General features: G+C 36.2%; 49 protein-coding genes and 1 pseudogene (1 of these 50 running past the window's edge). 35 read left to right on the forward strand and 15 right to left on the reverse strand.

All coding sequences use genetic code 11. The annotated features are described in order from the left end of the window. Window positions 1–111: 111 nt before the first annotated feature. The 3 genes and pseudogenes from FYJ80_RS04990 to FYJ80_RS12235 form a co-directional block, all read right to left on the reverse strand. Complete coding sequence (locus FYJ80_RS04990) at window positions 112–771, reverse strand: prephenate dehydratase domain-containing protein (protein ID WP_154425103.1); 660 nt, start codon at window positions 769–771, stop codon at window positions 112–114. Between the two features lie 1,053 nt (window positions 772–1,824). Then, window positions 1,825–1,917, reverse strand: a pseudogene (locus FYJ80_RS12230) (winged helix-turn-helix transcriptional regulator); the annotation flags it as partial. Window positions 1,918–2,268: 351 nt separating this feature from the next. Then, window positions 2,269–2,616 carry an AAA family ATPase gene (locus FYJ80_RS12235; RefSeq protein WP_407921432.1) on the reverse strand — a complete coding sequence of 116 codons (348 nt, stop codon included), beginning with the start codon at window positions 2,614–2,616 and terminating at the stop codon, window positions 2,269–2,271. A 626-nt stretch (window positions 2,617–3,242) separates the two neighbouring features. On the opposite strand from FYJ80_RS12235, the gene FYJ80_RS05005 reads away from it, so the two are divergent. After that, the gene (locus FYJ80_RS05005) at window positions 3,243–3,785 is read left to right on the forward strand and encodes a hypothetical protein (protein ID WP_154425104.1); all 543 of its coding nucleotides are present in this window, start codon (window positions 3,243–3,245) and stop codon (window positions 3,783–3,785) included. A gap of 282 nt (window positions 3,786–4,067) precedes the next feature. Here the strand turns inward: FYJ80_RS05005 and FYJ80_RS05010 are convergent, their stop codons facing one another. Continuing rightward, window positions 4,068–4,937: a transglutaminase-like domain-containing protein gene (locus FYJ80_RS05010; RefSeq protein ID WP_154425105.1), complete on the reverse strand. Its 870-nt coding sequence runs from the start codon at window positions 4,935–4,937 to the stop codon at window positions 4,068–4,070. A gap of 170 nt (window positions 4,938–5,107) precedes the next feature. Here FYJ80_RS05010 and FYJ80_RS05015 point away from each other — a divergent pair, with 170 nt between their 5' ends. Both FYJ80_RS05015 and FYJ80_RS05020 read left to right on the forward strand, forming a co-directional pair. Beyond that, window positions 5,108–6,451, forward strand: a complete 1,344-nt coding sequence (locus tag FYJ80_RS05015) for a hypothetical protein (RefSeq protein WP_154425106.1) — start codon at window positions 5,108–5,110, stop codon at window positions 6,449–6,451. Then, window positions 6,452–7,843, forward strand: a complete 1,392-nt coding sequence (locus FYJ80_RS05020; protein WP_154425107.1) for an amidohydrolase — start codon at window positions 6,452–6,454, stop codon at window positions 7,841–7,843. It begins immediately after the preceding gene. Window positions 7,844–7,895: 52 nt separating this feature from the next. Here FYJ80_RS05020 and FYJ80_RS05025 read toward each other — a convergent pair whose 3' ends face one another. Further along, window positions 7,896–8,741: a hypothetical protein gene (locus FYJ80_RS05025; RefSeq protein WP_154425108.1), complete on the reverse strand. Its 846-nt coding sequence runs from the start codon at window positions 8,739–8,741 to the stop codon at window positions 7,896–7,898. A 552-nt stretch (window positions 8,742–9,293) separates the two neighbouring features. On the opposite strand from FYJ80_RS05025, the gene FYJ80_RS05030 reads away from it, so the two are divergent. From FYJ80_RS05030 to FYJ80_RS05040, 3 genes are all read left to right on the forward strand, one after another. After that, window positions 9,294–11,015, forward strand: a complete 1,722-nt coding sequence (locus tag FYJ80_RS05030) for a hypothetical protein (protein ID WP_206360972.1) — start codon at window positions 9,294–9,296, stop codon at window positions 11,013–11,015. A gap of 62 nt (window positions 11,016–11,077) precedes the next feature. Then, complete coding sequence (locus FYJ80_RS05035; RefSeq protein ID WP_206360973.1) at window positions 11,078–11,221, forward strand: hypothetical protein; 144 nt, start codon at window positions 11,078–11,080, stop codon at window positions 11,219–11,221. A 119-nt stretch (window positions 11,222–11,340) separates the two neighbouring features. After that, a complete protein-coding gene (locus tag FYJ80_RS05040; protein ID WP_154425110.1) occupies window positions 11,341–12,561 on the forward strand; it encodes a dicarboxylate/amino acid:cation symporter in 1,221 nt (406 codons plus the stop codon). A gap of 84 nt (window positions 12,562–12,645) precedes the next feature. On the opposite strand, the gene FYJ80_RS05045 is transcribed toward FYJ80_RS05040, so the two are convergent. Together FYJ80_RS05045 and FYJ80_RS05050 are read right to left on the reverse strand one after the other, a co-directional pair. Beyond that, entirely contained in the window at window positions 12,646–12,870 is a 225-nt protein-coding gene (locus FYJ80_RS05045) for a GNAT family N-acetyltransferase (protein WP_154425111.1), read from the reverse strand. A gap of 2 nt (window positions 12,871–12,872) precedes the next feature. Then, entirely contained in the window at window positions 12,873–15,107 is a 2,235-nt protein-coding gene (locus FYJ80_RS05050; RefSeq protein ID WP_154425112.1) for an ATP-binding cassette domain-containing protein, read from the reverse strand. Between the two features lie 271 nt (window positions 15,108–15,378). Between FYJ80_RS05050 and FYJ80_RS05055 the strand changes: the two genes are divergently transcribed. Continuing rightward, window positions 15,379–16,551, forward strand: a complete 1,173-nt coding sequence (locus FYJ80_RS05055; RefSeq protein ID WP_154425113.1) for a DUF819 family protein — start codon at window positions 15,379–15,381, stop codon at window positions 16,549–16,551. Further along, window positions 16,551–17,642 carry a dipeptide epimerase gene (locus tag FYJ80_RS05060; RefSeq protein WP_154425114.1) on the forward strand — a complete coding sequence of 364 codons (1,092 nt, stop codon included), beginning with the start codon at window positions 16,551–16,553 and terminating at the stop codon, window positions 17,640–17,642. Before FYJ80_RS05055 ends, FYJ80_RS05060 begins: the two co-directional genes overlap by 1 nt. Window positions 17,643–17,697: 55 nt before the next feature. Here FYJ80_RS05060 and FYJ80_RS05065 read toward each other — a convergent pair whose 3' ends face one another. The 3 genes from FYJ80_RS05065 to FYJ80_RS05075 form a co-directional block, all read right to left on the reverse strand. Further along, entirely contained in the window at window positions 17,698–18,717 is a 1,020-nt protein-coding gene (locus FYJ80_RS05065) for a phosphorylase family protein (RefSeq protein ID WP_154425115.1), read from the reverse strand. 156 nt (window positions 18,718–18,873) lie between these two features. Continuing rightward, on the reverse strand, window positions 18,874–19,566 hold the full coding sequence (locus FYJ80_RS05070; RefSeq protein WP_154425116.1) for an MBL fold metallo-hydrolase: 693 nt from the start codon (window positions 19,564–19,566) through the stop codon (window positions 18,874–18,876). A gap of 82 nt (window positions 19,567–19,648) precedes the next feature. After that, window positions 19,649–20,737: a sugar kinase gene (locus FYJ80_RS05075; RefSeq protein WP_154425117.1), complete on the reverse strand. Its 1,089-nt coding sequence runs from the start codon at window positions 20,735–20,737 to the stop codon at window positions 19,649–19,651. A gap of 153 nt (window positions 20,738–20,890) precedes the next feature. Here FYJ80_RS05075 and FYJ80_RS05080 point away from each other — a divergent pair, with 153 nt between their 5' ends. Continuing rightward, on the forward strand, window positions 20,891–21,205 hold the full coding sequence (locus FYJ80_RS05080; RefSeq protein ID WP_154425118.1) for a YibE/F family protein: 315 nt from the start codon (window positions 20,891–20,893) through the stop codon (window positions 21,203–21,205). A gap of 31 nt (window positions 21,206–21,236) precedes the next feature. On the opposite strand, the gene FYJ80_RS05085 is transcribed toward FYJ80_RS05080, so the two are convergent. Further along, on the reverse strand, window positions 21,237–22,385 hold the full coding sequence (locus FYJ80_RS05085) for a glycoside hydrolase family 88 protein (RefSeq protein WP_154425119.1): 1,149 nt from the start codon (window positions 22,383–22,385) through the stop codon (window positions 21,237–21,239). A gap of 139 nt (window positions 22,386–22,524) precedes the next feature. Between FYJ80_RS05085 and FYJ80_RS05090 the strand changes: the two genes are divergently transcribed. Genes FYJ80_RS05090 through xylB form a run of 10 tightly spaced genes read left to right on the forward strand, consistent with a single transcriptional unit; the run spans window position 22,525 to window position 36,524 of the window. Further along, window positions 22,525–24,201, forward strand: a complete 1,677-nt coding sequence (locus tag FYJ80_RS05090) for a family 43 glycosylhydrolase (RefSeq protein WP_154425120.1) — start codon at window positions 22,525–22,527, stop codon at window positions 24,199–24,201. Between the two features lie 51 nt (window positions 24,202–24,252). Further along, a complete protein-coding gene (locus FYJ80_RS05095; RefSeq protein WP_154425121.1) occupies window positions 24,253–25,566 on the forward strand; it encodes an ABC transporter substrate-binding protein in 1,314 nt (437 codons plus the stop codon). A gap of 57 nt (window positions 25,567–25,623) precedes the next feature. Continuing rightward, entirely contained in the window at window positions 25,624–26,523 is a 900-nt protein-coding gene (locus FYJ80_RS05100) for a carbohydrate ABC transporter permease (protein WP_154425122.1), read from the forward strand. Continuing rightward, the gene (locus tag FYJ80_RS05105) at window positions 26,523–27,368 is read left to right on the forward strand and encodes a carbohydrate ABC transporter permease (protein WP_154425123.1); all 846 of its coding nucleotides are present in this window, start codon (window positions 26,523–26,525) and stop codon (window positions 27,366–27,368) included. The genes FYJ80_RS05100 and FYJ80_RS05105 overlap by 1 nt, the downstream gene beginning before the upstream one ends. A gap of 2 nt (window positions 27,369–27,370) precedes the next feature. Further along, window positions 27,371–28,258, forward strand: a complete 888-nt coding sequence (locus FYJ80_RS05110; protein WP_154425124.1) for a nucleoside hydrolase — start codon at window positions 27,371–27,373, stop codon at window positions 28,256–28,258. Between the two features lie 24 nt (window positions 28,259–28,282). Then, on the forward strand, window positions 28,283–30,070 hold the full coding sequence (locus FYJ80_RS05115) for a sensor histidine kinase (RefSeq protein ID WP_154425125.1): 1,788 nt from the start codon (window positions 28,283–28,285) through the stop codon (window positions 30,068–30,070). Beyond that, on the forward strand, window positions 30,048–31,529 hold the full coding sequence (locus FYJ80_RS05120) for a response regulator transcription factor (protein ID WP_154425126.1): 1,482 nt from the start codon (window positions 30,048–30,050) through the stop codon (window positions 31,527–31,529). Before FYJ80_RS05115 ends, FYJ80_RS05120 begins: the two co-directional genes overlap by 23 nt. Then, entirely contained in the window at window positions 31,526–33,583 is a 2,058-nt protein-coding gene (locus FYJ80_RS05125; protein WP_154425127.1) for an alpha-amylase family protein, read from the forward strand. The genes FYJ80_RS05120 and FYJ80_RS05125 overlap by 4 nt, the downstream gene beginning before the upstream one ends. Next, a complete protein-coding gene (locus FYJ80_RS05130; RefSeq protein WP_154425128.1) occupies window positions 33,580–35,067 on the forward strand; it encodes an L-fucose/L-arabinose isomerase family protein in 1,488 nt (495 codons plus the stop codon). The genes FYJ80_RS05125 and FYJ80_RS05130 overlap by 4 nt, the downstream gene beginning before the upstream one ends. 5 nt (window positions 35,068–35,072) lie before the next feature. Next, on the forward strand, window positions 35,073–36,524 hold the full coding sequence (gene xylB, locus FYJ80_RS05135) for a xylulokinase (RefSeq protein WP_154425129.1): 1,452 nt from the start codon (window positions 35,073–35,075) through the stop codon (window positions 36,522–36,524). Window positions 36,525–36,562: 38 nt separating this feature from the next. Here the strand turns inward: xylB and FYJ80_RS05140 are convergent, their stop codons facing one another. Next, window positions 36,563–37,594 carry a LacI family DNA-binding transcriptional regulator gene (locus FYJ80_RS05140; protein WP_154425130.1) on the reverse strand — a complete coding sequence of 344 codons (1,032 nt, stop codon included), beginning with the start codon at window positions 37,592–37,594 and terminating at the stop codon, window positions 36,563–36,565. 213 nt (window positions 37,595–37,807) lie between these two features. On the opposite strand from FYJ80_RS05140, the gene FYJ80_RS05145 reads away from it, so the two are divergent. The 5 genes from FYJ80_RS05145 to FYJ80_RS05165 all read left to right on the forward strand — a co-directional run bounded on the left by FYJ80_RS05145 (window position 37,808) and on the right by FYJ80_RS05165 (window position 43,555). Next, window positions 37,808–38,728 carry a sugar phosphate isomerase/epimerase family protein gene (locus FYJ80_RS05145; protein ID WP_154425131.1) on the forward strand — a complete coding sequence of 307 codons (921 nt, stop codon included), beginning with the start codon at window positions 37,808–37,810 and terminating at the stop codon, window positions 38,726–38,728. A gap of 10 nt (window positions 38,729–38,738) precedes the next feature. Next, a complete protein-coding gene (locus tag FYJ80_RS05150; RefSeq protein WP_154425132.1) occupies window positions 38,739–39,773 on the forward strand; it encodes a Gfo/Idh/MocA family protein in 1,035 nt (344 codons plus the stop codon). Between the two features lie 43 nt (window positions 39,774–39,816). Then, window positions 39,817–40,914, forward strand: coding sequence for a sugar ABC transporter substrate-binding protein (locus FYJ80_RS05155; protein WP_154425133.1), 1,098 nt, complete (start codon window positions 39,817–39,819; stop codon window positions 40,912–40,914). A 75-nt stretch (window positions 40,915–40,989) separates the two neighbouring features. After that, entirely contained in the window at window positions 40,990–42,471 is a 1,482-nt protein-coding gene (locus tag FYJ80_RS05160; RefSeq protein ID WP_154425134.1) for a sugar ABC transporter ATP-binding protein, read from the forward strand. Window positions 42,472–42,484: 13 nt separating this feature from the next. Beyond that, complete coding sequence (locus tag FYJ80_RS05165) at window positions 42,485–43,555, forward strand: ABC transporter permease (RefSeq protein WP_154425135.1); 1,071 nt, start codon at window positions 42,485–42,487, stop codon at window positions 43,553–43,555. Between the two features lie 52 nt (window positions 43,556–43,607). On the opposite strand, the gene FYJ80_RS05170 is transcribed toward FYJ80_RS05165, so the two are convergent. Next, on the reverse strand, window positions 43,608–43,826 hold the full coding sequence (locus FYJ80_RS05170) for a resolvase (protein ID WP_154425136.1): 219 nt from the start codon (window positions 43,824–43,826) through the stop codon (window positions 43,608–43,610). Between the two features lie 221 nt (window positions 43,827–44,047). Further along, window positions 44,048–44,728 carry a lysoplasmalogenase gene (locus FYJ80_RS05175; protein ID WP_154425137.1) on the reverse strand — a complete coding sequence of 227 codons (681 nt, stop codon included), beginning with the start codon at window positions 44,726–44,728 and terminating at the stop codon, window positions 44,048–44,050. Between the two features lie 288 nt (window positions 44,729–45,016). Between FYJ80_RS05175 and FYJ80_RS05180 the strand changes: the two genes are divergently transcribed. The 9 genes from FYJ80_RS05180 (at window position 45,017) to larC (ending at window position 53,384) form a co-directional block, all read left to right on the forward strand. Next, entirely contained in the window at window positions 45,017–45,922 is a 906-nt protein-coding gene (locus tag FYJ80_RS05180; RefSeq protein ID WP_154425138.1) for an ATP-binding cassette domain-containing protein, read from the forward strand. After that, window positions 45,915–46,583 (forward strand): ATP-binding cassette domain-containing protein, encoded by a 669-nt coding sequence (locus FYJ80_RS05185; protein WP_154425139.1) that lies wholly within the window; start codon window positions 45,915–45,917, stop codon window positions 46,581–46,583. Before FYJ80_RS05180 ends, FYJ80_RS05185 begins: the two co-directional genes overlap by 8 nt. Further along, a complete protein-coding gene (locus FYJ80_RS05190; protein WP_154425140.1) occupies window positions 46,580–48,169 on the forward strand; it encodes an ABC transporter substrate-binding protein in 1,590 nt (529 codons plus the stop codon). Before FYJ80_RS05185 ends, FYJ80_RS05190 begins: the two co-directional genes overlap by 4 nt. An 80-nt stretch (window positions 48,170–48,249) precedes the next feature. Next, window positions 48,250–49,116 carry an ABC transporter permease gene (locus tag FYJ80_RS05195; RefSeq protein ID WP_154425141.1) on the forward strand — a complete coding sequence of 289 codons (867 nt, stop codon included), beginning with the start codon at window positions 48,250–48,252 and terminating at the stop codon, window positions 49,114–49,116. Continuing rightward, window positions 49,109–49,918 carry an ABC transporter permease gene (locus FYJ80_RS05200; protein ID WP_154425142.1) on the forward strand — a complete coding sequence of 270 codons (810 nt, stop codon included), beginning with the start codon at window positions 49,109–49,111 and terminating at the stop codon, window positions 49,916–49,918. The genes FYJ80_RS05195 and FYJ80_RS05200 overlap by 8 nt, the downstream gene beginning before the upstream one ends. Beyond that, window positions 49,915–50,703, forward strand: coding sequence for a tetratricopeptide repeat protein (locus tag FYJ80_RS05205; RefSeq protein ID WP_154425143.1), 789 nt, complete (start codon window positions 49,915–49,917; stop codon window positions 50,701–50,703). The genes FYJ80_RS05200 and FYJ80_RS05205 overlap by 4 nt, the downstream gene beginning before the upstream one ends. Before the next feature lies 1 nt (window position 50,704). Then, a complete protein-coding gene (gene larE, locus FYJ80_RS05210) occupies window positions 50,705–51,454 on the forward strand; it encodes an ATP-dependent sacrificial sulfur transferase LarE (protein WP_154425144.1) in 750 nt (249 codons plus the stop codon). Beyond that, window positions 51,451–52,203: a nickel pincer cofactor biosynthesis protein LarB gene (larB, locus tag FYJ80_RS05215; RefSeq protein WP_154425145.1), complete on the forward strand. Its 753-nt coding sequence runs from the start codon at window positions 51,451–51,453 to the stop codon at window positions 52,201–52,203. The genes larE and larB overlap by 4 nt, the downstream gene beginning before the upstream one ends. Next, on the forward strand, window positions 52,200–53,384 hold the full coding sequence (larC, locus tag FYJ80_RS05220; protein ID WP_154425146.1) for a nickel pincer cofactor biosynthesis protein LarC: 1,185 nt from the start codon (window positions 52,200–52,202) through the stop codon (window positions 53,382–53,384). The genes larB and larC overlap by 4 nt, the downstream gene beginning before the upstream one ends. Before the next feature lie 108 nt (window positions 53,385–53,492). Here the strand turns inward: larC and FYJ80_RS05225 are convergent, their stop codons facing one another. After that, window positions 53,493–54,779, reverse strand: coding sequence for a Gfo/Idh/MocA family protein (locus tag FYJ80_RS05225; RefSeq protein WP_154425147.1), 1,287 nt, complete (start codon window positions 54,777–54,779; stop codon window positions 53,493–53,495). Window positions 54,780–54,959: 180 nt separating this feature from the next. Here FYJ80_RS05225 and FYJ80_RS05230 point away from each other — a divergent pair, with 180 nt between their 5' ends. Together FYJ80_RS05230 and FYJ80_RS05235 are read left to right on the forward strand one after the other, a co-directional pair. After that, complete coding sequence (locus FYJ80_RS05230; protein ID WP_154425148.1) at window positions 54,960–57,068, forward strand: sodium-translocating pyrophosphatase; 2,109 nt, start codon at window positions 54,960–54,962, stop codon at window positions 57,066–57,068. A 20-nt stretch (window positions 57,069–57,088) separates the two neighbouring features. After that, window positions 57,089–57,671, forward strand: the 5' portion of a protein-coding gene (locus tag FYJ80_RS05235) for a glycerophosphodiester phosphodiesterase family protein (RefSeq protein WP_154425149.1). Its footprint extends 338 nt past the window's final position; the window shows 583 of its 921 coding nt (coding positions 1–583); its start codon is at window positions 57,089–57,091; the stop codon falls past the right edge of the window.

A 57,671-nucleotide genomic window follows, 5' to 3' on the forward strand; every position in this document is an offset into this window, starting at 1 on the left:
TGCATTTAAGCTTAAACTCATCTGTGTAAGTCTTCTTGTTTCTACCCATATCTTTTTTACTCCTTTGATATGGTAGCTGTTATTCGAATTATTTTCACCTCCCTGTCTGATTTATGCTCTTAGTATACTTCCTTCACCCATGGAAAGTGCATAGAACCTTGTCTTATTTGCATCACTTTCTTGAATGCGTGGTGCATAAACTTCTAAACCATATACGTCTGCAGCGGCAGCAGAAGCAACAGCAGCAACACTTCCATCACTTATTGATGCGAGTCTTGCTCCCTCTGCAGTACTGGAAACAACACGTGTTTGTGCTAAAGGAAGATTTTCTTCAAGCCACAACTTTCCTTGTAGAAGTCCCTGTTCATGAGAACATATTAAGGTTATATCTGATAGCTTGGTTCCCTTTTTCACAAGAAGTGCTTGGTCTATTACAAGCTCAGTTTCACAAATAACTGAAATATCATCGTGGGAAAGAAGTTCGTCAATATATGCAGTAACAGGACCTCCTACAGTGTTTTCTTGAGGAATTACAGCAAAGTTACACTTTCCATCAATCATCAATGTAACTGCATCACTTACTGTTTTTTTAGCATGATAAGATGCATCATCACCGAAAAATAGCATTGCAGCCTGACCTGTATAAGTACCTTCAGGTCCAAGATATGAAACACTTTCTCCTGTTAATCTCGTCCATTCACACTTCTCCCGTGAAGTAGTACAAGATACAAGAGTTAGTCCAAGAAGAATAATTGTAATAAGTTTTTTCATAAAATGAATCTACTTCTTTATCACATCAAAATTCAATCTGTATCTTAACCTTATTTTCTTCTATTTATAGAATCATATTAACATTTGATAGGACTCTTTCTAATTTCTGTTTTCTCTTATTACTTCTAATGTGACTGAGTAGTTACTATTTTTTTTCTAATTTGTCAAAAGCTCTCGGGGTCGATCCTCGTCTCTCACGAACAAGACTCTAGGTATAATGCTTAGAGCCTTTTTTTATAAGCAGAGCAAAGTAAATAACAATTTATTTTATTTTAGTACTTTGTGTCTTTTTTAAAATCAATTATTTTGAGATTAACACATAGTATTAGAAAACAATATGAACAGAATTATCCTTAACTGAGTATTTCATGTGAAAAGTATCAGTGCTCCGCGGAAGAAAAAGTGTTACTTAAATGTGCACCAGATCATTCGTCTTTCTGATGATTTAACAGCAACAGAACAAAGAAATATAAAAGATGAAATAATCTTAGCATTATCGAAATGAATCAATGTAGATGGGCTTTATGGAATCGGTTAAAGACAATCAAATGATTGACTCATTAAGCTTTAAGAGGTTATTGTTTAAATAGAAAGTGGCCTGTCAATAGACGGTGTTCACTCCAAGATTTTAAATGACAAAATCGTCACTAGTAAAATTGGTGTAGAACTAGTGGCGATTATTTTTATCTTTTTTACCAATAGTAATTCCAAGCGTAATTGCTGAAATTACTAAACCGATTATCAATATTACGATACTAATTGTCTCATAATCTGACATATCAGCCACCTCCTTAAACATCAAGTCTATGGAGGAAAGACCTCCACGCCGTAAGAGCGACATGGAGTTTGGGCCGTCTACCGTTTCGAATCAGGCCAAGTATTAAGTAAAAACTATTATTCTTCCATGGTCAATAGTAATTCTATTGCACTTGTTCTTTACAAACTTGGTTCCTTAATTTTGCACTATATAAATGAGTATTCTCGATTACCAGCGGCCAAATTTTGGGATCCAATACGTTCAAGACAACTGTTTTCTTTCATCCATTCTATTTCTCAGTAGATTGTTCTTTCAGAAATTGAAAGGGAAGAACTCAATGCTTCAATGGTGGTTTCTGGATTATCCTTGATAGCATTTATGATTTTCTTTTTCCTGTTATCTACTAAATCTTCAAGACCTGTTTAAGCTGTCTCGTTTGAATTTAAACTGCCATGGTCTGTGCTTTTTTCATTGCTTAAACTGCCAAGATTACCCTTTAAACTGCCACTTTCTTTGCTGTTTTCATCGTCTAAACTGCCAGAATTGTCCTTTAAACTGCCAAATCTATTATTTTGAATATTTCACGTGAAAAGTAACAGTTCTGAGCACCAGTAATGATTAGAAGATATATTTGGCGCCTGAGCTGGTAATTGTTACTAGCTGGCCACAGAAAAGATTCTCATCATCTCCTTTGAAAAGGCCTCAACTATCATTAAAAATATGATTGTTCTGTCTTTTATTCAGAAAAGGATTTTGTTGAGGACTGATAGATATTTCTTTCTGAACTCTCCGTAGTTCCTAAAGAAAAAGTGCTCACTATTGGAGAGTCTTCCATTTTTAAGAATTCTGTCTAGGGTAGGATTGAACTCTTTGATTTCTGGCCAGACAAAGGGGTGAAGATTCATCTTTCCAGCTCTACCGCCAAGGAGATTAACTTCCTGTTCCTTAAGTCGTCTTGCGCTTGAGCTTGTTAAAAGAAATCTGATGTTTGTCTCCTCAATTAGAAGATGAACCTCATCTAGGAGCTCTGGAATTTTTTGAATCTCATCGATGATTACTAGTCCATCACTTATTCCTCTTGTCTCGATTTCATCACGGAGAACCCCAGGATCTGCCTGGCACCTTCTTCTTACCCTAGAATTGAGAAGAGACTAGGAAAGCTTCACATCGTCCTGTAACTGATTGGCTATCAGAGAGCTTTTCCTGTCTGAAGTAGGCCAAAAAGAAAAAGAGACTTGCTTTTGAGTTTGCTCTGGATGACTATTATGCGCTTTAAATACTTTTCCATATGCCACTTCTACTGTCGTTATATTGGTATTTCCGATATTTGTAATAGCGATTTTCCCGAAAAATCGTTGATACAGTTTGCAAAACATCGTAGTTGATATCATACAACATTTTGCAATTTATGGATTTAGTTAGATATGTGTGAAGTAGATTGAGCTATAAAGACAATCTGTCATGAAAATTTAATGAAACAATCATCTAACTTAATACAACAGTTTACTATTATCCTCCTTATGCTAGGAAACTCATTGCAGAGGTTGTTCTATGAGTTTTTCCAGTAAGAATGGAGTATTACCAGAGTGTTCTAAAAATAGAAGTGTAGTAGGGTAATTAATCTTAATTTAATTTGAAGATTTTTACTTATTTTAAAAATTTCTTTGTGTTGATTTTATTTTACATACTATATGTTGGATGTAGGAGTAAAAATATGCAACCAGTATTTACAATGCAATATGGAGAATTTGCAGTCGCAGAGTATCTTTCATCGAATATTAAAGATTCATCGGTTTTTATCCCTTGTTCTGCCCAAGAAAAAGGAATTGATTTATTATTATATAGGTACAAAGATAATCATAATATGACCAATACAATTCAAGTAAAAATGTCTAGGTCTTACAAAAATAATAAGTGGCTTTATAGCCTTTGGTTTAATAGATTTGATGTGCCTAAAAATGCAGATTGGATAATCCTTGTAGGGATTTATGCAAAAACACCAGAGAATATCAACGCAAAAACCAAAGAGACAAAATGGGATACAGTAATGCTTGCTTTTACTAATGAAGAAATGACACAGTTTATGTCAGAGGTTAAGCAGAAGAAGGATCCATCAAAAGATGATAAAATGTTTGGATTTGGGTTTGATAATCCAAATAATATTTATCAAACTAGAGGATATTTAGAGGAGCGTTCTATGTCTAAATATCTAATTGAGAATCGCATATCAGAAATAGAAAACTCATTTAGATATTAAGCATAATTTGTCGTTGATAAAATATAACCAGAGATTTAAATTTTTTAATAATAGTCTAGACTTGTTTCCCAAAATTAGTAGGAAACAAGTTTATTATTTTAGGGATTCTTTTTATCTCAATCGATAAAATTTGGTAGTGAGTGTTGTTTTATTTCTATAATAATTTATTAGCATACATATAATTCAAATGTGTTTTCTTCTTTATATACTAAAAGACCTGTCAAATTAGAAAGCTGAATAATTCCTAAACAGTTAAGCTATCTAAGAGAGAGCTTTTATTATTCATTTATGTTCCAATGCTTTTCTTGATATTACCAATTCATTTGTTGAAAAGGTTGAAGGAATAAATATTAATGGGTTACCTTGTTCTCCAACGCCATATTTATCTCTGTACTCTAGATATACTAGGTTCTTCATAATATAGAGGAAATCATTATAGTAAGAGGATTGTAGCTTTTCTAGATCCTCCATACTTTCAAATGGATGAATAGGAGTGCAGAACTCCATATTAGCTCCATTCTCTCTTATTTCTATACATGATAAAGGAGTTTTATTTTCATCAATCCAATATTCATTATTAGTTATATCTAGCATAACCCATTTATCTAATTTATCATCCCAGATTTCATTTACTACATGGCAATCTATATCATAGGGAGAGTATGGCATGATCCAAACTTTTCTTGTAGGAATACCAAGAGAAAGCAACATCTCTAGTAGTATTTGAGCTTTGTTTTTACAGTTTATTCCATGCTCCTTATTGTCTAAGCTATATTCAAGAAGAGGAAGAGCCTCGATAGTGATAGAGTTGTCATAGTCACTTTTATGCTTTAAGCGCGGAGCAAACTCATTCATTACATTAAGAGCTTTATCTAAATTACTTCCGCTGCCAGCTATTTTCTCTAGCTTATATTTCTCCTTTAGAACTAATAAAGCTTCTGAATCATAGTCATAGCTAATACTTATATCGCTTCCATCCTTTGTAATAAGATTATTCTTTAAAATTCCAGCCTCTAAAATATAAATCTCTTTAGGATTTTGTAGGTATGAAACTATAGTTTTATCAGTGAAAGAAAAATAAAAAATTGTTGAAAGAACAATGATATTAATAAGGATAGCAAATACTAAAAATACTTTAATTCTTTTACTCATTAGATAGTTCTTCCCTTTTATTGTTTAAAGGTTTTTATTCTATGGCTTATCAATACACATTTTTACACAATTAATTAATATTTGCAAAATTGACAGAAAAATTATTGATAGCATAAAATTACAGAAAAAAGATAAACCTATATTAAGCTAAAAAAGGAGACATGATTAACATGGATAATCCTAAAAAGCCCATAAGTAAGCTTAGCTTAAGCATATTGTATAGTTTATCTGAGAGCTATACGATATTGCCTTTTATGATTTACTCTGCGTTAATTACCGAAGAAGCAACTGTAGTTAATTTCTTCTTACCTGTAGTAATTATTTATTCTGTACAACGTGCCTGCTTAGTAGCTTTAAGAGGCTTTGGCGAGATTACTAATCCCTATAGAATTTTAAAATCAGGAGTTTTAATTGCTCTTATAGGTGCATTAATGATGATATTATCAGCAATTTATCAACCACTATTACTGTGGAGTGCACTATTAATTGGAGTAGGGCTTTCTCCATTTAGAGCAATGTTTATTCCACTATCAGCATCCTTGATAGAGAGTAATAGTGAGTTAAAGAAAAGTAAGGGAGTTGGAACTATTATTTATTTAGTTGTAATGCTCATTGTACTTGCTTTTGATAACAGTGCATTACCTATCGTTCAAATCTTATTTTTAATTTATATCTCTATAGCTTTATGGATTTTACTCCACTTCGATGGTGATAGCCTATTTAATTGTAGTAAAGCCTTTGATTACAAAAAGAACAACCCTGTTTACTTTGTATTTGGAATCTTAGCACTCCTTACGCTTCTTATTTTGAGACAATATAAGCAATCAAGTGTATCTGTACTTGTATGGCTTACACCTTTAATGCTAATTACATTTATAGCTTTAGAGGTTTACAGAAGACGTAATTACAAGAGCTTTAGCTATAAAACCTATTGGGTTGGATCCTTAAAATGTTACCTAATGCTTTTTAGCTTGATATACCATAGCTCAATTGGTAATACCTCTATGGCATTATTAATTTATCTTGCAATTTCAATTAGTAGCTTTTTAACAATCCTTGCTAAAAAGGTACTAAAGAAAATACCTAGTAGTAAGCTAAATAATTTATCAATGATACTATCTGCTATTTTATCGTTCTCATTAGTTTTCCCATCACGTGCAATAAATCTAATTGGATTAACGTTAGCTGAGGTATTCGGTAATATCGTATCCGCAGAATCTGGTGGCAGATATATGAGTGATGAGCGTCATGTAAAGCTAGATAGACCTCTTACTAGATTAAGAATACAAACAGCAGGAAGTATTATTTCTCAATTAGTAATGTTCTATACAATATATTTCTTAGGAGAAATAGGGGTTCATCATAATCTACTTGAGGCATATGCAGCAGGTAATCCTAATCCTTCCATTACTCTTTTATTAAATATTACAGGCTTAATTTGTAGTTTTATTTTACTCATTTCGGCTATATTAATTATAGTTTTAGCAGATAAAAAGGAAGGAGGAGTCAAATAAATGGATAAGCAAGCAGCTATCAAATACTTAGAAAGTAGAGCTCAAGACTTCTATAAGCTTAGCGATAAGATTTGGGGTAATGCTGAGATAAGATTTAAAGAAAAGCAAAGCGTTAATGATTATGAAGCTTTCCTAAAGCAGGAGGGCTTTGAGGTTACTGTTGGTCTTGCTGGACTTAAAACAGCATTTAGTGCTACTTGGGGAAGTGGAAAGCCTGTAATTGGTTTTTTAGGTGAATATGATGCTCTTCCTGGACTTAGCCAAAAGGCTGGAGTTGCTGTAAAGGAGTCCTTAGAGAGCGAGGGAAATGGTCATGGCTGTGGACATAACCTACTAGGAGTAGGAGCTCTTATGGGTGCTATCGGTTTTAAGCACTACCTAGAAGAGAATGGAAAATCTGGAACTGTAGTATATTTTGGATGTCCTGCAGAGGAGGGTGGTAGCGGTAAGACCTTTATGGCTCGTGAAGGGTGCTTTAATAATTTAGATGCTGCCTTTAGCTGGCATCCAAGTGATTACAATATGATGCCTCCAGGACCTGTATTGGCTAATGACTCAATTCGCTATAGCTTCATAGGTAAGGCCTCACATGCAGCCGCTGCTCCTGAAGCAGGACGTAGTGCATTAGATGCGCTAGAGCTCATGAATGTAGGAGTACAGTTCTTAAGAGAGCACATTCCATCAAGTGCAAGAATTCACTATGCAATTACAGATACAGGTGGAATATCTCCTAATATTGTACAAGCTCATGCATCTGCTCTATATCAAATTAGAGCTCCATTTGCTCCAGAGCTTGAGGATCTATATAAGAGATTAAATAATATTGCAAAGGGTGCTGCCTTGATGACAGATACTCAGGTTGAAATTAAGTTCTTAAAGGGTACTAGTAATACCTTACTAATTCCTGCTTTAGATGAGATCATGTATAAAAATATGTGTGAAATATCTAATCCAATTGCAGAAGCAAAGGACCTTGATTTCGCTTATGAAATTGTAAAGACACAAAAGAGTCCTGATAAGCTTCCTGAAAATGCCTTTGTATTAAAGCCAATGCCTTGGAATAAAGCTGGTAATATTCCTCTTCCTGGTTCCTCTGATGTTGGTGATGTAAGCTGGGTATGTCCTACTTCTCAGTGTGGAACAAGTACTTGGCCAGTTGGAACAGCTCCTCATAGCTGGCAGGCAGTAGCTTGTGGTAAGAGTGATTTTGCTCATAGAGGAATGCTCTTTGCCGGACAAATAATTGCCTCTACAGCTATTGATGTATTAAATAACCCTGAAGTAATAGCTAAAGCTTGGGAGCAGCTAAAGGAAAAAACTGGAGGCTCACCTTATCATTGTCCAATTCCAAGTGAAATTACTCCAGATATTTTAGAAGCTGAAATAACTTAAACAAAAAAAGTGCATCTTTGATTTTTTCAAGGATGCACTTAAAATTTAACGATTAAAAGTCCTCATCATAATTAACAGAGATACCACTTTTTTCAGCCCATTTATTTAATACTTCTTCTAGTGTATCGTATGTATCCTCATCTATTTTATCACTATCAAGAGCATCCTCTAAATCATCTAAGAAGTTATCATACCAGGTATCTAATAGCTTCATTGAAGCACCCTTTGTTGATAAATACATCTTACTAAGTAAATCTATGTACTTTTTTCTAAGAGATTTAGGCATATCCTCTGGATCTACACCATTATAAATATCTTCCTCTTTAAATGGGATATACCAATATTTTTCAGCCTTATGAGAATCAAAAATTTCAATAAGCTTTTCATAATTCTCTAGTAAATTAAATTCCTCTGTAAATTCCTTAGGAAGAATCTTCATCTTCTTATTATCTGATGATAGAACATCTTCTCCCTCTTCAGGCTCAACTGCAACCTGAACAAATTTACTTGATAATAGAGTTTCAATAGTTACAACTGGATTATTTGAAAAATAGAACGATTGATCATAGTTATCTTCATCATTAAAAAGAATGTTATTAGGATTAAACAAATTAATAACTAGTTTTTTTACAGCATCCTCTATACCTTCAAAATCATTTGTATAATCATTTGCATCGTATAAGAAGAAATCTGGAAAAGCTTCTTTTAGGGCTTTATAAGCATCTTCTGGCTTTGATGCATCCTTTACTGCCTTAACAGCCTTAAGATTTAATAGAAAGCAATCCTCTGCAGTTTTTACATTATCATTAATTACATAAGCACTATAATTTTCCCATCCTGGAGTAGAGAGTAAATCATAATTTGGAAAACAACGAATACAGTGTTTCTTTGAGCCCATAGGGACCTCCTTTTTTTGTGGTAAACATTAGCTTTTTCTGAGCGATTCAATATGAATCCTTAATACTATTTTTCTTTACCTCTTTAATTAATTGTATTGTCATAATTGATCTATGAGCAAGGAAAAGTTACTCTCATAGCTTAATTAGTTGATTGATACATGGAAAAATTTTGACCCAAAAGTTTTCAAAAATTTTGATTAAAAAAAATAACCATCTTAACTCATTACATAACAACAAGATGGCTTATTCATAAGATATTGATGTGGATTAAACACTAATTATTCTTGTGCTCAACCTCTAAAGACGGGATAATAAAGAGTTATATATATGCTGCGAAAAACCCTCACGCTTGCGTGTGGGATGAAAGCAGTTTTTTTTACCTTGAAAATTAACTAGGATAATTAAATATTCTATGTGTATAATAAATCTAGAAAGGAAATAAAAGGGGAATAAGTAATACAAGCATACACAGAAAATAGTAACCATCATAATAATCAATGAAATACTAATAATTTAGCATATCATTAAAATTGTGGAGGAAGATAATAGTAATGGCTCGTCCCAAAAGCAATAACGTACAAATCAATATTTCTGTTCCCTCTGAATGGAAAACCGAACTTGAAAACCTTGCTAGAATCTATTCAGTTGAGGAAGGAAAAACCATGATTGATGAAGAGTATAATAAGATACTAAAACAATATCATAAGGTTTCAGAGAGACATATTTTAGCCGTTGAAAGTAATATGCCTTATTCTGATATACTTCAAGTTGTAACTCTTTCAGATAAAATACGAAAAGCAGGAAACGAGCTTGTAGCTCTTATGAGAAAGAATTATGAGCAGCTTATACGCACAAAGAGATACCGCAAGCTACTTGTTTTGTATGGTAACACCGAAGATAAAAATAAACGTAAGGATTTAGCTAATCAGCTTAGAGAAATGCAGAAAGACTATAATGTCACATGGGATTATTGTAGAAAATCCATGATTCCAATAGGTAAAAAATATGGAATATATGCTGTTTTTGCCTTAACTAAAGCTGAGGATATTTGGGGCGGTGTAGAGAAATGCTTGTATGGGAGAGGAGCAGCAATTCACTTCTCTAAATACGGAGAACTGCCTTGCATCAGATCAAAACAGATAAATCGTGGTATACCAATATCTGTAAAGGATGAGCAGCTACAATTCAAACTTGGTAAGATTAATTTTGGAATAAAGGTAGTTGATAGATTTCAACGAGATGAGGTTAATGCAATTGTATCCTATCTTGCAGAATCTGAAAACATAGATAGAAAAGCGGTTAATGCTTTCAAGGAAGATGGCCGTTGCATAGACACATACAGGCCATGCTATGCAACGCTTGTACCTAAATTAATAAGGCGCAAATACAGGGTATTTTTACACCTGACCATTGAAGGTAAGGCAAAACCAAAATACAACAAGTATGGTAGTCTCCGACATAAGTATGGTAAAGGTATTATAGGTGCTGATATTGGTACACAGACTGTTGCGTATACATCTAATACAGAGGTAGGCTTGAAAAATCTTTCAGAGCGTGGCAATAGTATTCAAACATCAGAGAGGAAAGAACGACTACTTCATCGTGCGATGGATAGGTCAAGAAGAGCTACTAATCCTCAAAACTATAACGATGATGGTATTGTTAAAAAAGGTCGTAAGGATTGGAAATATTCAAATCATTATAAAAAGCTGAAAGCCAAATATTATGAATTATGTCGAATCAATGCAGTAAATAGACAACTTGCAATAAACGAGGATGCAAATCATTTACGTAGTTTAGCTAATACATTTGTAACTGAAGAGAAAAATGCAAGCAAGCTCATGAAGCGTGCTAAAGAAACCACAAAAAATGAAAAAGGTAAATTCAATAAGAAAAAGCGATTTGGCAAAACAATAAAGAACAGGTGTCCTTCTAAATTTCAGACCACTGTACAAAAGAAATTCGAAGTGACAGGCGGTACATATATCGAGGTTTCTAATAATTATAGAGCATCACAATATGACCATACTGCGGATGATTATATCAAGAAGAAGCTATCTGATAGATTGTATAAACTTCGTAGTGGTACCGAGGTGCAGAGAGATTGGTATTCATCATTCTTACTCTATTGTTACGATTATAGAACAAACAGCATAGACAAAAATAAATGCAATATGGAATTTGGAAGATTCTACAATATGGAGAAAAAACTAATAGAAAGGATTAAGGTTAATAAGATTAAAGTATTAAACAGTGGAATTAAAATAGGTTAAAATCTTAATAATAGGGAGAATGACTGTACTTCCTTGCTGAAAAGCAGAAATTTATCGCTAATGTGGTCGTAGGACTGCTTGATAATGAAAGTCCTGATTCAAATAGGCTTACACTTGTAACTCCAAAGTCTGAAAATGATGTACGATTACAAGCTACTCTTGGTAATCAGAACCCCATGGGCTTGCCCGTGGGAGCAGTCAGATGATAAGAGTTATCATATATATCTTGAGCTTTATCCAAGATTAAAAGATTTATTTCAAAACAAAAACTATTTACAACCTTCTAAGCCATGATATTATTTTCTCATACAAGGAAGGTAAAATTATGGAAAAGAAGAAATTGTCTCTTGCTCTCCAAATCTTTATTGCATTAGTAATTGCAATAATTGTTGGGTTGATTCTTGGAACAAAGGGTGCTCCTTTTGCAAATAGCTACATTAAGCCATTTGGAACAATATTTTTGAACTTAATTAAGTTTATAGTTTGTCCAATAGTGTTAGTTTCAATTATTAATGGTATTATTTCAATGAAGGATATTAGAACAGTAGGATCTGTAGGCTTAAAAACTATTGTCTTCTATCTTTGTACAACAGCTATTGCAATTACAATTGGTTTAGTAGTAGCGTCCCTCGCTAAGGGGCTATTCCCAATAGTTGCAACAACTGATTTAACATATACAGCATCAGCATCTACATCCTTTATGGATACCTTGGTTAATATCTTCCCTTCAAACTTCTTAACACCAATTACAAATGCTAATATGCTTCAAATCATTGTAATGGCAATCTTACTTGGATTTTCAATCATCCTTGTTGGTGAAGAAAAAAATAGTGGAGTAATAGAAGCCTTTGAAAAATGTAATGCAATTTGTATGAAGTGTATGGAATTAATCCTTAAGCTTTCTCCTATTGGTGTATTCTGTCTATTATGTCCAGTAGTAGCTGCAAATGGTGCTATGATCCTAAGCTCACTTGCTATGGTACTATTAATTGCATACATTTGTTACATCTTACATGCAGTAATTGTATATTCCTCAACAGTATCATTAGTTGGTGGTATTAGTCCTCTAAAGTTCTTTAAGGGTATGATGCCAGCAATTATGTTTGCATTCTCAAGTGCTTCATCTGTAGGAACTCTTCCAATTAACATGAAATGTGTAGAAGACCTTGGTGGGGACAATCAAATTTCATCATTTGTTCTTCCTCTTGGCGCAACAATTAACATGGATGGAACAGCAATTTACCAAGGTGTATGTGCAATCTTTATCGCAGCATGCTATGGTATTAATCTAACCTTTCCACAGATGTTAACAATCGTATTAACAGCAACATTAGCTTCAATTGGTACTGCTGGTGTTCCAGGAGCAGGTATGGTAATGCTTGCAATGGTTCTTTCATCTGTAGGTCTTCCTGTTGATGGTATAGCAATAGTTGCAGGTATCGATAGAATCTTCGATATGGGTAGAACAACTGTTAATATCACAGGTGATGCAGCTTGTGCATTAATCGTATCAAATCTTGAAAAGAAAAGATTAGGACGTAAATAATTAATTCTTTGATTTTGGCTCCATGTAGTAATTATGTGGAGCCTAGTTTTTTTCTCAAATTACAGATGTTTATCATTTAAATAATTATTTTGCTAGCTCGTTAAGAGTGTCACCTGTAACTCGGAATATCATCCATTCAGAGAGAGGCTTAGCTTTAAGGCTTTCATAGAAATTAATACTAGGAGTATTCCAATCTAAGCAACACCACTCTAATCGTTCACAGTCTCTTTGGACAGTAAATTGTGCAAGCTCTTTGATAAAGCTTAATATTAATGCGCAATCCTTTCTTTCTGCTATTCGAAACTCCATTATTATCTCCTAAGATATTCAGCAGTAATAGTATTAGCTTTTTCTATCATATCTTTTGGTGTACCTGTAAAGACAACCTCTCCACCCTTTGATCCTCCATCAGGCCCAATATCTATGATGTAATCTGCTCTTTTCATAACATCTATATTATGTTCAATTACAATTACACTATTACCTCTAGCAACGATAGTTTCAAAGATATTAACAAGTTTTTCAATATCAGCACTATGAAGACCGGTTGTAGGTTCATCCAAAATATAGATATTTCCCTTCTTTTTAATATTAAGAGCAAGCTTTACTCTCTGTCTTTCTCCTCCAGAGAAGGTAGAAAGTGGTTGTCCTAGTGTTATATATGGGAGGCCAACCTCTATTAATGCATCTAAGACGTTAGTTATCTTCCTATTGCCTTGGAAAAAGCTTCTAGCTTCTTCGACACTCATAGCTAATACTTGAACTATGTTTTTACCATTAATCTCATAGCTTAATGCTTCGCCACTATATCTATTTCCACCACAATGCTCACAGGTAGTTGTGACACTCTCCATAAATACAAGCTCAGTTGTAATAAAGCCTCGTCCTTTACAATGTGGACACGCACCCCTTCCATTGAAAGTGAACAGAGAGCTATCTGTGTTATTTTGCTTTGCAAAAAGCTTTCTAATTTCATCAAAGAAGCCTAAGAAGGTACAAACTGTCGATCTTCCAGTTGCTGTTATCGCACTTTGGTCAATTAGTACCACCTGTTCTGAGTATTTTTTTGCAAATACATCTCTAATTAACGATGATTTACCACTTCCAGCTACACCAGTTACAACAGTTAAAACACCTAAAGGAATATCAACATTAATATTCTTTAGGTTGTGTATATTAGCCCCTCTTATTGGTAAAAAGCTTTTTGGCTTTCTTACATGCTCTTTAACTACTGTGCTTTTTGAAAGAGCTTTGCCTGTAATAGTATTACTAAGTAACAAATTCTCATAGCTTCCCTGAAATAGGATTTCTCCACCATACTTACCCGCTAGAGGACCAATATCAATTACTTCATCAGCAATAGAGATAATATCCTTATCATGCTCAACTACTAATACAGTATTACCCTTATCTCTTAAGCTTTTTAGAAGGTTTGTCATCCTATATACATCTCTTGGATGCATACCTGTACTAGGCTCGTCAAAAATATAAATCATTCCGCAAAGAGAGCTACCCATATATCTAACTAGCTTTAATCTTTGAGCCTCTCCTCCTGAAAGAGTAGAGCTTTCTCTATTCATAAATAGATAATTAAGTCCGATATCTATCATTCTATCTAGTGCTGCTATTAGCTGCTCTAAGATTCCTTGAGCTCTTGGGTCTGTTATTTTTAAAAGCTCCTTCTTTAAATCAGAAAACTCCATCATACACATATCGTAAATATTTAAGCCATTTATCTTACAGGAAAGAGTGTTTTCATTAAGTCTTTTTCCCTTACAGGAAGGACACTCACATTCATAGAGAAATTGACTAATCCTTTTAAGAGTATTATCTGTTTGTTCTTCTGCGCCTTTCATTAAAACTAAGCGCTTAAATTGATTATATACACCCTCGATTTTTTTATCGATTCTCTCTTCACCTCTTATTCGGCTTCCATAGAGTAATATATTCTTTTCCTCTTCAGATAAATCCTTCCAAGGTATATCTGTTCTAAATAGCTCTGGCTTTCTATATACCTTCCAATAGTAGTTTCCCTTTCCAAAGGCTGGTAGCTTGAAAAACCCTTCATCGTAGGTTTTATCTTCCTCAATTATATTTTTCATATCTAAGTCAAGAAGCTTTCCAATTCCTGCACAATTTGGACACATTCCATTTGGATTATTAAAGGAGAAGTAGGAGGCAGGACCAATACTTGGAGAGCTAATTCTAGAAAAGAGTAGGCGAAGCAGTGAGTACATATCACTAATAGTTCCAACAGTTGAACGAGCATTTCCACCAAGTCTTGATTGATCAATTATGACAGAGGGATTTAGATTATCAATTATTGAAACATTTGGCTTTTCATATTTAGGGAGTCTACCTCTAGCCCATGAGCTATATGTTTCATTCATTTGTCTTTGGCTTTCTGCTGCAATGGTATCAAAGACAATACTTGATTTTCCTGAACCAGAAACTCCAGTGAAAACAACGATTTTATTTTTAGGAATCTCTAGAGAAATATTTTTTAGATTATTTTGCTTTAAGCCTCTAATAATTATCGGTCTCATTTTCTTCTCCTTATCTTCATTAGGATACAATAAGGGAGGAAAGAAAACTCGACTTTATTTGCTCTGTTTTGACGCTATACTTCCTTTTTTATAATTAGCTCTTATACTTTTGTACTAGTGTCTTAAAAAAGCATAGTAAGTGTATAAATTTTCATAAAAGAGCGTGATAACTGTATTTTTATAAAATGTTTCTTTGCAACTATGTGTTTTGGATGTAGAATTACAAAATGTTAGTTTTGTTACATTCACTATAAGATCATAGGAGGGTTTTATGATTACTAATGGATTTACTTATGTAGCTGTTCTATTGTTTATGGCTGCTGTACTAGTTTCACTTGAAAAGAGTGCAAAGGGTGCTCTTGCTAAGTTTTTTAAGTTTATTCCAGCTGTTGTTCTTTGTTACTTAATTTCAATGCTACTTTGTACCTTTAAGGTTTGGGATTTAGCTGCAACTAAACCAGCATATTCAAATCTAAAGAATAATCTTACATATGCAATGGTATTTGCAATGCTTCTTCGTTGTGATATCAGAAAGATTATTAAGCTTGGACCAAGAATGTTAATCGGCTTCTTCTCTGCATCCATTACAATCATGATCGGCTTTGTAATTGCATTCTTAATCATGAAGGGCTTTATTGGTTCTGATGCTTGGATGGGTCTTGGTGCTCTTTGTGGTAGCTGGCTTGGTGGATCTGGTAACATGGTTGCTGTACAATCTGCACTCAATATCAGTGAAGCTGACATGGGATATGCACTAGTAATTGACTCTATCGACTACTCACTTTGGGTTGTATTCCTCCTATGGGCTATTAACCTTGCTCCAAAATTTAATAAGTGGACAAAGGCAGATACAACTGAGCTTGATGCTGTATCATCACGCTTAGCAGATGATGCAAAGGCTAATACAAAGCAAATTAGCTTCCAAAGCTTAATTTTATTAATTGGTATTTCATTCCTAGTTTCTGCAGTAGGCTCTAACATTGGTACCTGGTTAAATAAGACTTTACCATTCTTAGATAAAGCAACTTGGACAATTCTATTTATCACAGTATTAGGACTTTGTGGTGCTGTTTCTCCTCTTGGTAAGACAGCTGGTTCCTCTGAGGTTTCTAATCTTTTACTTTACAGCGTAATTTGTTTATTAGCTTCAAGAGCTTCCTTAACAGAGCTCACAGATGCTCCAGCTTGGATTATCACAGGCTTTATCATCCTAGCTATTCACGGAGTATTAATGCTCTTAATCTGTAAGCTTTTAAAGATCGATCTTTTCACAGGAGCAGTTGCATCTCTTGCTAACATCGGAGGAACAGCTTCAGCTCCGGTATTAGCTGGTTCATACTCTGGCTCCTTAGTACCTGTAGGTATTCTAATGGCTTTAATGGGATATGTAATTGGAACTCCTTTTGGTATCTTAACTGCTAACATTATGAGGATTTTTGCTTAATGAAGATTACAGAAGTAAGAATTGGAAGAATATCGGTACCTCTTAGAGTCCCATTCAAAACAGCTCTAAGACGTGTTGATAGCGTTGAAGATGTTATAGTAGAAATCCATACCGACACAGGTGCTGTCGGTTATGGAGAGGCTCCTCCAACAGGTGTTATAACAGGGGATACTACAGGTGCAATAATTGGGGCTCTTAAGGACCACATTATTAAGACTATCATTGGTAGAGATGTAGATGATTTCGAAGCTCTAACAGATAGTGTTCAAAAATGTATTATCCACAATTCAAGTGCTAAAGCAGCAGTTGATATGGCTCTATGGGATTTATATGGTCAGCTATATAACATCCCTGTATATAAGCTTCTTGGTGGCTCTAAGGATAAAATTGTCACAGATATTACTATCAGTGTAAATAGTCCTGAGGAGATGGCTAGAGATGCTATTACAGCTATTAATAGAGGATATGATACTCTAAAGGTTAAGGTAGGTGTTAATCCTAAGCTAGATGTTGAAAGGCTTTCTGCAATAAGAAATGCTATTGGAGCAAGAGCTAAGCTAAGAATTGATGCAAACCAAGCGTGGAAGCCACAGGAGGCTGTTAGGATTCTCAATCAAATGCAGGAGCAGGAACTTGATATAGAGCTAGTTGAGCAGCCTGTAATTGCACATGATATTGAGGGCTTAAAGTATGTAACTGAAAGATCATATGTACCAGTCCTTGCAGATGAAAGTGTATTTTCACCACTTGATGCAATGAAGATTATTCAAAGTGGAGCCGCTGACTTAATTAATATTAAGCTAATGAAATGCGGCGGTATTACACCTGCTCTAAAGATTGCTGATGCAGCTTCTATTATGGGTGTTGAATGTATGCTTGGCTGTATGCTAGAGGCTAAGGTAAGTGTAAATGCAGCAGTTCATGTTGCATGTGCAAGAAGTATTATTACTAAAATCGATCTTGATGGCCCTGTCCTTTGCTCAGAGGATCCAATTATCGGAGGCTCAATCTTTGATGAAAAGGATATTGCAGTATCGAAAGCTCCAGGACTTGGAATTAAGGGAATAGAAAAGATTACTTATCTTGATTGATTAAAAAGAGACTTCAGCAAAGCTGGAGTCTCTACTTGTGGTGAGAAATTATTTATTAGAGGTTGCCTAAGATAATTGCGTCTACAACCTTACTTCCAACAAGGAAGTTATTCTTTCTTGCTGTTGCAAAAATATCAGCAGATTCAACTGAATCATCAGATGCAAGGCTATCATCGATAGACCAAAGGTTTTCAGGTGTTGAACCATACATAAATACATCCATGTTTACGCTATCTCTAATTACGATGTATTTATCTAATAGGCCGAAGCGATCAAGAACAACTGCAAGAGCTACATCCTCCATCTCTGTTAATGCATATGGATCTGGAGCACCATATGTTTCTGCCATTAATAGAGCGTTTGCTTCATCATATACACCCTTCCAGTAGTTATCACCAGATACTGTTGTTCCCTTTTGTACCTTTGGATCTCTAGTTGCCCATTCTGCATCATCGAAGGTCTTAGCCATTACTCTTCTTGTTTTATCTGTTGTTGAAAGCTCTGTGTCCTTAACAAGCTCGAAAACCTTATTAGCTAAATCCTGGTTGAGGAGCTTATATGATGATGAATCATATCCTTCATCATGGAACCATGTGGTTGCTTCCTGGTCCTTCATCTCACGATTATCTGCATGGTGTCCAAGGTCGAAGTCGATACAAGCAGTGATAACAAATACATCACCCATTACTGTATACTCTCTAGCGGAACCAGCACAGCCTGTTGAGAAGAAGTAGCAGTCAGAGAAATCAAATCTTTCATCAGAGAGGATAGCAGTGAGAGAAACAGCTGTATTAACCTTTCCCATACCTGTTAAATAGAGTGCTACACCATCTTTGTAATAAAGCTTATTACCTTCAAAGGCACCCTTAATCTCGTAGGCTTCTCCATCCTTAACATAGGCATCATAGTAGTACTGTGCTTCACCAGGGAAGTCACTTGAGATGTCACCAATTTCAAACTTAGGTAAGATGAGAACCTTTACTGGAAGCTTCTCAGTTTCCATAGCACCCTGAGCAAATAAAGCACAAGAAAGAGCTAAGCAAAGCACCATAAGGATTGTGATGCGTTTTTTCATTGTTTTTCCTCCAAAATGTGGTAAAATATGGCTCTTAGTAACATTTTATAGTTGGAAAGGTCAATATTTGTTGTGAGATTATTTAAAAATGCAACAAATTAGTACAACTTTTTATTGAGAAACAACAAAAAATGATAAATCCTCACAGCTTCTTCTCTAATTTAATAGCAACTTAGCGCATCCAATATCATAGACCTTTATCTTTTGGCCAAATAATGATGCATCACTATAGCTTAGCTTATTATCAATTACTGCTTTAGTTCCTTCAATTAGCTTTTCAATAATATTAGGCTCCAGAACTGGATTTGCATGCGAAGGGTAAATGAAATCAAAGCGATCTTTTAATGAGTTTAATCTCTCAAGTGATTGTAAATAAGTCTTTATATTTCTCATTGGACCAAATAGGAATATATTTCCAGCTTGGATGGTATCACCTGAAAACAAAACTCTTCTTTCAATATCTAGTAAAGCAATAGAGCCAGGAGTATGTCCTGGAATAAATATTACTTCTAAGCTTCTACCACCAATATTGATAATTTCATGGTCATTTACTGGGATAACCTTCCCACTACATTTTTGATAAATATTGTAGTTATCAAGCTCTAATGTATTCATCATAAATGATGAAAATTCACAATTTGCACCTATGTGGTCTGGGTCTGCATGTGTATTAATTAATTTAATCGGCTTATCTGTTAGGCTTTGTGCAATAGCTTTAACATTTTTGACATTCATTCCTGTGTCAATTAATAGAGAATAATCATCTCCAGAAAGCAAAAAGAAACGGGCACCGTTATCCTCAATTCTCCAAGTTGAATCATCAATTTTAATTATTTCGTAGCTATTCATATATAATTATATAACAAAAAATAAGCTTTTTTTCTATGCAAAAAAAATTAGAGGCTGAGTAAGCTCAGACCTCTATTAGCAATCATCTACGAATATCGTAATTCATATTCATAAGATTCTTAATTGTCTCTGCATCATCTGTGATATTAGCATCACCTCTAATAGTATGCTTAATTGCGCTACTAGCAACTGCAAAATTAATCATATCGTTAGGAGCATAGTTTTTCATCATTGCATAGATAAGACCCGATGCAAAGGCATCTCCTCCTCCAACTCTATCTAGGATAGTGAATGTAAACATCTTACTTTCAATTGTCTGGCCATCATACCAAAGGTATGCCTTTAAGCTATTTTCACTACCACTGTTAGCATATCTTACATGACGAGCCATACACTTTATGTTAGGGTATTGTCTTTTAAACTCATCAAAAATAACCTTTTGCTCATCATATGACAGATGAAGAGGAATACCATCCTTAACATCTCCCTTTGATGGATCTGTTGGATCCTTATAGAGGTGGTATGGCTCAATACCTATTAATACATCTATATAAGGTAAGCAGAGAGTACAGAAATCTCGAGCTTCCTCCCAGGTCCAAAGAGTACTTCTGAAGTTACCATCAAAGCTAACAGTAAGTCCTAGCTTCTTTGCAACCTTTAGAGAGTCTAAAATTAATTTTCTACAGTTTTGTCCAAGAGCTGGTGTTATTCCACTAAGATGTAGCCAAGTAAAATCCTTTAGCAATGCTTCAAGATCGTAGGAGGAAAAGTCATATTCAGTAATTGCACTGTGCTTTCTATCATATATAACCTTACTTGGTCTAATACCATATCCAGTTTCAAGGTAGTAGCTTCCAAGTCTATGGGTAGGTGTTTCTTCAGGAGTTGATAAAATTACAGGAGTACAGTGTACATCGTTACTTCTCAGCATTCTAATAGCACTTTTACCAACACTGTTATTAGGAACTACAGAGAAAAAGGTTGAGTCAATGCCAAGGTTCGCAAGTGCAAGGGCTATATTTGCTTCAGCACCGCCATAGCTTGCTTCAAATGAGTGTGACATTCTTATCTTTTCATAGTTAGGTGGTGTAAGACGAAGCATAATCTCACCAATAGTTATAAATTTATGTCCCTTTGCTTCATTAGTAGTAATCGGATTTTTATGTATCATATCCCCTCCAAATCTTTGATTATTTTGCTTCATTTATTTTTTGCAATCAAGAAAAGTTTTTACACGCACTTTCTTTTCAGTTTATTTAGCTTTCACAAAACTATGTAAGACTATTCCTGTCTTAAATAGGAGAATAAAAGTGAAAAAGATTGTTTGATCAGTTTTATTAGTAGCCTTAGCAATGACACTATTTGCTCAGGGTTCAACAGAGAGCTATTTTACTCTGGTTTAAGTGTTGGAAGAGCAGGGCTTGGAACACAAGTTACAACACTATTATTAGCTTATATGTCATCATATTTAACTGTATTTATGGTATATATGGCACAGGGAACCCCTGTAATAAATATTTTTACTAGTAAGATGATAGCTTCAGAAATTGCTCAAACCTTAGTTGGATGTATGGGACTAATATTTGTAACTCCATTAACTGCAATTTTCTGTGTAATTTGTTTTTATAAAAATAAATAATAGATAGGGGCAATAAATGCCCCTTAATTAATTACCAAAACATAACATCCTTATCTGCAAGCTTCATTAGGGCTTCAAGATAGTAGTAATCTGCATATACAAAGTTTACTTCTCTATCGTTTAAGCCATTATATGAGCCAGTACATCTTTGTATTATTCCCTCTCTCTCTAGGCTAAAGTCTGCTCTCTTTAGAGTAAGTGTTTCAATAAGCTTCTCAGCAACCTCTCTGTAGCCTTTATTTGGTACATGCTTTTCAAGCTCGATAAGACCACAAGCAATAATTGCTGCTGCTGTAGAATCCTCAAAGGAAAGCTCTTTATCCTGATCAAAATCTACAGGGATTAAATATGAATCAGGAATTACTTTAATTGTATGGTCAGCAATTTTAACTGCAGCATCTAAGAAATCCTTTCTATTTGTGTGTACATAGCTATTTGTAAAGCCGTAAATACCCCAGCTTTGACCTCTAGTCCAGGAGGAGCCCTGCTTCATACCCTGTCCACCATAGTCACGGACAAATCCACCCTTATCTGCATCGAACTCTACAATATGTCTTACAGAGCCATCCTCTCTGATAAATGAATTCATTACAGTTGTTGCATGGCGTTCAGCGATGTGCTTAAAGCGTGGGTCTCCAGTTACCTTAGTTGCCCAATAGAGAATTGAGATATTTAGCATGCTATCAATAATAACCCACCCCTTATTGGTAGGCTCACCAGGTACGATATCATTCCAAGCTCTGATAAACTCTCCCTCTGGATTATATCTTCCCGCTAAAAGCTGGGCAGCAAGTAAGCCCTTGCGCTTTGCATCCTCGTCACCTGTAAGGATATAATCAGCAACTGCAGTAGGAAGCCACATAAAGCCTACATCGTGGTGAAGACCTGTGTAATATTCAGAAAGAAAGCACTTATCAATAAGGTATCTTGATCCTCTAGCCTCCTCAAGATACTCCTTTTTCCCTGTAAGCTTATATAGCTGGTTATAAATTCCTCCCCAAAAGCCATTTGTCCACCAGGCAGGACCGTTATCGATAGTCCAGCTTACCGATAAATCAGCTCTGTTATCATATACTCCATCCTTAGAAACTGCTGGAAGCTTTCCTGTATGTTTCTTTAGCGCTGCTTCAAATTTCCTCTCAACACTTGATAGCGTATTTAACACATCCTTTTTATCCATTATTTCCTCCGTATTATATTTTGAGACTCCCTAAGCCTTTGGCGCAATTGTTCGTTTTTTAGTTCCAATTCGCTTTTTTTAACAAATGATTGCACTCTAATTCTCCTAATGTTTAAATAAAGCACATCAAGGAGGTAATATGGAAAAAGCATTAAACCCGATATTACGTGGCTTCAATCCAGACCCATCAATAATTAGAGTAGGAGATGATTACTACATAGCAACTAGTACCTTTGAGTGGTGGCCAGGAGTTAAGCTATCTCACTCTCGTGACCTCGTTAATTGGAGTGATTACGGATATATTCTTACAGACCCAAATAAGCTCGATCTAAGGGGTGTTGGAACAACTCAAGGAATATGGGCTCCCTGTTTAACCTATGATAAAGGGATATTTTATCTCTGCTATACAGTTGTCAAAGCATACTATGTAAATATGTATGATACAGAGAACTATATTGTAACCTCTACTTCAATAGATGGTCCCTGGTCTGACCCTGTTTCTATCGATAGCTTTGGCTTTGATCCATCCTTATTCCATGACGACGATGGTAGAAAATATTTAATCTCAATGGTTACTGACCATAGAGTTCCAAAGAAATACCAAGGAAGACTTTTAATTGAGGAGCTAGATAGCAAAACCTTCCAAACTATAGGAGAGCCAAAAGAGATTTATGCATCCCACGAAATCTTTCTTGAGGGGCCTCATATTCTTAAAAAGGATGGGTGGTACTATCTCTTTGCAGCAGATACTGGAACTGGAGAGGGCCATGGAGAGAGTGTACTTAGAAGTAAAAATGTCTTTGGTCCATATGAGATGCATAAGCCTTCATATATAAAGCGTAGTGAGGGTGAGGCTTGGTCTATCTTAACCTCAAGACAAAATCCTGAATATCCACTTCAAAAATCTGGGCATGGCTGTGTTGTTCAAACTCCAGCTGGAGAGTGGTATATGGTCCACATTACAGCACGCCCATCAGATAGAAGAAACCCAAATGGAGAAAAAAGAGTATTAAACCATCCTCGCTTTCCTAATGAGCGTAGATATCCATTAGGGCGTGAGACAGCTATTGTTCATCTTATTTGGGGTGAGGATGGATGGCCAAGAGTTGATGGTGGAGTTCTTCCTCCTTTAGAGGTTCCAATTTGTGTTGAGAAGGAAAATAAGGGTGTATATAAAGCAGACTTTTCTAACCTTGATCCATCGTGGCAGAGTCTTAGAATTCCAATGACAGAGCACTATATGAAATACATGCCTGAGCTAAAGGCACTTCGTATGTATGGTCGCTCCGGCTTATCAAGCTTCTTCTCACAAACTCTTATTGCAAGAAGAATTGAGGAAATGAGCTTTAATGCAGAGCTAACACTTACCTTTGAGCCTGAATGCTTTAAAAATCTTGCAGGCCTTGCTGTGATGTATGATACAGATAACTATTTATATTTACACATAACTCATGATGAGGATGTAGGAAAGTGTATTACTCTTTTAAAGGGTGAGAATAGAAGCTATGAGTATCTTACACCATATATTCCTATAGAGGATAATAAGCCAATTAAGCTTTTTGTTAGTAGTAAAAACTTTTATTTAAGCTTTGCATACAGCGTTGGTGATGGTGAGGTTATTAAAATAAAGGAAGATGTAGATGGTAGCTTTATGAGTGATGAAGCATGCTTTGATGGGTGGTTTACAGGCTCTATGATAGCTATTTGCTGCCAGGATCTAACAGCAAGAGGTAGACACTGTGATGTATTCTCCTTTAGCTATGAGAATCTAAAAAATGACTACATGTATCAAAAAAAGCCGCTATTGAGAAGTTAAATATCCGGTGTGAGAATTTAGATATCTAATACAACAAAAGGAGAAATTGAAATGAAAAAAGTATTAGCATTAATGCTTATTGCTATTCTCAGTTTTTCTCTTTTCGCACAGGGCGGAAGTGAGAACGGAAGTGCTGTAAAGGCACAGGATAAGGGTACTGAAATCACATTAGTATTTGCAGATGGTGATGAAGGTGCAAAGAAAAGCTTCAATGAAATTGTTAACAGATTTAACTCTACACACCCAGGTATGACAGTTACAATCCAGCCAGGTAATGGTGGTAACTACTCAGAATTCGTAAAGACTAAGGATAGTGTTGGTGAATTCCCAGATATCGTTGAGATGAGAGGTGAGGCAGCAATGTATGTAAGAGCAGGCAAGCTTGCTCCTCTTCCAGCAGAGCTCACAGATTTATTCCTTTCTCCAATGGTTCTTGATGATGGCAACATCTATACAGTTGCTCTCGCAGGTGAAAACACAATGGGTGTCATCTACAATAAGGCATACTTCGATAAGCTTGGTATTGCTGAGCCTAAGACATATGATGAGTTTATTGCTGCATGTGAAAAGATTAAGGCTGCAGGTGAGATGTCTCCACTCGTAGTAGGTGGTGGTGACCTTTGGCACATGGGCTTCTTATTCAACAAGGTATGGGATGACCAGGTAATTAGTAAGGATAAAGACTTTATCGCTCACTGCTATGATGGCTCTAAGAACTTCTCAGATGAGAGTGTAAAGGCTGTATTCGCAGAGCTTAGTACAATTATGAGCTATGCTCAGAAGGGTTGGGCTAGTACACCAGATGCACAGCTTACTACCTTCCTCGTAAATAACATGGCAGCAATGATGTACTCTGGTACACATATGTTCAGCCAGGTAATCTCAGCAGATCCTTCATTCCAGATGGGTTGGTTCCCAGTTGCAAGCCCAGATGGTAAGCTTAGAATGGTTGGCGGAAGTGGTATTTCTGGCTTAGCAGTTTCAACAGAGTGTCAGAAGGACAGTGCTAAGTGGGAAGTTGCTATTGAATTCTTAAAGTTCTTCTATCAGCCAGAGAATTACCTCGTATATTGTAAGGCTCTCTCAGCAACTCCTGTAACAAAGAATGCTCCAGATTTAAGTGACAACGTATACCTTGCAGAGGTTATCGAGGCTCTTGGTAAGGCTGATAGCTTAAGCCCAATGTGGAACAGTAAGGCAGGCGTTAATGAGCTTCCACCAGATTTCAGAAACTTCACATATAAGACAGCTGTAGAGGTACTCCTCGGACAGAGAAGTGTTGATAGTGCAGTTGCAGAGATGAATAAGAGCTGGAAGACCGCATCAATGTCATTTAACCCAGTAACAGGTCAGGGAATTAAATAATATTGTCATGATTAAAAAGAGCCTTCCTTCCCGGAGGGCTCTTATTTTGGAGGGAAAATGAAAGAAAACTTACTCCGCGTGAAAAAGCCTAGAGACTGGTACTACTGGATTTTCATGGCACCTGCCTTATTACTATTTTCACTATTCATAGTTGCACCTACAGTTGGAAGTGTTTACTACAGCTTCACTAACTGGGATGGTATCAGCCCAAGGATGAACTTCATTGGACTACAAAACTACATTGAAATATTTACTAGTGCAAGATTTGGAAATGCATTAAAGAATACAATCATCCTTACAATGTTTGTATCTGTACTTGAGAACGTTTTTGCTCTTGCTTTAGCACTTCTTGTTGATAAGGTAATTAAAGCAAAGAACTTCTTTAGAAGTATCTTCTACATTCCAGTATTAGTTTCTGGTATTGTATCAGGCTTTATTTGGAAGGTTATGTATAATTACAACTTTGGTGTAATTAACTCAATGCTTAGAGGAATGGGACTTGAGAATCTTACACAGGATTGGCTTGGTGATACACGCTTTACACTCATTGCAATTGGTACTGTACTCGTTTGGAAGGGTGTTGGTTACTATATGATTATCTACCTTGCATCACTACAGAGTATTTCTGCAGATGTTCTTGAGGCAGCTATGATCGATGGTGCTGGCCCATGGCAGAAGTTTACTAAAATTACAATGCCTCTAATTAGTGGAGCATTCACAGTAAACTTTACACTTTCTCTAATCAACGGACTTAAGATTTTCGACCAGATTAACGTCATGACAGATGGTGGTCCGGGCTTTACATCTGAAACCCTCGTATACCTCCTTTATAAGGTCGGCTTTAACGAAGGACGACAGGGCTTCGGTACCGCAGTTGGTATTGTGCTTCTATTCTTAATTTTAATTTTGAATGGTGCACAGCAGAAGTTCCTAAAATCAAGGGAGGTACAGCTCTAATGAGTAAAGAAAAGGTTAAACATAACTATAAACCATATGAGTGGGCACTTCTCGCTCTTACAGCAGTTATCGCAATTATTATGATCTACCCAGTACTCTTTGCAATAATGAGTGCATTTAAGAGTAATGGTGAAATTCTTAAAAATCCTGCAGCTCCTCCTACAGCACTATATTTTAAGAACTTCGTAGACCTATTCCAAATGAGTGATTTTGGTGGTGCAATCATCAATACAGTTTTCTTAACTGTATTCTCTGAGCTCTTAATTATTTGTGTAGTACCAATGGCCGCCTTCGCAATTACTCGTGACCACAGTAAGAAGTCTGCATTCTTCTACACCTTCTTCATCTCAGGTATGATGATTCCATTCCACCTATATATGTTCCCTCTCTTTAGAGAGCTTAAGATGTTTGGAATGTTTGGAAACTTTGTCGGTCCTATTATGATTTATATCTCAGGCTCTATTGCCTTTGGAACTCTTCTATATTGCTCCTTCTTAAAGGGTGTTCCTCTAGAGCTTGAGGAAGCAGCAATGCTCGATGGCTACAATAGATTCCAAATCTTCTGGCGTGTTACATTCCCACTTCTTGGACCATGTAATGCATCTATGATTATCCTAAACGGACTTAATATTTGGAACGACTACCTCATGCCTTACCTTGTTCTTCCTAGTGGAAAAGCAAAGACTATTACAGTTGAAATTGCGGGCTTCGTAGGACAGTTTACAGCTAGATGGGATATTGTATTTGCTGGAACACTTATCTCAATGATTCCTGCAATTGCTATCTTCGTTGCCTTCCAGAAGTACTTTGTTAAGGGTATTACTGCTGGTGCAACTAAGGGCTGATAATGAAGGCTCAGCTTCCATATCCCGTACCACGAGAAAAAGAAGTAAGAATCATCATTCTTAGTGACCTAGCTAACGAAGCAGATGATCATGCTGCAGTAATTCAAATGCTCCTCACGCCAATCTTTGATGTGAGGGGTATTGTAGCTGTCCACTTTGGCGAAAAGGATTCGATGAAGAAAAGTCTTTTAGAGGGAGAAAGAATTTTATCATCTCTTAAGGTGCCAAAGGATATATTAATACCGGGTGCAGAGGACAAGGATAGTAAAGCATCTCCTGGTGCTAAGCTAATTGTTGAGGAAGCTCTTAAAGAGGATGATAGAAAGCTCTATGTTTTAGCACTTGGTGCACTTACAGATGTAAGAATTGCTCTAGAGCTTGAAAGCTCAATTTGGGATAAATTTACTTTAATTTGGATTGGAGGTGAAGGCTATCCTAATGGAGGGTGGGAGTATAATCTAAGTCGTGATATTTTAAGTGCAAATATAGTCTTTAACTCTTTAAAGGATATTTGGCAAATACCACGTCCTGTTTACTCCTCTATGGGGCTTACTCTATCTGAGCTTTTTCTAAGACTTAGAGGTAGGGGCAAGCTCGAGGATTTAATTTTAAATAGAATTATTGCTTGGAATATGCTTCCTGCAGGAGCCTATCGAAGTGGGGATGCTTGGACACTTGGTGATAGCCCTGCAGCTGGAGTATTAATTTATCCACATCAATATTGCTATGAGATAAAGAGCAGAGTCACGATTAATGATAATTGCTCATATTCTCCACTAGCTGGTGATTTAAAGACTCGAGTTTATAACAAGATTTATCAGAGGATGATATTTGAGGATTTATTCTCAAAGCTTGAACTTTTTTCCCGAGGTCTCATTACTTTCGTATAAACTTAATATAAAAGGAGGAGTGTGATGATTAAAAAAAGAAGAAAAATATTTGTGAGGTTTACAATCATCGCAATCTTCCTTGGCTTAATGCCGCTATTACTTGTTGTTCTTGGTCTATTCTCAGCGATGGAAAACCAATTTACTAGAGTAATGAGTGAAAACTATCTTCAGATGGTATCATCTCTTCAGGACCGCTTTGAGAATTCCTTCAATAGCTATGATTCTCTTACAAAGCTAACCTATTACTATACAACACCAAATGATAGTGTCTTTAACATAAAGAATTTCTATTCAACAAGCTTTAGAGAGCTTATTAATAATAAAAATTCCTCTGATGTTGAAGCGTTTTTAAATAATATTTTAAATGTTGATAGCTCTGTAAAGGGAATTCATTTTATAACTACCGATGATGAATATCATATGGATAGGATAAATACATTTATATCAGATGAAGATGCCTATTACGATATTGTAAAAACAGATACCTATGATCCTTTATCTAGATATTTAATGATATATCCTCCTCACGAAACTAACTACTTCCCAGGAAATATTGCAACAACCTTTACAGTTGCAAGAAACTATTTTAATACCTCAGCAAGTATCGATAGCCCTGAATATATAGGAACTCTTTTTATCGATGTAGATGTACAGGACTTAAGAAGAATTGTAAGCTCCTACACTCCTGAACATGGTGAGACTATTGTTTTCATGGTAAATGGTGAGTGCTGGCTTAGTAGTGATCCTTCCTTAGAGGGAAAGTCCTTTGACCCTGCATCGCTTATGAAAAAGGGTGATATGATGTTCTATGATACCTATGATAGATATGGCATGGGAACATATATCATAGTAACTCATTCGGCACTCTTTGCATCTGTAAGTATCCTTTATTCACTCTCATGGCTTTTACTTGCGATTTCTACAGCTTTATTTGTTGGTGGAATGATTGTGCTATCAAGGCGTCTCTCAAAGCCATTAGATGGAATGATGAAGGAGATGAAGAGACTTGAAAGAGGTGACTTCGATATCTCTCTTCCAGTTGAAAGAGAGGATGAAATAGGTGAGCTTTCTCAACGCTTTAATGAAATGAGCCGTGCTTTAAATGAGTATGTCGACAAGGTGTACCGCTCACAGCTAAAGCAGAGAGAAGCAGAATGTACCGCTCTAAAGAGTCAAATTTATCCTCACTTCCTTTATAATACTTTAGAGGTTATCAGAATGACTGCTATTAGCAATAAGGATGAGAAGGTTGCTTTGATGATTGAATCACTATCAGAGCAAATTCACTACCTTATTGGACCTGTAAGTGACTTTGTGCCTCTTTCTAAAGAGATTGATATAGTAGAAAAGTATGTATTCCTGCTTAATGCAAGAATTAGTGGTCATATTGATCTTTCAGTATCGTTTGATGGACTTGATCTTGAAATACCAAAGCTTATTTTACAGCCTATTGTAGAAAATGCATACATCCATGGCATTAAGCCAAATGGAGGAAGTGGACGTATCGCTATTGAGGTTGAAAGAAGAAATACAAAGGCCTTTATACGAATTATGAATAATGGAGTAGGTATGACTCCTTCAGAGCTAGAGGAGCTCAAAAGAAGATTTGAAAGTGATGCTCCAGGAATAAGAGATGAGTATAACTGGAAGAGTATTGGACTTAAGAATGTATATGATAGGCTGGAGCTAATTTATGGAAAGGGCTTTGGCCTTGATATAGAGAGCCTTGTCGATGTGGGTACAGTAGTAACTATTACAGTACCAAATAAAGAGTATATGGGAGATAAAAATGATAAGACTCATAATGGCTGATGATGAACCATTTATCCTATCTGGGCTTGAGCATTTAATGGATTGGAAGGCATTAGGAATTGAAATTATTGGTTCCTATCCCGATGGTAGAAGTGCTTTGGAGGGTATATTAACTCTTGAACCAGATATTGCACTTTTAGATATCTCAATGCCAGGCTTTAGCGGGCTTGAGCTACTTGAAAGAATAGAATCAGATGGTCTTAAGACAGAGGTTATCTTTATCAGTGGGTTCCAGGAATTTGATTATGTTCGTTCTGCGCTACTTCATGGTGCTCTCGATTACCTAGTAAAGCCAGTAGTACGCTCAGAGCTCTTAAAATCTCTATCTAGAGCTAAATGCTTTTCTGGAAAGCTAAATAGAGAGGAAAAGGAGAGTAGAACACCTGTATATACAGCCTTCTTTAGAGACCATAAGGAGCCATATGTATTAGTTCGTTCAGGCTCCTCTGAGTCCTCATCTACCTCCTTAGATAGACTTAAATCCTTTTCCTATCTTGAGCGTCTTAGATCTAAAATTGAACAAACAGGACGTGGGTTTGTCTTTAGACATGGAGATGATGATTTTATCCTCTTTTCAGGGATGTCTAGAACCTCTGCCTTAGTTTATATGAAGGAGTGTGGCGATGAGATATATCGAAAAAATTCGATACGCATATGCTCTGTAATCAGTGAAGAGTTTTCATCTGTTTTAGATATGGAGGCTATGATCATAAAGTGTAGAGAAGCATATTCCTGCTCCTACTATGCATCATTCTTCTCTGTGTATGAGTATTTAATCCCTGAAAAGGAGGTTGCAACCTCAACTGTAGAGGTAATGAAGTGGCGTGAGATGCTAACTGCAGCTATTTTATCCTTAAATGAGGATAGAATAGAGGATTGCTGGTCCTCCTTTGTAACTGAGATAGCAACACTTCGAGAGAGTAGAAGAGATGAGGTTTGCTTCTGCTTTTGTAACTGCTTACGTCTTATTTTAGATAAGCTTGCTGATTCAAAGCTAAAAATTGATGAACCAGATTTAAATTTACTCATGGAAAAGGGTAGAGAGACTAAGAGCTATCTTGAGCTTACAGAGCTATTTAGAAGGGAGCTTTTTAATATACATCATCAGCTTCTTGAGAGGGCTGGGCAGAAGAAGACTAAGGAGTATCTTGTTGCTTTAGAGTATATAGAGGAGCACTATCAGGAACAAATTGGTCTTAAGCAAATTGCTGATTTAGTTGGTATGAATACATATTATTTCTCTGCATATTTTAAGAAAAATACCGGTGAAAACTTTAAGGATTACCTCAGAAAGGTTCGCTTAGAGCATGCTGTTTCTCTAATGATAAGTACAGATAAAAGTGTAACTGAGGTTGCTCAAGCAGTTGGATATCCAGATGTTAGAACCTTCTCTGATGTATTTCAAAGAGTATATAACGAAAAGCCTAGCTCATATATAAAAAGGGTAAGAGGAAAATGATAAGAACACCTAATGGCTCCTTTAAAAGTATATGGTTTGGTAACTTCTATCGCCCTGCCTTTGATGATAAGGAATTTGTAAGAAATACTCTAATAGCTCTTAAGGATATGGGCTTTACGTCTATTCTTCTTGATAGCAAGGCTTGGGAGGATTTCCAGCTAAGATATGAAGGAGGAGATCCAAGTAACTATGTCGAGATGCAGGAATATATGCAAAAGACTGCACGTGAAATAGGACTTAGCTATGAGTTTTTATCACTATATTTAAATGGTGATAACCTCTATCCAAATATTCGATTTTCACCTCCTATCTATGGAGAAAGTGTTTGCTTAAAGGATGGCTCTGATGGTAAGCACTATCTCTATTGGTCTGAAAAAGCAAAGGCCTCTATGGTAAACCATGTTAAGGGGTTAATAAGACTATATGGAGATGGCGTTACGACTATTGAGGGCGAAAATATCTCTGGAAAACCTATGGTCTCAATGTGGGACCCTATTGTTGCACCATCTTTTGATAGCGATGGAAACGATAGATATATTTCCTATTTAAAGGGAATTTACTCTAATATTGATGAGCTAAACTTGGCTTATGGCACATCATATAGTGACTTTGACGAGCTAGATATAAAGGAGCTATGGCTAGAGGGTACACCTAAAAACGAGGAAGAAAAGCACATTCGCTATGATAATAGAAGATGGCAGCGTGATGAGCTTATTTTGTACTTTAAGGAGATGAAAAAGCTCCTTACTGAGGTTGACTCTAATTTACTATTGGTCCCTAATCTTACTCAGTGGGGTTACTTCCTAACGCTTGATGGTGTAAGAGTTGCAGGTGCTATGCTCTCTGACTTATGGGATACAGCAAATAGAGGAATTGATATATATCGACTCTCTGAATATGTAGATATCACACACTTTATATCTGTTCCTGTAACTCCTAGCGCCGATGCAGAGCCATATGTCACATCGTACCACCATAGCATGATGAGAGTCATGAATAGAAATAGAGATTTTTTAGGAGGTCTTTATTTTGGAAGATATCTATACAATGATATCTACCGCACTCTCACACCATGTGAGCTAATTGGCTCTATTGCTGCCTCTGGTGCAGGAGGGTACTACTCTTATGGTGTATGTGGCCTAGATGATGGCGGGTTAATGCATCGTATGAATAGCTATTTTAGAGAGGACTTAAAGAGAGCTAATAGGTGGCTAGATACAGTACTTCCATTAACTGGTAAGAGATTAAATAGTGAAGCTGCAGTGCTTTTTCCTTCTGCTATGGCATTAGCAGAGGATTACTCTCAGAATAGTGAGAATCGTCGTCTCGATTCCCTTGGCTGGTATAAGCTACTACTAGACTATGGAATATCTACAGATATAACAGATTTAAGTGATTTCTCTTTAAACTACGAAGCATACTCTATCCTTATACTTCCTGAGGATGATATGTACACCTTTGAGAGAGATAAAAGCGCTGAGGAAGTGCTTCGAAAGTTTGTTAATAAGGGTGGGGTAGTAATACACTCTCCAGGAAGCCAGGTTGCAAATTGTACCTTCAAAATAGATTGTGAGGACACAGAGCCATCTCCAGTTATATTTAGTGAGAAAGCTTTAATTACAACAACTATGTATAAAGCCTTTAGCGCTGGTGATGTAATTGCACGCTACTCTGTTAATCAGAAGGCTGCGGCAGTTAGGAGCTCATATGGTAGTGGCTTAATTATTTCTTTAGGCTTTGACTATGGACTATCATACATATCAAAGGAAATACCACATGTACCAATATGTGAGAAAAATAATGAGCTTTATCCAATTTCAATACTAAAAGAGTGCCCACTAAAGACATATTTTGAAGAGGCTCTAGAAAGAGAAATAAAATATGAATGCGATATTGAGAAAGCATTCTTTGAAAAAGGATTTATTTTGGTAAATCATAGATCTTACCCGTATACTATATCAGACGATGATAGAATATATGGTCCATATGACAATTTAAAAACTATACAGCCTCATTGCTGTGCGTTTATAGAAGCTAGAGGAGGAAAGAAATGAAGAATATACCTGATGTAAAGCTTGGTATGATTGCAGTTAGTAGAGATTGCTTTATTGTTTCACTTTCAAGAAACAGAAGAAAGGCCTTTGCCTCTCAAATTAGAGCAAAGGGAATAGAAATTTATGAATCAGATATTGTTGTAGAGAATGAAAAGGATGCTCTTAAGGCAGTTGATGATGTTTCTAATGTGGGGTGTAATGCTTTAATTGTATTTTTAGGTAATTTCGGTCCAGAGACTCCTGAAACACTTATTGCAAAGCACTTTGATGGACCTGTAATGTATGTAGCTGCTGCAGAGGAAACAGGCGAAAACCTAATTAATGGAAGAGGAGACGCTTATTGTGGAATGCTTAACTGCTCCTATAACCTTGGCTTAAGAAAGCTTAAGGCCTACATCCCTGAGTATCCTGTTGGAAGTGCAGAGGAGCTTGCTAATATGGCTCTCGATTTCGTTCCACTTGCAAGAGCTATTATCGGACTCAAGGGGTTAAAGATTATTACATTCGGACCTCGTCCACAGGACTTCTTTGCTTGTAATGCTCCAATTAAGGCTCTCTATGATATTGGTGTAGAGGTTGAAGAAAATAGTGAGCTTGACCTTCTAGTTTCATTTAAGGAGCATGAAGGTGATAAGAGAATTGAGGATGTTGTTAAGGATATGGCAGCAGAGCTTGGTATAAAGGGTAATACATATCCAGAGCTTCTACCAAAGCTTGCTCAATTTGAGCTAACTCTCCTTGACTGGGCAGAAAACCATAAGGGAGAGAGAAAATATGTTGCCTTTGCAGATAAGTGCTGGCCAGCATTTCCATCACAATTTGGCTTTGAGCCATGCTATGTAAATAGCCGATTAGCATCACGTGGTATTCCAGTTGCCTGTGAAGTTGATATCTATGGAGCACTCTCTGAATATATTGGTGCATGTATTACAGGCTCTCCAGTAACACTCTTAGACATAAATAACACTGTTCCAGCTGATATTTATGATGAGGGCATTAAGGGTAAGTTCCCATATAAGCTTACAGATACCTTCATGGGCTTCCACTGTGGAAATACTCCATTCTGCTGTCTTTGTGATGGCGCTTTAAATTATCAGATAATTCAAAACAGACTACTAGAAAATGGCGGAGAGCCTGATATCACAAGAGGAACTCTCGAGGGTGATATCAAGCCAGGTGATATAACCTTCTTTAGATTACAAACTACTCCAGATACAAAGCTTCAAGCATATATTGCTGAGGGTGAGGTTTTACCTGTTAGTACAAAGAGCTTTGGTGGAATTGGTATCTTTGCAATTAAGGAAATGGGAAGATTCTATCGCCATGTACTTATTCGTAAGCGCTATCCACACCATGGTGCAGTTGCCTTTAAGCACTGTGGAGCAACTCTTTGGGCTCTATTTGATTACCTTGGAATTAGTGATGTTGCTTACAATAGAAAAGAGGGCGATTTATATCCAGGTGAAAACCCATTTGTAAGGTGAAAGCTATGTATGTAATGGGAATAGATGCAGGGACACAGAGTATAAAGGTTTTAGTCTATGATAGTGTAGCTCATAAGAAGGTTGCACTAGCTAAAGCTCCTCTTACTCTTATATCAAAAAGCGATGGAACTAGAGAGCAGAAAGCTGAGTCATGGCTTACTGCCTTAGAGGATGCAATACTCTCAATTCCTGAGGATATAAGAGAGAATGTTGAAGCAATAGCTATTTCAGGACAGCAGCATGGCTTTGTCCCACTATCACAAAGTGGAGAGGTGTTATACAACGTAAAGCTATGGTGTGACACTTCAACTATAAATGAGTGTAAAGAGATAAGTGAAATAGCTGGAAAAGAGGTACTTGAAGAGTGTGGTAACCCAATTCTTCCTGGGTATACTGCTTCCAAAATACTATGGCTGAAAAAGTACTATCCTGAGCTTTATGATAAGGTGTGGAGAGTAATGCTTCCACATGATTATCTAAATTATGTCCTTACTGGAGCTGCAGTTATGGAAAGAGGCGATGCCTCTGGAACTGGCTTAATGGATATAAGAAGCGGGAAGTGGGATTTAAGAATATGCAATGCTATATCAAGTGACCTTATACAAAAGCTTCCAGAGATAAGAGAGGAAGGTGTAATTGGCTTTGTCACAAAAAACGCAGCTAAGCGCTTTGGTCTAAAGGAAGGAACTAAGGTTACTTCTGGTGGTGGTGACAATATGATGGCTGCGATCGGAACTAGAGCTGTTAGAGATGGAAGCATTACTATTAGCTTAGGAACTAGTGGTACAATGTTTTCTTCCTCATCTACTCCTGTCATCGACTCTAAAACTAATTTAGCTTCCTTTAGATCTAGTCATGGCACTTGGCTTCCTTTACTTTGTACTATGAATTGTACAGTCGCAACTGAAGCCTTTAGAAAGGCTCGAGGATTATCTGTTGATGAGCTTAGTACCCTTGCCTCCTCTGCGCCTATAGGCTCTGAGGGTGTAGTCTTTTTACCATTTTTAAATGGAGAGCGCTTCCCTGATTTACCAAAGGGTGAGGGTGTCTTTGGCGGCTTTAATAATGAAAACCTAAAGGATGCTAATATGGCTAGAAGTATCTTTGAAGGAGTAACCTTTGAATTCCTGCTTGGCCTTGATTCCTTTAAGGGTGCGTCAGAGATCACATTAACTGGTGGTGGCGCTAAAAGTAAGTTTTGGAGACAGCTTATTTCAGATGTTCTTAATCTTCCTGTTCGACTCTCTAGTGAGGAGGAGGCAGCAGCCTTTGGTGCTGCTCTTCAAGCACTATGGATAGTTGAAAACAAAAGAACAATTGGTGAAATAGTAGATGAGCACTTAAGTTTAAGCTCTGAGCCGCTTACAATGCCAAATACGCTAAATCATGAGATGTATATGAAGCACTATGAAAAGTGGAAGAGCTATGTGAATGCATTAACGCCTCTGTTTTCATAAACTTTTAGCACGGTGAAGCTTATCATCGTGCTAAATTTTTAAGAGAGCTTAACCTTACGATGGAAAGGAATTATTGAATCACGAGAGATTAGCTCTGTGTCGAGAAGAATTGGACTTGGCTTTGCTTCTGGGTCTCTAATACGCTCAAACATAGTCTCTCCAGCTGTAAAGCCTATTTGGAATGCGGGCTGGTTAATTGTTGTGATACTAGGAACAGCAATAGATGCAACCTCAATGTTATCAAAGCCAACGACACCAATATCTCTTGGTACATTTAGACCATATCTGTTTGCTGCTTTGATAACTGAAAGTGCAAATACATCTGCTGCACAAAATATAGCATCAGGTCTATCATCTGTGCCTAGTAGCTGAGATGCTGCCGATAGCCCAAGACTGTATGAAACCTCTGGAAGAGATATTTTCCAGTTAGGAGGTATTGTTACTTCTCTTTCTGCTAAAGCCGCTTCAAAGCCTCTAAGCCTTTCCTGCGCATAGTTATAGGAAATAGGGCCATTAATAAATGCAATTCTTCTATAGTTTAGGTTTAAAATATGATTAGTCGCATTCTTAGCAGCTAAATAGTCATTTATACTCACATAAACAGAGGATGCATCCTTGTTATACTCACAGCATTGAACTAGAGGAATCTCCTCCTCTATTGCATTTGCAATTGGAAGCTCAAGCTTTCTTCCTAAGCAAATTATTCCACCTACACACGTCTTTTTAGATACAAATAATAAATTAGAAAGATTTTTTGAATCGATATTTCCTGTATATATAATTACTGGAAAGCCATGTGCTGTCGCACTAGTTTTAATACCCTTTAGGATATTGTTATAAAATGGGTTTTCTATGGTTGGGAGAATAACCATTATAACGTTATTAGAGTTATTACTATTTTGCTTTACTAGTGCTTCAAGATCATAGCCTGCATTTTTAATTGCATTCTCAATTAATATTCTTGTTTTCCCCTGTACAAGCTCTGGGTGCTTTAATACACGTGAAACTGTAGCAGGAGATACTCCTGCTTCCTTAGCAATTTTTGTAACTGGAATACTTGCTCGTGCCATATAAGAGATAATAACATGTTTCTGAAAGCTTGTAAATATTTCTGAAATATTTCATTATTTATTTCATAAGAAAGTTCTTAATTTAATTCATTAAATATTAAGAAATTAACTACGAATAAATTTTTCCTTGTGTTTGTAACAAATCGGGTTTATCATAATAAATGAAGTAAAAAAGAAAATTATTTCATTTTATTTCATTAAAGGGAGGATTTGATGAAGCTTGGCTTTCTAAGTGCTATTCTTGATGGCTGGACATATGAAGAAATGATGGATGTTGCTCATGAAATGGGCTTTAAATGTGTTGAGGTAGCTTGCTGGCCGCAGGGAAAAGCAGAAAGAAGATATGCAGGAGTTAGTCATATCGATGCTGAAAGAGTATTAAATGATGATGAATATTGCGCTCACATTTTATCATATGCAGCAAAGAGTAATGTTGAAATCTCTTCCCTCGGCTACTATCCAAATCCTTTAGACAGCAATATTGAAAAAAGAAATGCTGCTATTAATCATATAATGTGCCTTATAAAGGCTTCTGCAAAATTAAATGTAAATATGGTTACAACCTTTATAGGTAGAGACCAGAACCTTGATTTAGAAGATAACTTAAAGCTTGTTAGTGAGATTTGGCCTCCTATTTTAAAGCTAGCTGAGGAGCTTAATGTTAAAGTTGCTATTGAAAACTGTCCAATGCTCTTTACTAGAGACCAATGGCCAGGTGGACAAAACATTTTTACTTCTCCTGCAAACTGGAGAAGAGTTTTCGATATTCTAAAAAGTGATAGCTTAGGAATTAACTTTGATCCATCACACTTTATTTGGCAGATGCTTGATTATAACAAGGCTGTTTATGACTTTAAGGATAAGCTATTCCACATCCACTTTAAGGATATAAAGCTCTACCCTGAGAAGCTTAAGGAAGTAGGTACTATGGCATATCCACTAGATTATATGGCTCCAAAGCTTCCTTCCTTTGGAGACGTTAAGTGGGATGAATTTGCTTGTGCCTTAACAGATATCAGATATGAAGGCTATGCAGTTATTGAAATTGAGGATAAGGCCTTTGAGGGCTCAAAAGAGAAAATCCTCGATTCTTTAAGAATTTCAAAGAAATATATGGAAAACTTTATTATTTGAGGGTTTTGATATGAAGGTTGCTTTTATTGGTTGCGGTAGTATTACTAAGCAGCGTCACGCATATGAATATAGCTTAAGAAAGGATGTTGAGATTGCAGGCTTCTTTGACTTTGTTAAAGAACGTAGTGAAGAACTTGTAAAGAAGTTTGGTGGAAAGGTTTATTCTACATTAGATGAGCTATTAGATGACAAAGAGGTTGAGCTTGTATCTGTTTGTGTTGCTAATGCTTATCATGCAGAAGTTTCTATAAAGGCATTAAAGAAGGGTAAGCACGTTCTTTGTGAAAAGCCAATGGCTATTACATTAGAGGATTGCCAGGCAATGGTTGCTGCTGCTCATGAGAGTGGAAAACGCTTAATGATTGGACATAACCAGAGACTTACACCTGCCCATAAGAGAGCAAGGGAGATAATTTCATCTGGTGAGATGGGAAAGGTTTTAACCTTTAATACTATGTTCTGTCATGGTGGCCCTGAGTCTTGGAGTGTAGAAAATAGTAAAAATACTTGGTTCTTTAAAAAATCCTCAGCAGCCTTTGGCTCAATGGCTGATTTAGGAATCCACAAGATAGACCTAATTAGATATTTACTTGGTGATGATATTTTATCTGTTTATTCACAGATGAGAGTCCTTGATAAGACCTTTGAGGATGGCTCTCCAATAGAGGTTGATGATAACTCAGTTGAGCTATTAACCTTCAAAAAGGGTGCTTTTGGAACTGTTACTACAAGCTGGACATGCTATGGAACAGAATTTAATACAACTAATATCTTCTGCCAAAAGGGAATATTAAAGCTTTATTCAGACCCTGAGTATTCATTAATTATTGTTCATTCAGATGGAAGAGAAGAAAAGCTTGCTTTAGATAGAATGCAAACAAATTCTGATAGTCAGCAGGCTAGCTCCGGAGTTATCGATGAATTTGTAGATTCTATTCTTGAAAATAGACCTAGCATCCTTGATGCTGAGGATATTATTAAATCAATGCAGGCCGTATTTGCTTGTCAGCTTTCAGACAAGAAGGGTACAGCTGTAAATATTTAGTTAATTATGCCTAGAAGGCAAAAAATAAAAAGGAGTGAATTTTATGAAGAAACTCGTTGTTTTCTTACTCGTTCTCTTAACAGCTTTCTCAGTATTTGCACAGGGTGCTTCTGAGAGCAGCGCAAAAAAGACTGTTTACGTACTTGGTCCTACACCTGACCACGGTTGGACTGCTCAGGCTGGTTCATATGCACAGGCTAAGTGTGAAGCTATCACAGCTGAAGGTAACATCAAGGCTGTATACATGGCTGCTTCTTCTGGTGAGGAACAGGTAGACCAGTGTAATACTATCATCGCAAATGGCGATGCTTCTGGTGTTGTAATGATGGCTCTTGAAGATTCTGCAGCAGCTGGTCAGGAAGCTTTATATGCAGAGAAGATTCCATTTATCTCATTCGATAGATTTATTGAATCAACAATGGATTATGCAATTCTTAACTACTCTGGTAATAACTGGCAGTGTGGTGCTGGTATCGCATATTGGCTCCAGAAGAATGGTATGAAGCCAGGTGATACAGTTGTTACTCTCTATGGTGATAACGGTACAGTATGTAAGTACAGAGAAGAAGGCTTCAGACAGTTCCTTAAGGGTGAAATCGAGTATTCAGATAAGGCTACAGGTAAGAGCTATAAGACAACTCAGGTTTGGACAGATGCTCAGCTCGATCCAGTATTCAATACATACTCAGTAGTATGTAACTGGTCAGCAGATGGTGCTTATGACTACCTCGAACAGAAGATTGATGAAATTGTTTCAAAGGCAGATACAAACCTCTACATCTACTCAATGGATGATGAAATGACATTTGGTATGCTTAACCTCCTCGAAGGTTCATCACTCTCAGCTGCTACAAAGGCTAAGTATGAGAAGCTCAATGTTTACATCTCAGCTATTGGCGGTATGCAGGAGCTCTATGATGTAATGAGTGGTAAGTCTGCTCAGGCTAAGATTGCTAACCAGTACTTCGATGATATGATGAGTGTATACTTCAGCCCATCAATGATGAAGAGTGTTATTGATAAGATGGTTGACTACCTCAATGGTAACTGGTCATACAAGAATGGTGATGTTGATACAGAGCCAGTTTGGATTGTTGATCGCCAGAACGTTAATCAGTACGAAGGCTTCTTAGGTCACTAAGATTTACTTTGTGGTTACTATACGGATGTGCACCCAAGCACATCCGTATTGTCTTAATTCAAAGGAGTGTTTTTAATGGCTAAAATTCTAGAGATGACGCATATCTCCAAGGCCTTTGGAGGTTCAAAAGCTCTCTCGGACGTCCATTTTGATATGTTAGAAGGAGAGGTCCACGCCCTTCTAGGAGAAAATGGTGCAGGTAAATCAACCTTGATGAATATCCTTACAGGTGTATTAACTGCAGATAGTGGAAAGATAGTTTTTTTAGGTAAGGAGTATAGTGCTCCAACCATTAAAGAGATGGAGAAGGCTGGAATTGCCTTTGTTCATCAGGAATTAAATGTCATTAATGACCTAACTGTCGCTGATAATATTTTCCTAACAAAGGAAATAAAGAATAAGTTTGGTCTTATTGATGATAAAGAACAGGTTAGAAAGACACGAGAGCTCTTTGAAAGTCTTGGTGTTGATATGAATCCTAATCAAATGGTTTCAGAGCTAAAGACTAGTGAGAAGCAGCTCCTTGAAATATGTAAGGCATTATATTGCGATGCAAAGCTTTTAATTCTAGATGAGCCAACTACTGCTCTATCAACAGATGAGGTTGAGCATCTATTTTCTATTCTTAGAAGACTAAAGAGTGAGGGAAAATCCTTTATCTTTATCTCTCATAAGATGCCTGAAATCTTTGCAATTGCCGATAGATATACTGTATTTAGAAATGGACAATATATATCCTCTGGCTTCATTAAGGATGTTGATGCTCAAAAGCTTACATCTGATATGGTTGGTGTAAACTATGTTGATGCTGACTACTATCAGGAGCGTCCTTTAGGTGAAGAAATAATTAAGCTTCATAACTTCTCAGGTCATGGCTTTTCTAAGATTAATCTCTCAGTTAAGCGTGGTGAGATAGTAGCCTTCACAGGGCTTGCAGGCTCTGGAGCTAGTGAGCTTATGCAAACTATGTTTGGTGTATTACCAATTGAGGGTGGATATATAGAGGTTAATAAGAAAAAGGTAACTGGTAGAATTGGTTCCTTTATGAAGCATAAGGTTTCTATGCTCCCAGCTAATAGAAAGGAAAACTCTGTAATCCCAGATCTTTCAATACTCGAAAACTTCTGTACTGCAGAGCATGTACTTTCAAAGCACAAACAATTTATCAATGAGAAGAATGAAGAGAGCAAATATCAGCTACAAAAGGAAAAACTAAAGATAAAGGCTCCAGAAAGCTCTCTTGGTATTGCATCTCTATCTGGTGGTAACCAGCAAAAGGTATTCCTAGCTCGTTGGCTCAATACTGGTGCTGAGGTATTACTCTTTGATAACCCAACTCAGGGTGTAGATGTTGGTGCAAAGAGTGAAATCTATAGATTGATACTTGAATTTGCTAAGCAGGGTCAGACAGTAATTATTAATACTCTCGAGATTCCAGAGGTTCAAAAGGTAGCTGACCGTTGTGTTGTATTCTATGAGGGACAGATTGCAACAATCCTTGATCATAAGGATGTAAATGAACAGGATGTAATGGCATATTCAACAGGTGCTAAATAAAAAGGAGTAAAAAATGGATGGTAAAAAGATAAAAAATACAGTGGGAAGAATGTGGTCTCACTACTCATTTATATTTGTAATGTTCATCATCATGATCGTATATGCCATTGCGATTTCTGCTAATGGAAATACCTTCAAATGGAGTCATATCGCTGCTATTTTAGGTTCTCAGAATACCTGTATCGTAGGCACTATGGCTTTAGGAATGGCCTTGGTTATCATAACTGGACAAATAGATCTTTCAATTGGATCCTCGCTCGTATTAACAACTAGTGCTACTATCGTTGCATTCAATATGACAGATTCTATTTTAGTAATGATATTAGTTGCTCTCCTTGTTGGTGGTGCCTGTGGTTTAATTAATGGTCTATTAGTTGGTCTTGCCAAGATGCCACCATTTATCGTAACTCTTGGTACGATGCTTATTTATCGCTCATTAACACTCTCAGTTGTAAGAACAATTGATAGCTCAATCTCTGGTTCTAATTCAAGCCAGTTTGCAATGCTTAGAACAAATAGTAAATATAACTTCCTAAGAATGCAATTTGGTACTGGAAAGCTTGCTATTGGTGGCTTCTCTGTTCCATACATTACATTTGTATTCTTGCTAATGGTTATCCTCTTTATTGTAATTAGTAAGAAAACAAAGTTTGGTAAGAGCGTTTACGCTGTCGGCTCTAATGAAAAGAGTGCACACCTTTCTGGTATAAATACAACCTTTGTTAAGATTGCTGTATTTGTAATTACTGGCCTCTTAGTAGGTGTTGCTTCAATCCTACAGGCATGTAAGATTGGTAATATTACACCAGCATCCTCTGGCCAAAGCTATGAGATGTATGCAATTGCAGCTGTAGTACTTGGTGGTGTTAGTATGTCAGGTGGTAGAGGTAGACTATTAGGTGTTCTATTTGGTGCTCTCTCATATACAACAATTAACTTTATTATCGTATCTATTCCATCACTCTCAGTTGATATCCAGGATACCTTCCAGGGCTTAGTTCTTATCGTAGTTATTCTAATCCAAACAGCTGGACCTGTTATCAAGGAAAGTATTAAGACAGCAAAGAGAAGACGTCTTGCATAGACAAATAGGAGGGACTGTAAAACTACAGTCCCTTTAAACACTTTAAAGCATATTACTTATTAAAGTAAGCCTTCATATCCTTTTCAAATTTCTCAACAGTAATATTAAGCTTTTTAGCAGCAATTTCCTTTGTAATTACTCCATCACGAGTTAATTCATATAGAGTTTCACTTTTACCCTCGCGTTTTCCCTCAAGCTTACCATCATTTTTTATATCTTCAATTGCCTTACACATGTTATATCCTCCATCATTTGGAATATCTACCTTCATTATCGTTTCTAATAATTCATCTGTTTTATAATCAAGGTTCTTAAAGGCCTCTCCACTATTAATATATCTTAAGAGACCAAAAAATCGTAATAAAAATGAGGTAAAATCACGAAGCTTAAAGCTTTTATATTTAATATTTTTTAGAAGTCTAAAAAAATCCTTCCTGGAAAAACCAAGAAGGATAGAGAATAATATTTTTATTAGTTAACAGTTCCTTGTTTTTAAAGAGCTAATGTTAGTGCAATTAATATTTGAGCTAAGTAGTAGATATAAAGGTTAAGAGCCTTTTGTAAATTACTTTGCTTTGCAAAGCTATAATAAACAGTAAAGATATCACTGATTAAGAATAGAAGTGCTCCAACTAGGAAGCTTGTATATTTGAAGCTATAACCCTTAACAAGGATTAAGGAAATAGCTGATGAGAGCATTGCAACAACAACTATAATGTAGATGTAGCTACATACTCTTATATATTTCTTTTCGATTGGAATATGCTTCTTCATCAGTAGAACAACAATTACTGAAATAATAATTGTAAATATTAGAGAGTATAAAAGAATACCTGTTCCACCTAGATCAACAAGTGCAGCGATGTAGAAAATGTGACCTACGATGAAGGAAATTACTCCGAGACCAAAAACAGATGATCCTTTTTGCTCAGGAACAAGATATCTTAAGTTAAGAAGAATGTCTCCGAACATGCCAAATATTAGTCCCTTTAAAATTAAATCCCCATACATCGTTATTTTTGACGTAATGAGGAAAACACCCAATAAAACAAACATAAGCGAAGCCGTACCCTTTAGGATGACCGCGGCTTTCATTTTTCCATCAATTTCCGCTTTGATGAATAATGATTGTAGTATTAGACCAACTATGATTAATAGCAATGTTATTATCATATTTACCTCCTAAATAAACTATACACCCTACTATATTGGTTCTAGAAGAAAAAGGTTTATTTTTTTGCAAATTTTTTTAATGAATAATTAATCATCATTAATAGTGCAAAAAAACTTAAAGAAGGAATAAGCTTTTTAAAGACAAAACGTATCTATTCTGATAGACTTATTACATTCTATTTTTACTAACAAGAAGTTAGTAGCAAGTGCTGTAGCATTAATCTATATTATTCTTTTACTTTCTGTAGAAAGAGCTGATCACAGAAGTGGTCCTTTTGGGGTACTATTTTGTGTAATTATTTGTTTCGCTACAACGCTTCTTATATTAAGGCTAAGCTTAAAAAGAGTGAAAAAATATTAACTAAGGACATTTCCTTCACACTTAATGAGGGGGAAAGCCTTGCTATAGTTGGTGAAACAGGATCTGGAAAGACAATAACAGCACTTTCAATTATGGGCTTAATTCCTGAAAACATAACTTATGATGTATCTATGAGTCTTTATCTTAAGGATAAAGGTGAATTAGTTAATGAAGAGCTTTTTCCTTTAGTTGGCTCAAGTATCGTTTATATTCCCCAAAATGGCTTAGAGTCTCTCTCTGCCTTACGCTCAGTTAGAAAGCATCTATATGATAGCTTAAAGAGAAATGGCTACAAAGGAGTAGAGCTTGAGGAAAGAACCTTAGAGCTTTTAAAGAGAGTTGGCTTTGAAAATCCAAAAGCTATTATCGACCTATATCCATTTGAGCTCTCAGGAGGAATGGCTCAAAGAATTACAATTGCTCTGGCTCTTGCGGGAAAGCCAAGCTTAGTAATTGCAGATGAACCAACTAATGGGCTTGATGATAAAAATAGAGAGGTTTTTCTCTCTCTATTAAATAGTATCTCAGCTTCAAAGATAATTATAACTCATGATATTTCTCTTGCGTCTCTCATGGATAAGGTAATAGTCCTCAAGGATGGAATTATGATGGAAGCAGGAGAAAGTCGCTCTGTGCTCGCAAGCCCAAGATGTGAATATACTAAAGCACTAATAAATTCACTTTGCATCAATGGATTAGTTGAGACTCCTAAAATTCGAAAGGAAAATGAATGCTGTCCCTTTTACGATAGATGTACAAAGGTAAGTGAGAGCTGTAATAGTGTAAAGCTTGCTAGTGAAGGTAGCCATAGCTGGAGGTGCAGCAATGGTTAAAATAGATAGCTTAAGCTTTTCTTATAGCGATAAAGTAATATTTAAGGATGCAAGCTTAACAATTAAAGATAAAAAAATTACAGCACTCTTAGCTCCAAGTGGAGAAGGTAAGAGTACCTTAGCAAAGCTATTAACTGGTTGCTATAAACCAAATAGTGGGGCTATTACTCTTGATGATAAGGTAATTTCAACATGTGAAGGCTACAATAGAGCACTTGGCTTAAGTATTGCATTAGTTTATCAAAATCCTAGTAGCTCTTTAGATCCTAGTCAAAGAGTAATTAGCTCAATAACTGAGCTAATTCGATACCACAAAATATGTGATCGTAGTGAAGAAAAGCTTTTAATAAAAAAATATATAGAGGAGTTAAATCTTGATGAGGATATATTAAATCATAGGCCAAGACAGCTTTCTGGAGGGGAAGCACAAAGAATTGCATTATTAAAGGCTCTATTATTGAAGCCAAGATTACTAATTTTAGATGAAGCAACTAGTATGCTAGATGTTTCAACTCAAGCAAATGTTATTTCTCTAGCTATCAAAGCAATAAAAGAAATAAATGGCTCAATTCTTTTAATCACACATGATAAGGAATTAGCAGCTGCTATCTCAGATGAGATATATACAATTCAAAGCTATAAATTTATGAGGGAAAGATGAAAAAGCTATTACTCTTTATTTTATTTATTAATTTAATTTCGGTTTCTGCTTCTCCTGTAAAAGAGAGTGCAGAAAATGTCATCCACGTTGGAACTACAGCTCTAATAGAGAAGGCTGAATATGGTGAGTATAACTACGATATGCTTTCATCTGCAGTTAGTGAGCTTCCATTAATTTATAAAGATAGTGTTGGTGTATACCATCCACTAGTTGCTTCCTTTTCTTCAACAGATCCAGCAATTTGGAGCTTTACTATCCAGGAAGGTATGACTTGGAGTGATGGAGTTAAGGTTACTGCAAGAGACATACTATATACACTCATATATGAAGATGAAAATGGAAGTGCAAATTTAGTAGATCAAAGAGATAGTAAGGGGAACGTTACTAAATCAAAGTATGTAGCTTATGAATTAAGTGATGATGAAATGACTATCACTCTAACGCTAAGAAATGCAAATGTTAGAGAGCTATCTAATATGACAAGCTTCAGAATAGTTCCTGAGCATCTATATAGTGATGGAGAAATTACTCTTTCTGATAAAAGAACTACATGTGGACCATATGTGCTTTCTAAATTCGATAAAGCAGCTCTTATTATAGAGTTTACTCCTAATATTTATTACCCAGAAAAGGGTGAACTTGATAAAGTTTGCTACCACCTTTTTAGTAATGAGGACACGATGTATATGGCACTATTAAATGGAGATATTGCTTTTACAGCTATATACAATAGTGGTGTTAGCTCTGCTTATTTAGATATCTTAGCCCAGAGTGAAAGCTTAAGCATAATTAGTGAAGAATATGAAAATGTTCCTCTTGCTCTTAGCTTTAATGTGCAAAAAATTAGCTCTAAGGAATTAAGAAACGCTATAAGCTATGCTTTAGATTATGAAGAGCTTTCAAAATATATTGGAGGCGTAAATGCTAAGGTTGCAAATAGAGGGTTTGTACCATCCTCAACAGTTGGGTATGTAGAAACTCCTAAGCTCACAAGAGATTTAGCTAAAGCAGATGAGCTAATGAAAATGGCAGGCTATGAAAAGCTTAATGGGTATTACACTAAGGATAATAAGATTCTTGAGCTTACACTTACATATCGTCTTGATAAGAGTATCCAATACTCTGGTGCTGAGCTAATTAAAAACCAGCTTGAGGAATTTGGAATTAAGGTTAAGTTAGATGGCCTTGATAGCGCATCCTATAATGCTAAGACTAGTAATAAATTTAGTGATAACAACATAAGCTTTGAGCTCGCACTCTTTGGTTATACTGCCAATGGCATGGGAATGGGAGCAGGTCTTGGAACAATTTATGTAGATAAAAACCACAGTGTACAGGGTGGTTGCCAGGTTGATGATGATGTCTTTAAAGCTGCACTTGTAAAGCTTGAGAGTGCTAGAAATATAGATGAGTACTATGAGGGTGCAAAGCTAATGCAGCAGTACTATCAGGAGTACATCCCATTTATTTCGCTTTATCACGATGGAATTTCCTATGCTGTATCAAATAAATACTCTGGCTACGTTGTTGATAGTAATTTTGGAATTAATAATGTTAATACATTTTTAGCTTTAAAAAGGAATTAAGTTTGAATAGGGAAAGAAGCTTTAAAATAGCAATTTACTGCTTTTTATTTATTATAATATTAAACTTTATCCTCCCTCGTATGATGAGAGGAAATCCTATCGCATATCTTACTGGGATGGATGAGGCATCTTTAAGTGTGGCTCAATATGAGTACTATGAGAAGGCTCTACACCTCGATAAAAATATTTTTATTCAATTCCTCTACTACCTAAAAAGCTTAGTTGATGGAACACTCGGATACTCCTTTAAGAAGCAAAGCTATGTTGCTCCATTAGTGCTATCACGATTAAGAGTTACCTTGCTTCTTGTCCTTCCATCAGCTATTTTAGCTGCAATTTTAGGATTAGTTTTAGGCTTACGTGGAGCGTATAATAAAAATAAATATTTAGAGAGGACACTTACTCCTATAATGGTAGTTTTAAATGCTATTCCACTATTTTTACTCTCTCTTTTATTGATAATGACTCTCTCTTTTTCATATAAGCTATTTCCATACTCGGGGTTAGGAACAGGCTTTTTAGATAGAGTTTATCACCTTGTGCTCCCTGTTTTAGCTATAACTCTAGCATTACTTCCATCAAGATATTTATTAGTCAGGAATATGGGGTGTGAAAGAGCAAAGAGTAAAAGTGTATTATATGCTTCTCAACGAGGCTTGAGGGCTACAACAATTCGTTACTCATATATCCTTCCCGAGATAATAAGTGCTTATATAACTAATGTAGGTCTTAGTATCGGCTCGGGTATTGCAGGCTCTGTAATTGTTGAGAAAATATTTTCAATAAATGGTATGGGTTCTCTTCTAAATGAAGCGATCTTCACTCTCGATTACCCACTTTTACAGGGAATTTTATTTATTACAACACTTGCAATGCTAATAGCAGTGGGCCTTACAAACATATTCTCATTCTTAATAGATCCAAGGGAGAGAAGAAGAAATGCTTAAAAGAATTTTATTTATTATCGGCTCCCTTTTGATTTTAATATTTATACTCTTTTCTTTATTCCCTGCAGCTTTTGCTCCGTATGAATTAAAGGAAATGGATGAGCCTTGGCTTAAATGCTCAAAGACTCATCTACTTGGCACTAACAAGCTTGGGTATGATATTTTAACTGAAATAATATATGGAACTAGAGAAACACTCACTATAGGAGTAACAGCCTCAATATTAGCTTTAGCACTAGGACTAATATTTGGTGGAATATCCTGTGAAAATAATTTATTTGGAAGGCTTTCTACTGCTCTTATAAATATAATGGCAATGGTTCCTCGCTTAATAACACTAATAGTGCTTTCAACATTTTTTTATAGCTCACAGAGTGTAATGATATTATTAATAGCTATCTTTTCCTTTGCACCTATTGCAAAGGTTATAGGTGCTAGAGTAAGAATGCTGAATCATGAAAGCTTTATAGAAAGCTTAAATATTCAAGGTTTTTCTAAAATGCATATCTTATTATTCCATATAATACCTAATTTAAAGGATGTAATAGCTACAAGATTTTTATTAGGTATTAATAGCTCAATAATGCTTGAAGCATCTCTTTCATTCTTGGGCTTTGGAGATATTTATCACCCAACCTGGGGAACGATGGTTAATCTTGCATATAAAAATGGAGCGTTCTTAAGAAGAAGCTTTAACTACCTTCTTTCTCCTGGCCTTGCAATAATGCTGCTTTCTCTTTCGTTTTATTTAATACTCTTATCTCTTGAAGATAACTTTGATGTAATAAAGGAAAAAATATGAAGAAATACTTTTCAGATATCCACGCTTTACCTTCCTCCCAATTAGGAGATGAGGAAGATTTGACAATAGATGATGAAAATACAACCTTAGCTTTAAATGCTGTAGATAGCAAAAGAAGCTATGAAAATCTATTTCAATTAGCAAATTGCTATGTCAAGCAGTTAAGGTATAAGAGAGCCTTAGAGACTATTAATGAAGTATTAGAAATTAAACCAAATGATTTAAAGGCTTTAAGAGTAAGAGCTATTAGGCACTTAACAACCTTACAAGTAGCTAAGGCTCTTGATGACTTTACATACCTTGATAATAACGGCTTTAGTGAGGATTTATCATATCAGCTTGGGCTATCATACTTTTATTTATCACGCTATGAGGAAGCTCTTGTATATTTTGAGAAGTGCTTTACTCTCTCAACAGATGAGATGAAGGTTGCATGTATATATTGGCATACAATTGCAGCTTGGAGATGTGGAAGGAGTCCTTCCTTATTAAAGGAATTTAAAATAGGAATGGATATTGGCCACCACGTTGGCTATGATGCAGCTTTGAAGCTATACACAGGAGTATTAAGTGAGGATGTGTATCTAATGCTATTAGCAGATGAGCCCTCTGATTTAGAGTATTCAATATTTTCATATGGATACTATGCATATTTAGAAAAAGAAAAAAGAAGTACTGAAAAGGATAGTGTACTAAATGATATTCTCTCTCGAGATTCCTTTTGGATTTCATTTGCATACATCGCAGCATATAACGATAAATTTTATAGCGGAAGGGGACGATAAGATGGAACGATTAAAGAGCTTTTTTGATGAGCATAGGAAAATAGCTTTAGCCTTTTCTGGTGGAACAGATTCTGCATTTTTACTATATGCAGCACTATATTATAAAGCTAATGTAAAGGCTTATTTTATTAAATCACAATTTCAGCCAAACTTTGAAATTGAGGATGCAAAAAGCCTTGCAAGGGAGCTAAATGTAGATTTAACTATTATTGAGGTTGATATTCTAAGCTTTGAGGATGTGAGAAGAAATCCTAAGGACAGATGCTATTACTGTAAAAAGCATTTGTTTTCAAGAATTCTGGAGGAAGCAAAAAAGGATGGCTTTGATACAGTTATAGATGGCACAAATGCATCTGATGATATCTCAGATCGTCCTGGCTATAAAGCTCTTCAGGAGATGAAGGTGCTATCCCCATTAAAGCTATATGGGATTACAAAATCAGAGGTTAGAAGATTATCTAAAGAAGCAGGATTATTTACTGCTGCAAAGCCTGCTTATGCATGTCTTGCAACAAGAATTGAAAGCGGAAAAGAGATAACAAATGAAGCACTAATTAATACTCAAGAGAGTGAAGCCTATCTCTTTTCTCTAGGATTTTCAGATTTTAGAGTAAGAAACAGAGGAGATAATGCTCTTCTTGAGCTAAGAGAGCAGGACTTAGAGCTTTTAATGAAAAATCGAGTCGATATCATTAATACTCTTAAAAAGAAATATAAGGGTGTTATGCTTAATTTAGAGGTGAGAGGATGAGTAATATTAAGGATATCTTAGAGAGTGTAAAAGGTGGCACCTTGAGTGTTGATGAAGCATTGCTATCAATTAAGGAAAAGCCCTTTGAGGACTTAGGGTATGCTGTTGTAGATTTACATAGAAGGTGCAGACAGGGTGTAACTGAGGTTGTATATGGTGCAAGTAAAACTCCTGAGCAAATAGTAGGTATTGTAAATTCGTTACTTAAAAATGGTGAAAAAACTATCCTCATTACAAGACTGTCGAAAGAAAAGGCTGAAATAGTAAAAAGATCGATTAGCTTTACATACTATGAGGGAGCTAAAATAGCTATAGTTGGCTCTCTCCCTGAGAAGGATGGTAATGGAAAGGTAGTTGTTGCAACTGGAGGCACAAGTGATATCGATGTTGCAGAGGAGGCTGCATTAACTCTAGAGGCTTTAGGCAATGAAGTCGTTAGAATATATGATGTAGGAGTAAGCGGGCTTCATCGTTTGCTATCAAGATTAGATGATATCATGTCAGCCTCAGTAATAGTTGCAGTAGCTGGTATGGAGGGGGCTCTTGCTTCAGTAATTGGAGGCTTAGCAGATTGCCCTGTTATTGCTGTACCTACCTCTGTTGGGTATGGAACGTGCTTTAATGGGCTTTCAGCTCTTTTATCAATGCTCAATTCCTGTGCAAGTGGAGTATCTGTTGTGAATATTGATAATGGCTTTGGGGCAGGGTACCAGGCCTCTATGATAAATCATGTAAGGATTAAAGGATGAAAACACTATATTTTGAAACACAAATGGGTGCTGCAGGTGATATGCTCACTGCAAGCTTAGTTGAGCTTTTTGATGATAGAAGTAGTATCGTTGATGAATTAAATTGCTTAGGACTTCCAAATGTAACCTTTAGCTTAGAGGAAAGTATAAAGTGCTCAATTAAGGGAAGTCATATGAGTGTTAAGGTCGATGGAGTTGAGGAGGATGAGGCTATGGAGCATAGTCATGACCATAACCATCAACACCACCACAACACTCTTAGTGATATTAAGGCTATAGTAGATTCTTTAAGAGTATCAGATAAAGTAAAAGAGAGTGTAATGAAGGTTTACTCAATTATTGCTCAAGCAGAGAGCTTTGTTCATGGAGCAAGTGTTGAGGAGGTACACTTTCATGAGGTAGGAGCTATGGATGCAGTTGCTGATATTACTGCCTTCTGCTACTTAATTGAAAAGCTTAACCCTAAAAGAATTATTTCATCCCCAATTAATACTGGTAATGGCTATTGCAGAACTATGCATGGAATATTACCAGTACCAGCTCCTGCAACTGCTAAAATTTTAGAGGGGATTCCTTCCTATGACGATGGAACTAGAGGCGAGCTATGTACTCCTACCGGAGCTGCTTTATTAAAAACCTTTGCTCAAAGCTTTTCTCAGCGCCCTGTAATGACTATAGAAAGAGTTGGCTTTGGAATGGGTAAAAAGGACTTTGAGAGAGCTAATTGTGTAAGAGCCTTCTTAGGAGAAGATGATAATACCTTTGATGATAGTGTAATAGAGCTAGAAGCTAATATAGATGATATGAGTGCAGAGGATCTTGCATATGCTCAGGAGGAGATACTCTCCTCTGGTGCTTTAGATGTTTGGAGCACATCTATTTTAATGAAGAAGGGAAGGCTTGGAACAAAGCTTTCAGCCTTAGTCAGAGAGTGTGATGAAGAGAGAGTAGTTAAAGCAATCTTTAAACATACAACAACTATTGGTATTCGCCGATCATTAAAAAATCGATACACCTTAAATCGTGAAGAGATAATAAAGGAAGTTGAAGATAACAAGATTAGAGTAAAATATTCATCTGGATATGGCGTTGAAAGAAGTAAGCTTGAGTTTGATGATTTAAAGGAAATAGCTAAAAAAAGTGGTAAAACACTTTCTGAAGTAAGAAAGTTTTTCAATTAATTGCTTATAAATAATAGGTCAATGCCGCATATTAAGCTATATTCTACCTTCATTATCCCGATAGAATAAAAATGAAGATAGAATATATAAAAGCCTCTAGATTAATGATTAACCTCTAAGAGGTGCAATTAGCTGAGGCTTTCCGCTCTCAAGACGGGAGGTCTCAGCAGCTAATGCTACTAAGTGGCTTTCAACACTAACCTCAAGAGTAGTTACAGTGTTGTTAACCTCTTTACCCTCAAGCAGTGAGATAAATTCATCAATAAGCATCATATCGCCACCACCGTGTCCGGCAAAGTCCTTTTTCTCTCTACCTAAATCGATAACCTCAGGAGCTTTTCCAAACTCCGTTATTTTTATTATATTATCGTGCATATCACCTGTGATATCACCAAGGGTACCCATAACCTTAATCGTTCTTCCACCAATACTTGTGAAGGCAGACATTGTTAGAGTAACTGTTGCACCGCTTTCTAGCTCCATTGCAACTATTTGGTTATCAACTACATCGTTATCACAGTAGAAAACACATCTTCCATATGGACCCTCTTGAATAGCCTTTCTAATTGACTCCTCAGTTGGCTCATTTGAGAGTACATCAATAGGCCACTCCTTATTACCACATAAAATTCCTGTTTCCTTATTAGTTAAGTAAATCTTTTCTGCATCATATGGGCATGAAGCCTTTGCTTTACATCCATCTAAGCAGCGCTTTGTCGCACCTTCAGGAGCACATTCAGCTTTAAAGTAGCTAAGGCTTCCATAGGACGAAACACTTTTACACTTAGAGCCACAAAGCCAAATAAGGTAATCAAGATCATGGCAGCACTTTGCTAAAATCATTGGACTAGTATCCTCTTTTCTTCTCCAATTTCCTCTAACAAAGGAGTGTGCCTGGTGCCAATAGCGTACATTCTCTAGAGCCTGTACTGTAACAACCTTACCAATTCGACCACTATCTATTGCCTTTTTAATAGTTTGGAAGAATGGAGTGTAGCGAAGAACATGGCAAACTAATACTCTCTTATTTACTTCATTACTCTTTTTAACAAGCTTTTTTAGCTCATCCAGATTTGGGCTTATAGGCTTTTCGAGTAAAATATCATATCCCTTATCAAGTGCCATTAAGGCATGTCTTACATGGTCCTGGTCTTGAGTACAAATTAAAACTGCGTCTGCAAGCTTATCTTGAGAAAGCATCTCCTCTACAGATGAAAAAACCATCTCAGGCTTTACATTATGTTCCTTTGCAGCAAGGCTAGTTCTTTGGTTATCAAAATCAGCAACAGCTACTACCTGTGCTCTATCCTTCATATCTAATAAAATTGCACCATATGCTGTTCTACCACGACTTCCTAAGCCAGCAATAGCTATCGTAATTTTTTTATCTATCATACGATTTTCCTTTATGTGGATTATAAAACTACTATAAATGTTTAGCAAGAAAATAGAAAAATACTTAAATCTTTAAAAATTTATGTTTACGTAAAAATTTAACAAATATTTTTATTTATAAGTAAAATATATCATGATATTATAAAAATAGCTAAGTTTTCTAAAAAAAGGAGGGAACTTATGAGCATGTTATACAATGTTGTGTTAGTTATTATCGTTCTTGCTCTTTGCTATGTCTTATTTTCATACAAAAAGATTAAAGGTATGAAGGAAGGAACCCAAGAGATGGCAGAAATGGCACTCATTATTAGAAGGGGTGCTAATACATTCATGAAAACAGAATATAAAACAATAGCTATTGTTGTTATTGCTGTTGCTCTTATCTTCTCTCTATTTGTTGAGAAAACCTCTGGCTTAACACTTATTTTAGGTGCAATTATGTCTAGCTCTGCATGTATTGTAGGTATGAAGAGTGCAACCTATGCAAATGTTAGAACCTCAAATAAGGCTCGTGAAAGCTTAAGTATTGGTCAAACTGTAAAGGTTGCTTTACTAGGTGGCTCTATATCTGGCTTATCTGTCCAAGCCTTTGGTATGCTTGGTTTATTAATAATTTTAATAGGCTGGGGAATTGATCATAGCAGTAGGGGTAGTGGATTCTTACTTAGCCTAGAGTGTAATGCCTCTACAATGAGAATAACTACCTATTCATTAGGGTGCTCCCTTGTTGCTATGTTTAACCGTGTAGCAGGTGGTAACTATACTAAGGCTGCAGATATATCATCTGATATCCTTGCAAAGCTACGTCATGACCTTCCTGAGGATGATAGTAGAGTACCTAATGTTATTGCAGACTTTATTGGTGATAACGTTAATGATATAGCTGGTAACTGCTCTGACCTTCTTGAGTCATTTGTTGCAACAACAGCTGCAGGTATTTTAATTGCATCTACAGTTTATGCAGGTGGTGGCTTTACAGATTCAGCATATAGCTCTGCAATGATGTATCCAATATTGCTAGCTGGTGGTGGCCTTCTTAGCTGTCTCATTGCATTAATTATAGTTAACATAATTAAAATGGGTGATGATCCATCAAAGGAGCTTGATAAAGCAACCTATATCTCAGCGGGCTTAACATTAGTTTTAGGACTTCTTTCATGCTATATGCTCTTTTCTAAGGTTGAGCTTTCATCCTCATTCGTTCTAGGGTGGGCATCACCATGGGCATGTGCTGTACTTGGAATTATCTCAGGAGTTGCAATAGGAATGATAACTGAGTACTACACTAGTACAGATTTTAAGCCAACACAGAACCTTGCCTTAATGGCTACAGAGGGTGAAGCCTTTGTTATTACAAAGGGTGATGCAATAGGAAGTAGAAGCTGTCTATACCCAGTATTACTTATTGCTCTCTCACTATTTGTATCAGGAAAGCTATGTGGAACCTACGGAATAGCACTTGCATCCTTAGGAATGCTTTCCTTCGTTGGAACTACTGTATCAATTGATGCATTCGGACCAATTGCCGATAATGCAGGAGGCTTAGCTGAATCATGTCACCTACCTCATAAGGTAAGAGAGATCACAGATAAGCTTGATGCTGTAGGAAATACTACAGCTGCTATCGGAAAGGGCTTTGCTATTGGCTCAGCTGCATTCGCAACTGTATCCTTAATTGTTGCATATGTTGGCTCCTACTCAGTTGGAGAGCCTGTATTGAATTTCGCATCATTTGTAGTAGTAGCAGGAGGAATCCTAGGTGGTGCTTTAGTAGAATACTTCTCAGCAGTATTAACAGATAATACTATCGATTCAGCTAAGAAGATGGCAGATGATGGTGATAAGCTACTATCTATACCAGGAGTATTAGAGGGAAGTGTAAAGCCTGATTACGATAAGATGATTAAGACTGCAACAGAAGAGGCACTAAGAAAGATGCTATTCCCATCTATTTTAGCTCTTGTTATTCCTGTCGTTGGAGGATTATTATTTGGTGTTGAATTTATTGGAGGCTTACTTGTTGGTGCAACGATTGTAGCAATTCCAAGAGCTATCTTTATGGGTAACTCTGGTGGTGCCTTTGATAACGCAAAGAAGTTTATTGAGCAGGAGCGCTTAGAGGGACACTCAAAGGGTAGTGCTGCTCATAAGGCTGCAGTAACAGGTGATACTGTAGGTGATACAAGAAAGGATGTTGTAGGGGTTGCTTTAGATATCTTCATTAAGAGTATGTCTACAGTAGCAAATACCTTAGGTGGAGTAATAAGGACCTTTACGATAATTAAATAATTCTTTACTAGGAGGAGCAGATGAGTAAGGGAAGAAAGGTATTATTTAAAATGCTATTTCTTCTAATGAGCATAATATTAATTTACTCACTGCTCCTTTTTCATGCTCACTATAGAAGCCCTAAGGAAGAATTCATAAATTATGATACAAATAATCCCTTCATAACAAATAAAACATTAATTGCAGCTCATCGCTTAGGGCTTAGAGATGACTCTGAGGAGTCGATGCTAGCAATAGAGTCCTCACTAATAGCTGGTGCTGATATATTGGAGCTTGATATCCATTTAACTAAGGATAAAAGCTTAATTCTACTTCACGATAAAACCTTTGATAGAACAACAGATAATAAAAATAGTCTTCGTCCTGAGGATTTATATCTAGAGCAAATTAAGAGCTTTAATATCATTTCGAGTAGTGCTGAAGGCTTAAAGGTATTAACGCTTGATGAGGTCTTTGATTACTGTGAAAATACGGATGTTAAATATATCATCGAAATAAAGAGTAAGGGTGAAGAGGGTAAGGAAGCTTTAGATTTACTTTATAAAAAGCTTGTTGAGAGGAAGCTATTAGATAGAGTAATCTTTGGAACCTTCGATAAAGAAG

Origin of the sequence: Bullifex porci (assembly GCF_009695635.1) — a bacterium.
Classification (GTDB): domain Bacteria; phylum Spirochaetota; class Spirochaetia; order Sphaerochaetales; family Sphaerochaetaceae; genus Bullifex; species Bullifex porci.

Bases quoted from the DNA above. Each gene is read 5' to 3' on its own strand.
- FYJ80_RS04990 (WP_154425103.1), bottom strand. From the start codon at position 771: ATGAAAAAACTTATTACAATTATTCTTCTTGGACTAACTCTTGTATCT.
- FYJ80_RS05005 (WP_154425104.1), top strand. From the start codon at position 3,243: ATGCAACCAGTATTTACAATGCAATATGGAGAATTTGCAGTCGCAGAG.
- FYJ80_RS05010 (WP_154425105.1), bottom strand. From the start codon at position 4,937: ATGAGTAAAAGAATTAAAGTATTTTTAGTATTTGCTATCCTTATTAAT.
- FYJ80_RS05015 (WP_154425106.1), top strand. From the start codon at position 5,108: ATGGATAATCCTAAAAAGCCCATAAGTAAGCTTAGCTTAAGCATATTG.
- FYJ80_RS05020 (WP_154425107.1), top strand. From the start codon at position 6,452: ATGGATAAGCAAGCAGCTATCAAATACTTAGAAAGTAGAGCTCAAGAC.
- FYJ80_RS05025 (WP_154425108.1), bottom strand. From the start codon at position 8,741: ATGGGCTCAAAGAAACACTGTATTCGTTGTTTTCCAAATTATGATTTA.
- FYJ80_RS05030 (WP_206360972.1), top strand. From the start codon at position 9,294: ATGGCTCGTCCCAAAAGCAATAACGTACAAATCAATATTTCTGTTCCC.
- FYJ80_RS05040 (WP_154425110.1), top strand. From the start codon at position 11,341: ATGGAAAAGAAGAAATTGTCTCTTGCTCTCCAAATCTTTATTGCATTA.
- FYJ80_RS05045 (WP_154425111.1), bottom strand. From the start codon at position 12,870: ATGGAGTTTCGAATAGCAGAAAGAAAGGATTGCGCATTAATATTAAGC.
- FYJ80_RS05050 (WP_154425112.1), bottom strand. From the start codon at position 15,107: ATGAGACCGATAATTATTAGAGGCTTAAAGCAAAATAATCTAAAAAAT.
- FYJ80_RS05055 (WP_154425113.1), top strand. From the start codon at position 15,379: ATGATTACTAATGGATTTACTTATGTAGCTGTTCTATTGTTTATGGCT.
- FYJ80_RS05060 (WP_154425114.1), top strand. From the start codon at position 16,551: ATGAAGATTACAGAAGTAAGAATTGGAAGAATATCGGTACCTCTTAGA.
- FYJ80_RS05065 (WP_154425115.1), bottom strand. From the start codon at position 18,717: ATGAAAAAACGCATCACAATCCTTATGGTGCTTTGCTTAGCTCTTTCT.
- FYJ80_RS05070 (WP_154425116.1), bottom strand. From the start codon at position 19,566: ATGAATAGCTACGAAATAATTAAAATTGATGATTCAACTTGGAGAATT.
- FYJ80_RS05075 (WP_154425117.1), bottom strand. From the start codon at position 20,737: ATGATACATAAAAATCCGATTACTACTAATGAAGCAAAGGGACATAAA.
- FYJ80_RS05085 (WP_154425119.1), bottom strand. From the start codon at position 22,385: ATGGATAAAAAGGATGTGTTAAATACGCTATCAAGTGTTGAGAGGAAA.
- FYJ80_RS05090 (WP_154425120.1), top strand. From the start codon at position 22,525: ATGGAAAAAGCATTAAACCCGATATTACGTGGCTTCAATCCAGACCCA.
- FYJ80_RS05095 (WP_154425121.1), top strand. From the start codon at position 24,253: ATGAAAAAAGTATTAGCATTAATGCTTATTGCTATTCTCAGTTTTTCT.
- FYJ80_RS05100 (WP_154425122.1), top strand. From the start codon at position 25,624: ATGAAAGAAAACTTACTCCGCGTGAAAAAGCCTAGAGACTGGTACTAC.
- FYJ80_RS05105 (WP_154425123.1), top strand. From the start codon at position 26,523: ATGAGTAAAGAAAAGGTTAAACATAACTATAAACCATATGAGTGGGCA.
- FYJ80_RS05110 (WP_154425124.1), top strand. From the start codon at position 27,371: ATGAAGGCTCAGCTTCCATATCCCGTACCACGAGAAAAAGAAGTAAGA.
- FYJ80_RS05115 (WP_154425125.1), top strand. From the start codon at position 28,283: ATGATTAAAAAAAGAAGAAAAATATTTGTGAGGTTTACAATCATCGCA.
- FYJ80_RS05120 (WP_154425126.1), top strand. From the start codon at position 30,048: ATGATAAGACTCATAATGGCTGATGATGAACCATTTATCCTATCTGGG.
- FYJ80_RS05125 (WP_154425127.1), top strand. From the start codon at position 31,526: ATGATAAGAACACCTAATGGCTCCTTTAAAAGTATATGGTTTGGTAAC.
- FYJ80_RS05130 (WP_154425128.1), top strand. From the start codon at position 33,580: ATGAAGAATATACCTGATGTAAAGCTTGGTATGATTGCAGTTAGTAGA.
- xylB (WP_154425129.1), top strand. From the start codon at position 35,073: ATGTATGTAATGGGAATAGATGCAGGGACACAGAGTATAAAGGTTTTA.
- FYJ80_RS05140 (WP_154425130.1), bottom strand. From the start codon at position 37,594: ATGGCACGAGCAAGTATTCCAGTTACAAAAATTGCTAAGGAAGCAGGA.
- FYJ80_RS05145 (WP_154425131.1), top strand. From the start codon at position 37,808: ATGAAGCTTGGCTTTCTAAGTGCTATTCTTGATGGCTGGACATATGAA.
- FYJ80_RS05150 (WP_154425132.1), top strand. From the start codon at position 38,739: ATGAAGGTTGCTTTTATTGGTTGCGGTAGTATTACTAAGCAGCGTCAC.
- FYJ80_RS05155 (WP_154425133.1), top strand. From the start codon at position 39,817: ATGAAGAAACTCGTTGTTTTCTTACTCGTTCTCTTAACAGCTTTCTCA.
- FYJ80_RS05160 (WP_154425134.1), top strand. From the start codon at position 40,990: ATGGCTAAAATTCTAGAGATGACGCATATCTCCAAGGCCTTTGGAGGT.
- FYJ80_RS05165 (WP_154425135.1), top strand. From the start codon at position 42,485: ATGGATGGTAAAAAGATAAAAAATACAGTGGGAAGAATGTGGTCTCAC.
- FYJ80_RS05170 (WP_154425136.1), bottom strand. From the start codon at position 43,826: ATGAAGGTAGATATTCCAAATGATGGAGGATATAACATGTGTAAGGCA.
- FYJ80_RS05175 (WP_154425137.1), bottom strand. From the start codon at position 44,728: ATGATAATAACATTGCTATTAATCATAGTTGGTCTAATACTACAATCA.
- FYJ80_RS05185 (WP_154425139.1), top strand. From the start codon at position 45,915: ATGGTTAAAATAGATAGCTTAAGCTTTTCTTATAGCGATAAAGTAATA.
- FYJ80_RS05190 (WP_154425140.1), top strand. From the start codon at position 46,580: ATGAAAAAGCTATTACTCTTTATTTTATTTATTAATTTAATTTCGGTT.
- FYJ80_RS05195 (WP_154425141.1), top strand. From the start codon at position 48,250: ATGATGAGAGGAAATCCTATCGCATATCTTACTGGGATGGATGAGGCA.
- FYJ80_RS05200 (WP_154425142.1), top strand. From the start codon at position 49,109: ATGCTTAAAAGAATTTTATTTATTATCGGCTCCCTTTTGATTTTAATA.
- FYJ80_RS05205 (WP_154425143.1), top strand. From the start codon at position 49,915: ATGAAGAAATACTTTTCAGATATCCACGCTTTACCTTCCTCCCAATTA.
- larE (WP_154425144.1), top strand. From the start codon at position 50,705: ATGGAACGATTAAAGAGCTTTTTTGATGAGCATAGGAAAATAGCTTTA.
- larB (WP_154425145.1), top strand. From the start codon at position 51,451: ATGAGTAATATTAAGGATATCTTAGAGAGTGTAAAAGGTGGCACCTTG.
- larC (WP_154425146.1), top strand. From the start codon at position 52,200: ATGAAAACACTATATTTTGAAACACAAATGGGTGCTGCAGGTGATATG.
- FYJ80_RS05225 (WP_154425147.1), bottom strand. From the start codon at position 54,779: ATGATAGATAAAAAAATTACGATAGCTATTGCTGGCTTAGGAAGTCGT.
- FYJ80_RS05230 (WP_154425148.1), top strand. From the start codon at position 54,960: ATGAGCATGTTATACAATGTTGTGTTAGTTATTATCGTTCTTGCTCTT.